General features: G+C 55.4%; 37 protein-coding genes (1 of these 37 only partly in view). 15 read left to right on the top strand and 22 right to left on the bottom strand.

Going from position 1 to position 57,671, the window contains the following annotated elements; all coding sequences use genetic code 11:
• Positions 1 to 88 precede the first annotated feature (88 nt).
• The 4 genes from EDB95_RS25440 to EDB95_RS25425 are packed head-to-tail and all read left to right on the top strand — an operon-like array spanning position 89 to position 5,846.
• A complete protein-coding gene (locus EDB95_RS25440) occupies positions 89 to 997 on the top strand; it encodes a transglutaminase-like domain-containing protein (RefSeq protein WP_133999299.1) in 909 nt (302 codons plus the stop codon).
• A 60-nt stretch (positions 998 to 1,057) separates the two neighbouring features.
• Positions 1,058 to 1,681: a hypothetical protein gene (locus EDB95_RS25435; protein WP_133999297.1), complete on the top strand. Its 624-nt coding sequence runs from the start codon at positions 1,058 to 1,060 to the stop codon at positions 1,679 to 1,681.
• Positions 1,682 to 1,704: 23 nt separating this feature from the next.
• Positions 1,705 to 3,936: a patatin-like phospholipase family protein gene (locus EDB95_RS25430; RefSeq protein ID WP_133999295.1), complete on the top strand. Its 2,232-nt coding sequence runs from the start codon at positions 1,705 to 1,707 to the stop codon at positions 3,934 to 3,936.
• A gap of 56 nt (positions 3,937 to 3,992) precedes the next feature.
• A complete protein-coding gene (locus tag EDB95_RS25425) occupies positions 3,993 to 5,846 on the top strand; it encodes a TlpA family protein disulfide reductase (RefSeq protein ID WP_133999292.1) in 1,854 nt (617 codons plus the stop codon).
• Here EDB95_RS25425 and EDB95_RS25420 read toward each other — a convergent pair.
• The 7 genes from EDB95_RS25420 to hutH all read right to left on the bottom strand — a co-directional run bounded on the left by EDB95_RS25420 (position 5,843) and on the right by hutH (position 14,889).
• On the bottom strand, positions 5,843 to 6,889 hold the full coding sequence (locus EDB95_RS25420; protein WP_133999289.1) for an arginase family protein: 1,047 nt from the start codon (positions 6,887 to 6,889) through the stop codon (positions 5,843 to 5,845). The two genes, EDB95_RS25425 and EDB95_RS25420, sit on opposite strands and share 4 nt — an antisense overlap.
• A 392-nt stretch (positions 6,890 to 7,281) precedes the next feature.
• Entirely contained in the window at positions 7,282 to 7,935 is a 654-nt protein-coding gene (locus tag EDB95_RS25415; protein WP_133999286.1) for a peptidase associated/transthyretin-like domain-containing protein, read from the bottom strand.
• A 5-nt stretch (positions 7,936 to 7,940) separates the two neighbouring features.
• Positions 7,941 to 9,302 (bottom strand): imidazolonepropionase, encoded by a 1,362-nt coding sequence (hutI, locus tag EDB95_RS25410; RefSeq protein WP_133999283.1) that lies wholly within the window; start codon positions 9,300 to 9,302, stop codon positions 7,941 to 7,943.
• 4 nt (positions 9,303 to 9,306) lie between these two features.
• Entirely contained in the window at positions 9,307 to 11,118 is a 1,812-nt protein-coding gene (locus tag EDB95_RS25405) for a chloride channel protein (protein WP_133999280.1), read from the bottom strand.
• Between the two features lie 15 nt (positions 11,119 to 11,133).
• The gene (locus tag EDB95_RS25400) at positions 11,134 to 11,421 is read right to left on the bottom strand and encodes a hypothetical protein (protein ID WP_133999277.1); all 288 of its coding nucleotides are present in this window, start codon (positions 11,419 to 11,421) and stop codon (positions 11,134 to 11,136) included.
• Between the two features lie 88 nt (positions 11,422 to 11,509).
• Positions 11,510 to 13,348, bottom strand: a complete 1,839-nt coding sequence (gene hutU / locus EDB95_RS25395; RefSeq protein WP_133999274.1) for a urocanate hydratase — start codon at positions 13,346 to 13,348, stop codon at positions 11,510 to 11,512.
• Positions 13,345 to 14,889, bottom strand: a complete 1,545-nt coding sequence (hutH, locus tag EDB95_RS25390) for a histidine ammonia-lyase (protein ID WP_133999271.1) — start codon at positions 14,887 to 14,889, stop codon at positions 13,345 to 13,347. The genes hutU and hutH overlap by 4 nt, the downstream gene beginning before the upstream one ends.
• Positions 14,890 to 14,966: 77 nt before the next feature.
• On the opposite strand from hutH, the gene EDB95_RS25385 reads away from it, so the two are divergent.
• Entirely contained in the window at positions 14,967 to 15,860 is an 894-nt protein-coding gene (locus tag EDB95_RS25385; protein ID WP_133999268.1) for a LysR family transcriptional regulator, read from the top strand.
• On the opposite strand, the gene EDB95_RS25380 is transcribed toward EDB95_RS25385, so the two are convergent.
• Both EDB95_RS25380 and EDB95_RS25375 read right to left on the bottom strand, forming a co-directional pair.
• Entirely contained in the window at positions 15,857 to 16,120 is a 264-nt protein-coding gene (locus EDB95_RS25380; protein WP_133999265.1) for a hypothetical protein, read from the bottom strand. The two genes, EDB95_RS25385 and EDB95_RS25380, sit on opposite strands and share 4 nt — an antisense overlap.
• Positions 16,121 to 16,234: 114 nt before the next feature.
• Positions 16,235 to 18,688: an aminotransferase class I/II-fold pyridoxal phosphate-dependent enzyme gene (locus EDB95_RS25375; RefSeq protein ID WP_162852790.1), complete on the bottom strand. Its 2,454-nt coding sequence runs from the start codon at positions 18,686 to 18,688 to the stop codon at positions 16,235 to 16,237.
• 180 nt (positions 18,689 to 18,868) lie between these two features.
• Between EDB95_RS25375 and EDB95_RS25370 the strand changes: the two genes are divergently transcribed.
• A complete protein-coding gene (locus EDB95_RS25370) occupies positions 18,869 to 20,023 on the top strand; it encodes a PAS domain-containing sensor histidine kinase (RefSeq protein WP_162852789.1) in 1,155 nt (384 codons plus the stop codon).
• A 14-nt stretch (positions 20,024 to 20,037) separates the two neighbouring features.
• Positions 20,038 to 20,718: a response regulator gene (locus EDB95_RS25365; protein WP_133999256.1), complete on the top strand. Its 681-nt coding sequence runs from the start codon at positions 20,038 to 20,040 to the stop codon at positions 20,716 to 20,718.
• Between the two features lie 3 nt (positions 20,719 to 20,721).
• Here EDB95_RS25365 and EDB95_RS25360 read toward each other — a convergent pair whose 3' ends face one another.
• Both EDB95_RS25360 and EDB95_RS25355 read right to left on the bottom strand, forming a co-directional pair.
• Complete coding sequence (locus EDB95_RS25360) at positions 20,722 to 22,335, bottom strand: ArnT family glycosyltransferase (RefSeq protein WP_133999253.1); 1,614 nt, start codon at positions 22,333 to 22,335, stop codon at positions 20,722 to 20,724.
• A gap of 110 nt (positions 22,336 to 22,445) precedes the next feature.
• Positions 22,446 to 23,810, bottom strand: a complete 1,365-nt coding sequence (locus EDB95_RS25355; protein WP_133999250.1) for a DUF5723 family protein — start codon at positions 23,808 to 23,810, stop codon at positions 22,446 to 22,448.
• Between the two features lie 133 nt (positions 23,811 to 23,943).
• On the opposite strand from EDB95_RS25355, the gene EDB95_RS25350 reads away from it, so the two are divergent.
• A complete protein-coding gene (locus EDB95_RS25350) occupies positions 23,944 to 24,867 on the top strand; it encodes a beta propeller repeat protein (protein WP_133999246.1) in 924 nt (307 codons plus the stop codon).
• 3 nt (positions 24,868 to 24,870) lie between these two features.
• On the opposite strand, the gene EDB95_RS25345 is transcribed toward EDB95_RS25350, so the two are convergent.
• Both EDB95_RS25345 and EDB95_RS25340 read right to left on the bottom strand, forming a co-directional pair.
• Positions 24,871 to 25,401 (bottom strand): hypothetical protein, encoded by a 531-nt coding sequence (locus EDB95_RS25345; RefSeq protein ID WP_133999243.1) that lies wholly within the window; start codon positions 25,399 to 25,401, stop codon positions 24,871 to 24,873.
• Between the two features lie 119 nt (positions 25,402 to 25,520).
• Complete coding sequence (locus EDB95_RS25340) at positions 25,521 to 27,053, bottom strand: glucuronyl esterase domain-containing protein (RefSeq protein ID WP_211352217.1); 1,533 nt, start codon at positions 27,051 to 27,053, stop codon at positions 25,521 to 25,523.
• Between the two features lie 87 nt (positions 27,054 to 27,140).
• Between EDB95_RS25340 and EDB95_RS25335 the strand changes: the two genes are divergently transcribed.
• From EDB95_RS25335 to EDB95_RS25305, 7 genes are all read left to right on the top strand, one after another.
• Positions 27,141 to 29,051 (top strand): sialate O-acetylesterase, encoded by a 1,911-nt coding sequence (locus tag EDB95_RS25335; protein WP_133999240.1) that lies wholly within the window; start codon positions 27,141 to 27,143, stop codon positions 29,049 to 29,051.
• Between the two features lie 135 nt (positions 29,052 to 29,186).
• Positions 29,187 to 30,578 (top strand): hypothetical protein, encoded by a 1,392-nt coding sequence (locus EDB95_RS25330; protein WP_133999237.1) that lies wholly within the window; start codon positions 29,187 to 29,189, stop codon positions 30,576 to 30,578.
• A 13-nt stretch (positions 30,579 to 30,591) separates the two neighbouring features.
• Positions 30,592 to 34,137 (top strand): RHS repeat domain-containing protein, encoded by a 3,546-nt coding sequence (locus EDB95_RS25325; protein ID WP_133999234.1) that lies wholly within the window; start codon positions 30,592 to 30,594, stop codon positions 34,135 to 34,137.
• On the top strand, positions 34,138 to 35,088 hold the full coding sequence (locus EDB95_RS25320) for a hypothetical protein (protein ID WP_133999231.1): 951 nt from the start codon (positions 34,138 to 34,140) through the stop codon (positions 35,086 to 35,088).
• 8 nt (positions 35,089 to 35,096) lie between these two features.
• The gene (locus tag EDB95_RS25315) at positions 35,097 to 39,734 is read left to right on the top strand and encodes a DUF6443 domain-containing protein (RefSeq protein WP_133999228.1); all 4,638 of its coding nucleotides are present in this window, start codon (positions 35,097 to 35,099) and stop codon (positions 39,732 to 39,734) included.
• 35 nt (positions 39,735 to 39,769) lie between these two features.
• Positions 39,770 to 40,375, top strand: a complete 606-nt coding sequence (locus tag EDB95_RS25310; RefSeq protein WP_133999226.1) for an SMI1/KNR4 family protein — start codon at positions 39,770 to 39,772, stop codon at positions 40,373 to 40,375.
• Between the two features lie 117 nt (positions 40,376 to 40,492).
• On the top strand, positions 40,493 to 40,855 hold the full coding sequence (locus EDB95_RS25305) for a hypothetical protein (protein ID WP_133999223.1): 363 nt from the start codon (positions 40,493 to 40,495) through the stop codon (positions 40,853 to 40,855).
• Between the two features lie 55 nt (positions 40,856 to 40,910).
• Here the strand turns inward: EDB95_RS25305 and EDB95_RS25300 are convergent, their stop codons facing one another.
• From EDB95_RS25300 to EDB95_RS25260, 9 genes are all read right to left on the bottom strand, one after another.
• The gene (locus EDB95_RS25300; RefSeq protein ID WP_133999220.1) at positions 40,911 to 42,770 is read right to left on the bottom strand and encodes a glycoside hydrolase family 35 protein; all 1,860 of its coding nucleotides are present in this window, start codon (positions 42,768 to 42,770) and stop codon (positions 40,911 to 40,913) included.
• A 22-nt stretch (positions 42,771 to 42,792) separates the two neighbouring features.
• Positions 42,793 to 43,770, bottom strand: coding sequence for a glycoside hydrolase family 5 protein (locus EDB95_RS25295; protein WP_133999217.1), 978 nt, complete (start codon positions 43,768 to 43,770; stop codon positions 42,793 to 42,795).
• Positions 43,770 to 45,446, bottom strand: coding sequence for a RagB/SusD family nutrient uptake outer membrane protein (locus EDB95_RS25290; protein ID WP_133999214.1), 1,677 nt, complete (start codon positions 45,444 to 45,446; stop codon positions 43,770 to 43,772). Before EDB95_RS25290 ends, EDB95_RS25295 begins: the two co-directional genes overlap by 1 nt.
• A gap of 18 nt (positions 45,447 to 45,464) precedes the next feature.
• Entirely contained in the window at positions 45,465 to 48,494 is a 3,030-nt protein-coding gene (locus EDB95_RS25285) for a SusC/RagA family TonB-linked outer membrane protein (RefSeq protein WP_246073782.1), read from the bottom strand.
• A 166-nt stretch (positions 48,495 to 48,660) separates the two neighbouring features.
• Positions 48,661 to 52,695, bottom strand: coding sequence for a hybrid sensor histidine kinase/response regulator transcription factor (locus tag EDB95_RS25280; RefSeq protein WP_133999208.1), 4,035 nt, complete (start codon positions 52,693 to 52,695; stop codon positions 48,661 to 48,663).
• A 231-nt stretch (positions 52,696 to 52,926) separates the two neighbouring features.
• Positions 52,927 to 53,778, bottom strand: coding sequence for a DUF4382 domain-containing protein (locus EDB95_RS25275; protein ID WP_133999205.1), 852 nt, complete (start codon positions 53,776 to 53,778; stop codon positions 52,927 to 52,929).
• Positions 53,779 to 54,182: 404 nt separating this feature from the next.
• The gene (locus tag EDB95_RS25270; RefSeq protein ID WP_170209626.1) at positions 54,183 to 56,171 is read right to left on the bottom strand and encodes a protein-disulfide reductase DsbD family protein; all 1,989 of its coding nucleotides are present in this window, start codon (positions 56,169 to 56,171) and stop codon (positions 54,183 to 54,185) included.
• Between the two features lie 6 nt (positions 56,172 to 56,177).
• Complete coding sequence (locus EDB95_RS25265; RefSeq protein WP_133999202.1) at positions 56,178 to 56,630, bottom strand: protein-disulfide reductase DsbD domain-containing protein; 453 nt, start codon at positions 56,628 to 56,630, stop codon at positions 56,178 to 56,180.
• Between the two features lie 20 nt (positions 56,631 to 56,650).
• Positions 56,651 to 57,671, bottom strand: partial view of a PLP-dependent cysteine synthase family protein gene (locus tag EDB95_RS25260; RefSeq protein ID WP_211352215.1) — the 3' portion only. Its footprint extends 29 nt past the window's final position; the window shows 1,021 of its 1,050 coding nt (coding positions 30-1,050); its start codon lies off the right edge, out of view; its stop codon occupies positions 56,651 to 56,653.

The raw sequence follows: 57,671 nt of genomic DNA, 5'->3' as shown, positions 1-57,671 counted from the left end.
TTTTTATCCGTTTTTCTACGTACATTCATTAACGAACAAGTAACCAAGTTAGCCCGGTACCCTATTATCCAATAAACGAAGAACCGTTATGAAAGCGACAAATTCCCTCTACGAAAACACTAAAGTCTTTCTTTCGGAAATATTCGGTTTCCTCGCCCTCCTTCCTTTGGGCCTGTTAATCAATCGGTTTTTACCCAATGTTCAGATCCACCACTTCGTGGTGACCATGATTTTTTCCTTCCTGGTGGCCCTGGTCGTCATCCGGATCATGATCGATCTGTTCCGCCCGTTGGTGATCCCCGCCACCCTTTTACTTTTCTCCGTATTGGTATACAATCAGTTATCTGGGGGCTACACCCTCGTTAACGCGGTCCATGACTATAGCCACTATGTGACAGGCAATTGGAACGCCCGCGACCAAAAAGAAATTTCTTCTTTGAATGTCGTTCCGGACCTCTGGGGTGACAGCCGCACCCAACTGGCCGACACCCTGCGTTCCAGGGCTACCATTACCGATCCCATGGTCCGCAATTTCGCCGTAAAGCATTCGCTGGAAAGCTTTGACAATGCTTTTCCCAAATACCAGATGGTGGCCCGGGAGCTCTCCCTTTTTAAATACATCAACCACAACTTCAAATACGTCCCCGATCCGAAGGACAACGAATACTACGCCACCCCGAAAGAAACCATCCTGAACGGGTTGGGTGGGGACTGCGACGACCACGCCATCCTGATGGGCTCCTGTATGGAAGCCATCGGCGCCCAAGCCCGGCTGGTGGTAATTAAAGGCCACATGTACCCTGAACTGTATGTAGGGAATAAGGCCGACTTCGATACCTTCCAACAAGCCGTGCGGACCCTGTTCGCCGACGAGCACGTGGATCGTATCTTCTACCACGCCCACAACGGGGAATACTGGGTCAACCTGGACTACTCCGCTCCTTATCCCGGTGGTCCTTACCTGAACAACGAAGTTTATTTGGTCGCCAACCTTTAAAGGTTTGTTATAGTCCCGGGGTTTCGTTTAACCTCCGGGCACTTCCGGGGTCTAAGTGTTATGAGAAAGACCTGGATCCTCGCCCTTTTTCTGCTGGCCGCCTGTAGCAACACGCACATCACGTCTTCCTGGAGGAACGACAGGGTGCCCGCCGTGCACTACAGCAAAGTCATGGTACTCGCGATGGTACCCGACAACCAGCGCAATATCCGCCAGGCTATGGAACACAGCATGGTGGAACAGCTCCGCCGCAACGGTTATGAGGCGGTGTCCGCATTTCAGGAATTTGGGCCCAAAGCCTTTGAAGGCATGACCGAACAGGCGTCCGTTGCCAAGGCAAAATCCGACGGCGCGGATGGCCTGCTGACGATTTCCCAGACCGACCATCGCCGGACGCGTCAATACGTCCCGGGCACCATCTATCCCAGTCCCTGGGGCTGGGGTTGGGGCTGGGGCGGCGGCTACTATAGCCCCGGCTATGTGCGCAGCGCCAACTGTTTTGCCTGGGAGACCAATTTCTACGACGTGACCTCCGACAAGGTGTTGTACTCGGTCCAAAGCAATTCATTCGATCCCAGTTCCGCCAATGACCTCGCGGATTCCTATAGTAAGGAAATCGTCAGGGATATGAAGGAAAAAAGAGTGCTGATCAAGCTCTCTAAGAAAGACCTGGCAGACCGCTAGGGATAATCCCTTAATTTCAGGCCATGATGCATTTGCGCCTGGTCGTCCTTTTCCTCTGTTGCGTTTCTTTTTTAGGAGCGGCGGCGCAAACCCGTCCCCCGGTCGGCGTGACCCTTAGCGGGGGCGGCGCCAAAGGGCTGGCGCATATCGGCATCCTCAAGGCCATCGACTCGGCGGGGCTAAAGGTGGACGCCATCACGGGGACGAGCATGGGCAGCATCATCGGCGGGCTCTATGCCGCGGGATATTCCGCGGATACCTTGGAAAAGATCACGCGGGCCATCGACTGGGCCAGCCTGCTCAGCAACCAGACCAACCTGACCAGCCTGAAAATGGAGGAGAAGGACGAGTACGGCAAATACGCCCTGGAGCTCCCCTGGTCAAACCACGGGTTCCGGCTGCCGACGGGTTTGCTGGAGGCGGAGGAACTCTGGTTGAAGTTCAGCGAGCTTTTTTACCCCGTATACCAGACAAAGGACTTTACAAAACTGTCCATCCCCTTCAAATGCATCGCCACCAACATATCGGACGGTTCGATCGTGGTGTTGGACAAGGGCGAGCTGGTCAAAGCCATCCGGTCTAGCATGGCCATTCCCACGGTGTTTACGGCGGTGCGGATCGATTCCGTGATGTTGGTGGACGGCGGCGTGGTCCGGAACTTCCCGGTGCAGGAGGTCAGGGATATGGGGGCAAAAATAGTGATCGGGAGCAGCGTTGCGAATGGACTCCTACCCACCAAAAAGATCAACAACGTTTTACAGGTGTTGCTCCAGATCGCCTTTTTTAAAGAGGCGGAAGACAACAAACACCAGCAGTCGTTAACCGATTTATATATCTATCACCCGATGCTGGGCTACTCGGCCGCGAGCTTTGGACGGGCAAACGAGATCATCCAGCAGGGCGTGGAGAAAGGACGGGAGTACTATCCCGCTATCAAACGCCTGAAAGATTCCCTGGATGCCCTGTACGGACCGGAGCCCGCCCCGCAAAACCGGCTTCCCCTGGTGGATTCGGTCCAGGTATCCGACATCCAGATCCGTGGGCTGGTGAAAACCGACTCCACCTTTTTTGTGGACATGCTCGGATACAAGGGCCCCCGAAAGTATACCGCCCGCCAGGTCACGCTGATGGCCCGGAGGGTATACGGGACGCGGTACTATGGCAAAGTCATGTACTACCTGGAGCCCCGCCCGGACAGCACGGCCCTGCTGGTCTTCGAGGTGTCCGAAAACCCCACGACGGAAGCCAAGGTGGCGCTGAGTTATAATATTTTCTCCGGGGCCAACCTCATCGCCGACCTCACCACGCGCAACTACTTTACAAAGCACAGCCGGAGCCTGGTCACCTTGAGCATCGGGCAGACCTTCCGGATCAAGGGACAACACCTGCAATACTTCGGCACCCACAACCAAACGGCCCTCATCGCCACCTTTGAGGACGAAGCCCCGGAATACAATACCTACACCAATTTCGACCAGGACGGGATCTACCGGAACCTCTATGCAGTGGGCGACCTGCGGATCCAGCGCTCGGTCAACCGCATCGTCGCCCTGGGGCTGGGCACGCGTTTCGAAAATTCGGTCTTCCGGCCCGTGCTGACCTCTCCCCTGGTGCTCAAGGGCGCGGACAATTTCTTTACTTCCTATCCTTATTTCCAGGTCAATACGCTGGACCGCTGGAATTATCCCCGATCGGGCTCGAAGGTCAATGCCGAATATGACCTGACCTACGGGCAATCCCCGGACTTCGAAATCACCGACAACGGCGTCCGCGTCAACACGGACTCTTTGAACAAGAACGCCGCCGACTATACCCGTTTCTTGCTGGACGCTACCCAATACATCAGCCTCCACCGGAAAAGCACCCTTTTCTGGCAAACCCAGACGGCCGTGAATTTCCGCTACCAGGTCAACCGTGTCAACGACTTCATGGTTGGGGGCCTTACGCCTCAATTCCACAACCAGGTTACGTTTGCCGGGTATGATGAAGGCATGGTCTATACGTCTTCGATCAGCAGCCTCCTGTTGGGTTTCCGCTACGAAGCCCTGCCCCAGATATACCTGACGGCCCGGGAAAACGTCGGGGTCTACAATTACCTAAACGTCAAAGACCAGTTGGTCAGTCCCTCCTTCCTGTCCGGGTCTTCCCTGTCTGCCGGTTACGACAGCCCCATCGGGCCGATCGAGTTTAGCCTGATGTATGGGGATCAAAGCAGGAAGGTGCTGGGATACGTTAACCTCGGCATAAATTTTTAAGGGGGCTATGCGCCTTCGTTTGAATTCCCTATATTCATACCTAAAAGTATAGTTATATGCATTTTACCTTGCTGCTGCTCGCGCTTTTGCACGACACCCTTTTGGTCAACCCCGCTACGCCGCAACCCGGAACCCAGGTGACCGTACACTATACCTCGGAGGACAAGGCCCTGGCCAAAAAGCGCGAGCTGGCCGGCGGGCTTTTTTCCTTTAATAAAAAGAACAACATCCAGGCCCAGGACCTGTCATTTCACCGAGATGGGGACGGATGGACTGCCACCGGTAGCGTCCCGGATACGGCCACGGCCATTGTCCTGAGCGTGTTCGACCCCGCCGGAAAGCCCCTCAAGGTGGTCGCTTCCGGGTTGAACGGAGCAGACGGCCAGCCCCTCCGGGACGGCTACAAGGCCCTTGCAGAGGCCTACGGTAACTTCGGTAAGTTCGCCTTTGGGATGACCCCGGACAAGGACCGGGCGGACGGGTTTCAGCAACAGTATTGGGCGTCTCTTACAGAAGCCCCGACGGCATTCTACGATAAGGTGACCTACTACCTGGCGTATAAAAAGGATACCACCAGGGCCTTAAAGGAAATCTCCTCTCTCCCCCTGGATACCAGCGCTACCGAGTCGACCTATACCACCGCGGCCTTTATAGCCGGCCGGCAGCTCAAAGACAAACCGCTGTCCGATATCCTGACCAATCTTTTTCACCAGAAATATCCCTCCGGGGACTGGCTTAAAATGGACTTTTACCGGAAGGAATCGGCCGCTGTTGATGTTGAGGAAAAGAAAAAGATCCTCGACGCCTATAAGAAGGCCTTTCCCAACGAACCGCCGGCACCAGGGGGTGGAATGACCATAGGCCGGGCCATGAATCAAGGCATTATCTATGCCTATGCCGAAAAGGGAGATGTCAACGAGGCCGTCAAGCGCATTCCGCCCGATCTCCGCGGTTCATCCTTGGCGGCGTTGTACAACAACATCGCCTGGTCGGCCGTCGAGAAGGGCCAGTCGCTGGCAGAGGCCACGGCGCTGTCCAAGGCATCCCTGGATACCCTGACCGCCCTGGAGGCAAGCGGGGAAGGGAAACCCGCCTACTACACAAAGACACAATATGTACAGGAACTGAAAAATTCGTACGCCCTGTACGCCGATACTTATGCCTACCTGTTGTATAAGACCGGGGACTATAAAAACGCCTTTTCCTTTGAATCCATCGCCATGAAGATCGCGGATGCAGACAAGAGCATCGTGGGACGCTATTACTTAATGATGGAAAAAGTAGAAAAGCCCTCCAAGGTGATCGCCGGGCTGAGCACCTACATCGCCAAAGGCGACTACGATTCCTCGATGGTGGCAGAGTATAAAAGGCTGTACAACGGCAGCGGCAGCGCCGACGACGCCCTGGCGGCTCTGGAAAGCAAGGCCAAAGCGGCAAAGCAGGCCGAAATGATCAAGACGATCCTGAACGAGCCAGCGGCGCACTTCGTCCTCCGGGACCTGAAGGGGGACAAGGTTTCCCTGGACAGCTATCGCGGAAAGACCGTCGTGCTGGATTTCTGGGCGACCTGGTGCGGGCCTTGCAAGGCTTCTTTCCCGGCCATGCAAAAGCTCGTGGATAAACACAAGGCCGACAACAACGTCGTACTGCTGTTTATCGATACCTGGGAAAACGCCGACGACAAAAACAAAAACGCTTCCGACTTTGCGGCGGCCAATCCCTACACGTTCCACATCCTGATGGACAACGACAACGACGTGGTGGGCAAGTATAAGGTCGAAGGTATCCCGACCAAGTTCGTGATCGACCCGAACGGGAACCTCCGGTTCAAGGCGGTCGGGTTCAACGGGGATACGCAGGCGACTGTGGAGGAAATGGAGAGTATGATACAGTTGGCGACGAAGCCCTAAGCGGGCATGGCTTTCACGAAGTCACTCACCAGGAAGGCGATCAGCTTCCCTATGGTGGGATCGCGCCGCCCGTCTTCCGTCTGTGAAGCGCCTTCCGCGATGTGCAGATAAGCAGGCTGCAATTCCGAAGCCGTCATCCAAAGGTATTGCCGCGCCTGGAGCAGGTTGATGCCGCAAGGCGTCTGGGCACTGGCCAGCACGTTTTCGATCGCATCCAGGTCCAGCTCGATTCCCGTGAGCCCGATCTTAGCAAAGGTCATGGCGGTCTGGACCGCCTGCTCGAAGCTCAGGAGGCCCCGGAGGAAAATATCCTCGTAGGTCGTATACTGGATGCGCGTATTCTGGTAAAGGTCGTCCATCATGGACTGGCTGTTGTAGTTCTCGTGCAACCCGATCACCGCATACCGGTCGAGGAAATCCTCGTTCATCGCATACCGGAATGCATTGCCGCTATGCCGCCCCTCCTCTATCCGGAAATCCGCGTGGGCGTCCAGGTTCAGGACATTGAGGCGGGGACGGTCCATTTTTCCGTTTTGTCTCCACCCCTTCGCCGCTCCCTTGATGATGGGATAAGCATTGTTGTGTCCGCCACCCACGACCAGCGGGATCTTCCCGGCGGCCGTGACGTATTTGATGACCTCTTCCACTTCTTCGTCGACCACCCCGGAAACAGCGTGCCGGTAGGCCTGTAGCCCTTCCTCGCTGTTTTTGGCGTTCATTTCGATCGTCCGGCTGACCTCGCTGAAATCAAACGCGCCCAGGAGCAGGATTTCTTCCCCGCTAAACGTATCGGTGCTTTGGATGTTCAGAAAAGCGTCGATAAAAGCCGGCCAGGCCGTCGACGTCCCCCCCGTTCCCCCGTTGGCCTTTACGCCGATGTCCTCCGGGATCCCCAGCAACACAAACCGGGCAGGGGTTTTAGCCAGGGACTCCTTCCAGTCTGCCCCCGCGGTGCGCAGGCGTTCTCCCAGCTTTGTTTCGTAACGGCGGACCCTCGTCCCCTGCTGGAGATGGGTGGGGTGGTACTGTTGAAAATGGCGCATAGACAAACAATGTACCGGGAAAGGTATACATTTTCCGCCACTCTAGAAGTGATGCGTCACCTGGAGCGTATCCCCGGGGACCGGCGACAGGCTGTCCGTCCCCGCCGGAGTCCGGCGGCCATCCACGAAATAGTTGATCGCATTCCGGCTGTCGGGCAACAACCAGGCCGTTATCGTCGTATCGGCGGGCGGGTCGCCCTTAGCTCCACGCCTTCTTTCTGGAACCCATAGTCAAATGCATAAAACGGGGCTGTGCTGTCGGGTATATAATTTTGCGGAAACCCTTTGGAACCGCCCGAAGCAGGGTAGTAATCCAGCGCAAGGAGATACCCGTGCTAGCGCAATCTTGAGGTAGCGCATGAGGCGTCGTTTACTATAAAAACGCCAAAAACTCAGAACTGATGGGTGAATTGAAGCGTGTTATTAGGCAGGGGTAATAAGGTATCTATCTCCACCGGGGCGAAAAGGGACCCTTTATAATATTCGATATAATTCGGGCTGTTTGGCAAAACCTGGATGGTAAAAGCTGTATCGACAGGCAAGAGATCGGTGAATAAGTAGTCGGATACCCAACCTGCCGTAGATAGCACCCTGACCATCAAGGTGTCACTCCGGCTGTCTGAAATGGCCATGTGGGCTGGTTCTAGCGTCCGTCCTCTAAGCACCACGTCCCGCGGTAATGAATCTTTTGGGAAAAAGTAAGTGGACCCAACCGTATCCGGTATACATGCCCGTGTCAGGAAATTGATGAACGTGGCTGGGTGGTAATAAATCAACGCGAGTTGATAGGCGATGTAGTTCCCTTGTGGATGGTACCCGATCGAAAAATTTCCCTGGGCGTCGGTCCGGGCAGATGCCAGATACCCTGTATCAAAAACGGGCAATATTGAGTTGCTGCTTTGTACGCCGATCAGGTACACCGTAGCCCCTTGTATCGGTTGATGAAGCACTGAATCGTAAACGATTCCGGTAGCCGATACCCCTCCCCCCGGGTTTTTGTGGCAGGACACAAGGCACAACATCAGGATAATTCCGGGCAATCGCATGATACCTAATATAGCAAAAACTCCCCATTCACCATAACTCTATCGATACAGTTCGTACCGAATGCATACGGCAGGTAGGCTAACGAAGGCACCGGCCGCATAAAAAGAAGGTTCGCGCGTTTGCCCTCCGTGATGCTCCCCACCTCCTCCCCCAGCCCCATGGCATACGCCCCGTTGAGCGTGGCGGCGTTGATGGCTTCCTCCGGAAGGAGCCGCATTTGTATGCAAGCCAGGGAGACCACCAGGTTCATGTTCCCGCTCGGACACGAGCCGGGGTTGTAGTCACTCGCCAGGGCCAGCGGCAACCCGGCGTCCACCATCGCCCGGGCGGGCGGATAGCCCATCCTGAGGAAGAAGGCAGCACCGGGCAGCAAGGTCGCGATGGTGTTGCTCCCTTTCAGACAATCGATCTCCTCTTGTCCCATCGTTTCGAGGTGGTCCACCGATAAGGCCTTTAATGCCACGCCCGCCTGAACGCCACCGGAGCGGTGGAGCTGGTTGGCGTGGAGCTTAGCTTTCAGGCCATAGGTTTCTCCGGCTCTCCCGATGCGCTCGGTTTCTTCCTGTGTGAAGAAGCCCTCTTCACAAAAGACATCGATGTAATCGGCCAGGCCTTCGGCGGCTATTTGCGGGAGCATTTTCTCTATGATCAGGTTTATGTAGCCCTCCCGGTCATCTTTGTAGGCGTCCGGTAAGGCATGCGCGCCCAAAAAGGTCGCCCGGACCGGGATCGGTGCGTTTTCTTTTAAGCGCCGGATGACGCGGAGCATCTTGAGTTCTCCCTCTACGCTAAGACCGTAACCGCTTTTGATCTCGATGGCCCCGGTGCCCTGTTGCATGCATTCGTGCAAACGGGCCCAGGCGTTTACATACAACACGTCTTCCGGGGTCTCGTTGAGCAGGCGCGCGGACCTCAGGATGCCGCCGCCCCGGGCGGCGATCTCGGCGTAGGTCAGGCCCCTGATTTTATCGACGAATTCGCCTTCGCGGTAGCCTGCGAATACGAGGTGCGTGTGGGAATCGCACCAGGACGGCAGGACGAGGGCGCCGGAGGCGTCGAGTTGGCGGTAGACGGCGGGGAGGGGGGAGGCGCCTTGCGGCGTCGCGACGAGGCCGCCTTGGGGCCCATGGGGATGGCCCTGGCCGAACGCGGCGATGCGCCCGTCGGTGACGAGCAGCCAGGCGTCGGTCAGCGACGGGAGGTGCGCGAGGGCGGCGCCCGCGAGGGGGCCTGCGGCATGTGCGCCGTGCGCGTGCGGGGCAGCATCCGCGAACGGGCCTGCGGCCGCGTGCCCCGCGGCGGCCCCGTGGCCCCTCGGGCGGGTCCCCACCAGGAGCCCGATGTTGTGGATCAAAGTGGACGTCATAGCGTTAGTCTTCTTCGTAAATATCCTTTTGCTGTGCTACGCGGGAACGGTATTGTTCGAACAAGCGGGATTTGGATACAAAACCTAAGAACCGCCTTTCCTCGTCTACGACGGGCAGATAGGCCGCGCGCGTCTCGTCGAACTGCTGCATCACGTTGGTCATCGGCGTGTCGATGGACAGAACCGCCGGGGCCTGCTTGAGGATGTCCTTCAAAAGGGTCTTGTCGTATGATTCGGGTTGGAAAAGCATGTGCTTGATGTCCCCGAGCTCGACGATCCCTGCCAGCCGGTGGGCCTTGTCTACGACGGCAAATATGTTTTTGTCTTCGCGCTGGATGAGCCGGACGAGGTCGAGGAAGGAGTCGTCGGGGTGAAGGACCGTGTGGTCGCGTTGGGTCAGGGCATCGAGGCTAAGGGAGGAGAGGATGTTGCGCTCGCGGCGGTGGGTAAAGATCTGCCCCGACATCGCAAGCTGTTTGGTCTCCATATAGTAGGGTTCGAAGGTCTTGGCGATAAAGTAGGCGGTGGTACTGACGATCATCAAGGGGATGATGAGGTCGTAGCCGTTGGTGATTTCGGCGATCAGAAAGATCGCGGTGAGCGGGCAGTACATCACACCGGCAAGCACGCCTGCCATGCCAACCAGGGTAAAATTGCCTTCGGGCAGGTGTAGCCAGCCGGTGGCGTTTCCAAGCCTGGAAAAAAAGAAACCCCAGTACGCACCGACAAAAACGGAGGGGGCGAAATTGCCGCCGTTCCCGCCGGCGCCGATCGTAATGGCCGCAGTGATGGGTTTGAGTAAAAGGATACAGCCGGTAAAGATGAGGAGCAACACGTTCTGCTGTACAAAGTGCAACCAGCCGGCGGTAGGGAGGATGTGTTCGGGTGTACCGTCTGCAAGCATTTTCACGCTTTCATATCCTTCTCCGTAGAGGGGGGCGAAAAGCAAAAAAAACATAGCCAGCATCAGACCACCGGTGAGCGCCTTTGCATAGGGGCTTTTTTTCCAATGATGAAAACGACCGTCCACCCCGCGGAACGCTTTTGCGTAATACAGAGACAGGAAACCCGCTCCTACGCCCATGAGGAAGTAAAAGGGAACGTTGTTATAGTTGAAACCTTGCTGGAGGGCGAAGTGGAAAAGCTCGGTTTTGCCAAGGTATACCTTCGAACAAAGCGCCCCCACGACCGCGGCGATGATCAGGGGGACAAAATAGCTGACCATGGTTTCCGCCAGGAGGACCTCAACGGCAAACATGACCCCTGCAATAGGCGCGTCGTAAACGGCGGCGATCCCTGCGGCCGCCCCGCAACCGATCATCAGCGTTCGTTCGGAATAATTCAGCAGACCCAGGCGGCCCATCGTGGAGCCTAAGGAGGAGCCCGTGGCGACGATGGGGGATTCCAGACCGGCCGACCCGCCCGATCCTACCGTAAGGGCACTGGTGATAAAATGGATATAGTTGTTGCGGGATGGAATAAACGCAGACTTGCGCGCGATGGCTTTCAGCACCATGGCAATCCCCTTGTCGATATGTCCCCGGAAAAAGCGCTGGATGATCCAGGTAGTGAGCAGCAGCCCCGCCGCGGGACACAACAGGAACAGGTACTCCTTACCGCTAAAATGCTGCACCAGCTTTTCTACCTGGTGAACGGAGTTTTTGAGGAGGACGGCCATGATACCGGACACCAGGCCGGTCAGGGTTGCGGTGAGAATAATATACTGAACCTTGGTGACCTTTGTACGCAGGAAGTATACCCCATTGTGGTATCCGCGAACGACTTTTTTCTTAATGGTACCGATCCATGGGTGCATGCGCAAAGGTAGGCGCTATTTTTTGAAATATAGTTCCAATAGCATGAAAGCAAAACCTAGGATTATGTATAACCCGATCATCCATTTGCCAGCATCTAAATTGATATTCTTTATTTCAGTGCGTAAGTTCGTTTCCAACCTAAGCAAATTCCCCTTTTGGGCACTTTGATATTCAGGACTAGCATTTTTTATATGCTGCTGTATCAATTCATCAAAAGCTTCTATCAATTCCCGGGCCTTGGCGTCGGACAGGCGCCCATCATTTTTCAAAAGAGTATACAGTTTCAATTGTGGGGCATTCATATTCCTTGGATGATTATTCAAGGCGAATATAAGAAGACGCTGTCAAATCTACCAACAAATAAAGCATTGGGTGCATGGCGGCCGAAAATCAGATTTTAAGTCCAAATTGCTCCGCCCACGCCTCCGCGCGCTCATACCCCGCGTCCGCGTGCCGGAAGATGCCCAGCGCCGGGTCATTGTAGAGGACACGGCGCAGACAGGCGTCGGCCCTGTCGGTGCCGTCGGCAAGGATCACCATACCGGCATGCTGGGAATAGCCCATGCCAACCCCGCCCCCGTGATGAAAGGACACCCAGGTGGCACCCCCGGCGGTGTTGCCCATGAGGTTGAGCAAGGCCCAGTCGCTGACGGCGTCGCTGCCGTCGAGCATGCCCTCGGTCTCCCGGTTGGGGCTGGCGACGGAGCCGCAGTCGAGGTGGTCGCGGCCGATGACGATGGGGGCCTTGACGCGGCCCGTGCGGACGAGGTCGTTGAAGATCAGTCCTGCCTTTTCCCGCTCTCCCATGCCTAACCAGCAAATACGTGCGGGCAGCCCCTGGAAGGCGACTTTTTGCCGGGCTTCGGTCAGCCAGCGGAGGAGGTGGGTATTCTCGGGAAAGGCCTCCATGAGGGCCTTGTCGGTCGTATAGATGTCTTCGGGATCCCCGCTGAGGGCAACCCAGCGGAAGGGGCCCTTGCCTTCGCAGAAAAGGGGGCGGATATAGGCGGGGACAAAACCGGGAAAGTCGAAGGCGTTGTCTACCCCACCCTCGACGGCGTAGGCGCGGATGTTGTTGCCATAGTCGAACACGACGGCGCCGGCTTCCTGCATGGAGAGCATCAGCCGGACGTGCCGGGCCATGGAGGCGATGGATCGCCGCTGGTACTCGGCGGGGTCGGCCTTTCGCAGGGCCAGGGCCTCTTCAAGGCTGATGCCGTGGGGCACGTAGCCGTTGAGGGGGTCGTGAGCGGACGTCTGGTCGGTGAGGACGTCGGGGATGATCCCGTCTTCCCGGAGCCGCGCCAGGACGTCGCCGGCGTCGCCGACGAGCCCGACCGAGAGCGCGGTCCCGGAGGCCTTCGCCTCCAGGACCCACGCCAGGGCCTCGCTATAATTCGTAGTCATGCGATCGATGTAGCGTGTATCCAGCCGCTTTTGGATACGGGTGGGGTCCACGTCGACCCCCAGGAAGGCGGCGCCGGCCATGGTGGCGGCCAGGGGTTGGGCTCCGCCCATGCCCCCGAGCCCCGCGGTGACGACCAGGCGCCCTTTCAGGGTACCGCCGAAGTGACGGCGGCCGCAGGCGGCAAAGGTCTCGTAGGTGCCCTGGAGGATGCCCTGTGTGCCGATATAGATCCAGGAGCCGGCGGTCATTTGGCCGTACATCATCAGGCCCCTGGCCCGGAGGTCGTTGAAGTGCTCCCAGGTGGCCCAGTGGGGCACGAGGTTGCTGTTGGCGATCAGGACCCGGGGCGCCATCGGGTGTGTCCGGACGATGCCGACGGGCTTGCCGCTTTGGACGAGGAGGGAGTGGTCTTCGTCGAGGTGGAGCAGGAGCTCGATGATCTTTTGTAGCGCTTCGGTGTTCCGCGCGGCCTGGCCAATGCCACCGTAGACTACGAGCCCATCGGGGTTTTCGGCGACGCCCGCGTCCAGGTTGTTGAGCAGCATGCGCAAAGGCGCTTCGGTCTGCCAGCTCCGGGCGTGGAGGGTCGTGCCCCGGGGGGCTTCGTAGTGGGGGTGCGCGGCGTAGCGCGCGAGGAAGGCGGCGGTCTCTGATGTACGAGGCGTGGCGGCGGCGCCCGCAGCGACGGCACTGGCGGCGCCCTGCGTGGCGTTAGCGGCGGCTTCGCCGCCGGGGGCTGCAGTCGTAGCGCCCGAGGCGGTTGCGCCGGCGGCGCCCTGTGTGGTGGCGGCTCCGCCGCCGGAAGGGGTCAAGGTGTTCATACAGGCGAGTTGTATATAGAAAATGTCTCTTGAGCGGAAACGGCCTCCGTAAAAGCCTCCACAGGCCGTTGCAGGAAGCGCACCGCTTCCATCATATCGTCGTGCAACACGCGGTCCGCGTCGTTAAACGAAACGACCTCGCGGAAGGCGGAGTGGAGCCGTTCGAGGCGGGGCGAGCTGTGCAACGGGCGCCGGAACTCCAGGGCCTGGGCGGCGCTCATGAGTTCTATGGCGAGGACGCGTTCGACATTGTGGAGGATGCGGTAGCACTTGGTGGCGGCGCCGGCGCCCATGCTGACGTGGTCTTCCTGTCCGTTGGACGAGGTGATGGAGTCAACGGAGGCGGGAGTACACAGCTGTTTGTTTTCGCTGACGATACCGGCGGCGGTGTATTGCGGGATCATAAAACCGGAATGGAGACCGGGGTTTTTGACGAGGAAAAGGGGCAGCCCGCGCTGGCCGCTGAGGAGCTGAAACACGCGGCGTTCGCTGATGCTGGCGAGCTCTGACAGGGCGATCGCGAGGTAGTCGAGGGCGAGGGCGAGGGGCTGGCCGTGAAAATTGCCACCGCTAAGGATGAGGTCTTCGTCAGGGAATATGTTGGGGTTGTCGGTGACGGAATTGATTTCGGTGAGGAAAACACCGAGCACATGGTCGAAAACGCCGGCGGTGGCGCCGTGGACCTGTGGGATACACCGGAAAGAATAGGGATCCTGGACCTGGGCCTTGGACCGGTAGGCGAGCTCACTCCCTGCGAGGTGTTCGCGGAGGGCCTGAGCCGTTGCGATTTGGCCGGAGTGAGGACGGATGGCGTGTATAGCTGGATGCAACGGCTCGGGGCTGCAATCGAAAGCGTCCCATGAGAGGGAGGCGATGAGGTCGGCCCAGCGGAGCAGGTGACGGGCGCGGGTCAGGATGTACATCCCGTAGGCGCTCATAAATTGGGTGCCGTTGATGAGGGCGAGGCCTTCCTTGCTCCGGAGGCGAATAGGACTCCAACCCTTTTCCCGGAGGACATCGGAGGACAACCGGCGCCGGCCGTCTACGAAAACCTCTCCCAGCCCGATGAGGGGCAGGCAAAGGTGGCTCAGGGGGGCCAGGTCGCCGCTGGCGCCAAGCGAGCCCTGGGTATAGACCACGGGGAGGACGTCTTCGTTGTAGAAGTCCAGGAGCCGTTTGACGGTATCGATCTGGACACCGGAGTGGCCGTAGCTGAGGGACTTGATCTTAAAGGCAAGCATGAGCCGGACGATGGGTTCCGGTACGACCTCTCCCATCCCGCAGGCGTGGGACTTTAGGAGGTTATACTGCAGCGCTTCGGTTTGCCCTGGGTCGATGCGGACGTTTTGGAGAAAACCGAAACCGGTGTTGATGCCATAGAACAGCTCCGAACCGGTGAGGCCGTCGAGGTATTCCCGGCAGTGCCGGATCCGTTCGTGGGCGCCGAAGGTGATGGAGATCCGTTGTTGGTAGGCCAGGAGCCAGTCTACCTGGTCGATGCCCAGCCAGCGTTCGTCTAAAGGCAAATAATTATAGCTCATCCTGGAGCAAAGTAAGCGTAAACGAATAATACCGGATTATACTATTTTTGAGGTCTATTGATAACAAAACGGCATTAATGGATATTCGTCAGCTCACGTATTTCCGCACGGTCGCCGAAGAGCTCCACTTCAACCGGGCGGCGCAAAAGCTGTTTATCGCCCAGCCCGCCCTGAGCCGCCAGGTCAAGGCCCTGGAGGAGGAGCTGGGAGTGCGTCTTTTGGAACGGGACCGGCGTAACGTGTCCCTGACGCCCGCGGGGGCGTATTTGCTACAGGCGACCACGCCTCTTTTGTCCCAACTGGCGGACATCGCCCATCGGGTCAAGCTCGTGGCGGACGGGCTGGACGGGGAATTGCGGATCGGGTATACGGGGTCGTGTGTCAACACCGTGCTGCCCCGGGTGTTGCCTGCCTTGAACCGGCAATACCCCAGGATACAAACTTATTTGAATGAAATGACCTCCGCGGCACAGCTGGAGGCCTTGAAAAGCGGAGAACTGGACATCGGTTTTCTGCGCAACCCTCCCCCCTACCCGCTCTGGGACACCCAGCCCGTCTGGAAAGAGCCGTTTTACCTGGTGGTGCCTTTGGCGCACCCCCTGACGGCCCGAAGCTTTAAAAGCCTGCAGCAGGTGGCCAGCGAGCGGTTTATCCTGCCGCCCCGGCACGACGGCGAGCTGTACCACGAACACATCCTGGGGATTTGTACGGAAGCAGGGTTGCACCCCCTGGTGGCTCATGAGTCCACACACGGGCATACGATCGTCAAGCTGGTGGAAAGCGGGTTGGGGATATCCATTTTGCCGGAGACTTTCCGGCGGTTGTATAGGCACACAGTGAAGTTCCTGCCCCTCCGGCATACCCAGCGGCAGGCGGAGTTGACAGCGGTATGGGTGAAAGACAGCCGGAATGCGGCACTGGAGAAATTCGTCGGAATGATAAAGCTTATAAAACGGGAAGGCGGCCGCTAGCCGCCTTCCTCGTTCTTATTTTTTTCATTGGTCATATTATCGTACATACGTAAGATGTCCATAAAATTTACCGGTTCCACTTTTTCAATCTCCTCCTTCATCTGGTTGTATATGACTTCGACGTAGAAATCATATATGGTAAAGATACGGACCTCTGTGCTGCCGAATGAGCGCTCAAACTCCAGTTGCCCAAACTCCTTGAGCAATTCCACCTTTGATTTCAGATTGAATTGACAATATTCTCCTTTGGTTATCTTCATGATGGTTCATGCAATTACCGATAGAGGTCATCCTTTTCATTGTGGTTGGCATATGACGTAGTGTGTTTGAGGTTATAACTGCAACGCGCTCGGTGTTCATCCGGTTTGTATCAACTAAGATTGACGGGAGTAAAGAACGGTATTTTCTTTGAGACTTGCCAAAACTTCCATATTGAAAGTATCCCTGCTGTGTATATAAGCGTAGGCCTGTACCTGTACGGCACCGACTTTCTTTTTCTCCACGGCGGCGGCGAATCCCAAACAAACCTTTGCCTTCCCGAGGTCTTTTGCCCTGAGTACCAATTGATAAAGTGCCTGCCGATAGATCTTGTAGTCTCTGTTGTGGGTATAATCCAAACCGATGACCATGGGCGAGTAGGTATGCTCCCCTTTGTAATTGATCACTATGCAGACCGGTTTGTCGTTTTCCCCGAAACCGGGTTTTAGCGACAAAACCAGTACCTCCCACTTTGGGTTATCGAAGATCCGGGCAAACCATTTTTTGGGCAGATCAAACGTATTCAGTTCCAGGCTGTGGGTTTTTACATTTTGATACAACCCATACCATTCGTCGATCACGTCGTCTCCGGGGTAAGCTGTGACCACGCGCACGTCGTATTTGGCTTCGTGCTTGCGTACGTCCTCCCTGTAGTGCTGCCGGGAACGGGCAGACAAAGACTCATAGTAGCCCTCGCGGCCTTCCCAGCTGAGGTCGGAGACGATGCTGGTTTCCGGCATGGCGATGCGGACAAAACCGTTGTCCACCATCAGCGCATCCAGTTCCGGGTCGATTCCATGGAAATCCCGGACAACCACATTCCCCGACTTGTGCTGTTCTTGTATCGAGTATGCTTTTTCGACAAACATCAGCAAGGCGTCCTTCCACAGGGGCGACGTCTTATCGATGTACAGGTGTTCTCCTTCGGTGAGCAGCGACCCGACGGCCGTGACTTTGGAGGTCAGGTAGTACGGATCTTTTTTGCGCAGCTCTTCCACGTGCCTTGACACGGCCGCAGGCGACAACATATCGTCCTTCCACATCCCCGTTGTCAGGAAGGAGGCCACGACAGGCCGCTCCTCCTGGTCCCGGACCACCACATAGTCAAAAGACCAGTTGTTGGCGGGTTGTTCGTTGTGGGTAAAGGATGCCTCCAGGGTGTGCATGCCTTCCCAGTCGAAGGTACCCCGGTCTTCCATCATGGCGTTCCATTCCGCCCTCGGCACCTCGGCGATTTCCTTATAATGGCTGAGGTTCAGGGACAGGCTTTGCGCCAGGACGGTGTTCACCGAACGGTCGAGTTCGACCTCTTCGGGCATCGGCATTTTGAAGGCCTTGTAGATGTCGGCAAGGGTCATGCCTTCTTCTTTCATGGCTTTGGGCAGTTCCGCCGCCATGGTAGCGATCATGTCCTCGATTTGAGCAAAAGTATGCAGCCGCGTGATGGTGAAGCGGACGCCCGCCTGTTTCATAGGGACGACGGGGAAAACGCCCAGGTTCACATAGAACCCGGCGTCGAGTAACCGGCCTACCATATTGTAGGCCAGCTTCGGAAGGCTCACACCCACGAAGAAGACGGCCCCGATCGGTGTGGACACCGCGGGCAGTTTGTATTTCCTGAGCATGAGGTTGGTAAACCGGATCCTTTCGTGAAGGTCCGCCTGTAAGTCATAGATCTCGGGGGTAAGGTGGATACGGGCCGACGCCAGGGCAGCGCCCAGCGTGGCGGGTTGAAGGGGTCCGGAGGACAACAGGGGCGCCCCGCAGTTCCGCACCTTTTGCATCTGTTCGGCGTCGGGATAGACCATGACTGCGCCCCCGGTGGCAAAGGCCTTTGCCAGCGAGGTCGCCATGATCATTTTCGGGTGCATGGGCCGGTTGTTGAGCACCCACCCGCGACCGTGTTGGCCGTGGACACTCATCCCGTGGGCATCATCCACGTAGGCGTGGAGCTCGGGATACTTGTCCATCAGGGCATAGAGATCGTCCACGGGGCAGTTGTCCCCAAACATGGAATACACCCCGTCTGCCATATACCAGATTTTACGGTGCTTGCTGCGGAGTTCTTTGATCTTGTCCTCCACCTGGTCCATGCGGTTGTGACGCACCAGCTCGGTATACACGCCCCTTGCTTTCAGCGGGGTCACCGCGGACTGGACCGAGTTATGGACCTGGTGATCCAGGATGATGGCGTCTTCGTCCTGGACCAGCACGGGCAGGTTCGACAAGTGCCCCAGGGTCGTCGTGGGCACGATGACGATGGGCTGTCCGAATATTTGCAAAAAGGCTTCTTCGAGGTCCTGATAAAGCTTCAGCGATACATACGCCCTCGACTCGGAAAACTGGGTGCCATAACGGTCTATGGCATCCTTGGCGCTTTGCTTCAGCCGCTCATCAAACTCCAATCCCAAATAACTGCACGATCCGAAATTGACCACCCGCTTACCTCTTAGCTGCAGATAGTTCCCGCTGAAGGAGTGGTCCTCATTGTACAAATGCAGGATGTCCTTCTGAACACCATGCGTGATGATCTGGTCGATGGTCTCGTAGAATGATGCGCTCTTTCCCATAGTCTTGAGGTTTGGTATAGAGCCCAACATATTTCATTATAGGACACCAGACAACGTATAAAATACTGAATTAAAAAATGCACGTTAGTAATTTTTCCTACGTATTTAAACGTAGTAAACCGGCCCATGGAGAATCCGACTCTAAAATTGTTAACTTTAGGACAAATCGGTTGCAGGGAATTGGACAAACGTATCCACAAAATCAACAGGCTACTTACTGACTACTCGCTGGGGAAGTTTGAGCGACGCCTGGACTTATCCGAAAAACTGGATGACATCGATGCCTTCATCACCGGCGTAAACATGCTGGGCGAAGAGCTGAAGGACTCCACTATTCGTAAGAATTACGTTATCAATATTTTGAACTCCGTTTCGGACATCGTCCTGGTGCTCAACCGGGCCGGGAGGATCGAGGAGATCAACAAAACGGCCTGCGAACAGCTGGAGTGTCCCCGGGAGGAGCTCCTGGGCCGGACCCTGGACGAATGGCAGGAGGGCGGACGGGGGTCGCTGTTTTCCTTTATTTTCCACCAACTCAAGGCCGGCAAACCATCGGTTTTCTCGGACAGCGTGTTCATCACGGCGACGGGTAAAAAAATCCCCGTGAATATTTATTCCTCCTACCTGATGGACGATACCCGGAAAAACAGCAGCATTATCGTCACCGCCAAAGACATCACCCTCCAGATACAATCGGAAAACCTCCTGCTCCGCGCCATTATCGATACCCAGGAAAAGGAACGCCAGCGCCTGGCCCAGGACCTGCACGACAGCCTCGGGCAACAGATCTCCGCCATCAAGTTCTATATCAGCGCGGCCGTGGACAACACCGCCGACAGCCGGAACCGGGATATCCTGCTCAAAAGCAATGAGGCCCTGATGAAAGTACAGGCGGAGATGCGCAATATTTGTTTTAACTTAATGCCAAAGACCCTTGAGGAGTTCGGTCTCCTAAAGGCGATCGAGCAATTGTGCAAACAACCAACGTATGCTGGCCGGGTGCGGTTTACGATAGACTGTCCCGAAGACTTCCCCTCCCTTCTCCAGAAAGTGGAGATCGATATTTTCAGGGTGGTCCAGGAGTTTATCACCAACGCCCTCCGGCATGGCAACGCAGACAAGATCTGGATGAAATTCCAGCACAACAAGACCCAGGTCCGGATCGTTCTCAAGGACAATGGCCAGGGGTTCGAGCTTGCCGAGGGCCTGGCGTCCCCGGGACGGGGTTTGTACAACGTTCAATCCAGGATCAAATCCCACGAGGGTGAGGTCCGGATCAAAAGCTCCCCGGGAAGCGGCGCAGAATACCATTTGACACTACCCAATAAACACTAATACCCAAGGCTCCTATGACAGTAACAGCAGATAACGACGTAGCGGTACACCTCATCAACCTCCTGATCGTGGACGATCACCAGATGGTGCGGGATGGAATCAAGGTCATGTTGCAGTCGAAAAAAGACGTGTTCCAGTTCATCATCGACGAGGCCGAGAATGGCGAGGAAGCGGTCAAAAAAGTCATGCGCAAGCCCTATGACGTCATCCTTTTGGACTACCAGATGCCGGACATGAGCGGTGCCCAGACGGCCGAAAACATCCTGAAATACCAGCCCCGGACAAAGATCCTGGCACTTTCCAATTACGACGAGCTCTCCTTCGTGGAACGGATGATCGCCTCCGGCACCCGGGGCTATGTCCTGAAAAATATTGAACCTACACAACTCCTGGCGGCCATCAAGACCATCCTGGAGAACAAGACGTACTACTCCAACGAGGTCTCCAATAAACTCCTGGACGCCGCCGGTAAAAAGGCGGTCGATCAGATCCTCGAAAAACACGGGCTCACCAAACGGGAGCTCGAAGTGTTGCAGATGATTGCCCAGGAAATGACCAACGAAGAAATCGCCGAAAGGCTCTTTGTCGGGAAGCGGACGGTGGATACTCACCGACAGAATCTGCTCAATAAGCTGCATGCGAAGAATACCGTGGGGCTTATAAAAGCCGCCTATAAGCTGGAGCTGGTCAAGTAGCCTTTAGTGCATGCTTCCGCCGTCCCCCAACGGGTTCTGCGGGCCGTTCCCTTGTAATGACGCCGCCGTCGTTTTCCACCGGGCCCGGGCGAGCTTTTCGCGGAAAGCCTCATGGAGCCGCTCCGTGGGGCCCTTAAACAGGATGATCAGCGAGCCGTGCTCCCGGGCCAGCGGGTTGGTGATGCTATCGGTCACCACTGCGCTTTTGAATTCCTTTATAAATTCATGTTGCATCTCCTGTTTGTCATCCGTTACCAACAGGAGGACGTCCGAACTGTCGAAACCCTGTTGCGGCATCCAATACAAAAAGCTGGCGTTGTCGCTATAAGCCATCGGCAGGTGGTATTGCGGGCCGTAGTAGTTCACGGCGCCGCACTCGCCGTAGTTGTCGCAGAAAAGGAAGGTTTTTTTCTTTTCTTCTTTTGTTAGACCATCGTATGCCTTCGCCACTTTTGCCGTCATTTCCTTCCAGGACAGCATGTCCGCAAAATCCTGCGGGAGGGCGTGATCTTTCAGGTCTTCCCAGTGGAGGGCACCGACCTTACGGGCGGTAGCATGGTTTGCGTAATAATTCGCCTGCTCCGCGGGCGGTAGGAAAGGCAGCGAGAGGGTCAAGGCGCGGTAACCGACGAACAGGGTGAAGGCGAGCATTATGGCACCGCGCACCCACCAGATGACGGTACGCTTTCCAAGCCACGCCTCCAGCCGCACGGCCCCAAACGCCATCAGCACGGGATACACCCCTTGCGCATAGTAGTCCTTCCCGTGCGCGATCGCCAGGAGCGCGAGGGTGATTCCAGAGGCCCAGGCGATAAAGCGGTATTGTTTTTTGCGCGCGGTATCCACTAACCCCACCACCCAAACGTAAATACAAGCCAGTTGCAGCAACAGCTGCGCAAAAAGGAACGACCACGGGCTGATGTATTGCAACTGGCCATGGTTGAGCTCCCGCATGTGGAAAACGACGGGGAACCCGCGGGAAGCTTCCCAGAGAAAGTTGGGCAAAAACAAAAGCAGCCCCACTCCTACCGCGAAGTAGAAATGCCGGTTCCCCAGGATTTGCCGGTTCCAGGACAATAGGAGGCCCCCCGCCAGACCCGCCGTATAAAACAGGATGGAGTATTTGCTCAGCATCCCCAGCCCAAAGGCAATCCCCGTCACGTACAATTCCCGGTTCTTGCCCGTTTGGGTATACCGGACAAGCCCGTACACCATGGCCGTCCAGAAAAAGATGTCCAGGAAATTGGGCTGGAAAAGAAAAAACATCCTCAGCCAGGCACCAAAAACAAACGGCGCAAAACCGATCACCAGCGCCACCCATCGCCCGCCCAGGGACAGGATGATCCGTCCGGTGAGCAAATAGGTCAGTGCGCCGAAAAGGGCCGGCCAAAGTTTGATCATCACCATGCTCCCGCCCAGGAAGTTGGTCAGCCAGGCAAAGACCGACAACAGGGGCGGGACTTCCATATACCCCCAAGCCATGTGCCTGGCTTCGGCGAGGTACAGGAATTCGTCCCGGTGGGGTTCCCAGACCGGGTTTTGTATCAGAAACGGCAGGATCAACTTTACAAGGGCCAGGCCATAGAGGAGCAGACGGGTGGTCGAATTGGGTTTCATGGAGGGAAAATAGGAAACCCTCCGGGAATCGGCCCGGAATTTTGACCATCTGCGCCGGAACGGTGACCATTGGGCGCCTGTTGGGCGGCGCCCAATGGGGCCCGCGACGCCTAGTGTCTCAGAAATCCTACATGCACCCCTATAAAAAAGTTCGCATCCTTTGACTGGCCAAAAATCGCCCCCAGGATGCTCCCCGAGCCGAGGAACACGGGCCCCGCCCTCAGCGCCAGCCCTGCGTTCACACCCGAGAGCGTATTGTAGCTGATGGGCACGAAAACGCCGAGATGCCTCATTTCCAGCCGGGGTGTCAGCGTATAGGTGTTGTAGGACGTGGGGTTGTACGCCTTTTGTATCGACGCCACCCTGATCTGGGCCATGACATTGACATACAAAAACGAGATGACGTGATAGTCCAGGTCCAGTTGTACGCGGGTGGGCAGGCTCACACGGTATTTGGCCGTTCCGCTGTCCGTGGGCGTGAAGTACAGGGGATTTTGGGCGAAGTGCTGTTTATAGTTGTCCAGGTTCACCGAATCAAGGTCGCTCAGGTAATACCGCTGATTGGCCCCGATATGCACGTTGTAGACACCAGAGCTCTGCGGCTCCGGCGTGTAGCCGATGCTCCCCAGGTCCAGCAGCGACGCGCCCGCCCGCAGCAGATAGCCGCCCTTTGGGAGCCTGAATTCATACACCAGGCCCAGGTCCGCACCCACGCCCGTCCCATGCGTTTCCGTCAGGTCTTTCCCCTTGACGTGTGAGAAATCGATCCCGGCAAAACCCATCCCGATCTGGCCGGTGGTAGGTGATAAATAGGGTTGCTGCAGGACGTTGTCCTCATTGATCGTTCCACTGAAATTCCTGACCAGCATGTACCCGTTACCGACCCCCATCAGGTAGCGGAGGGTGACACCGGCTTTTAGGAAATTGGGGCCCTTGTGCATTACTTCCCGGGCCACAGACGCGCCAATTTCTTTCCAGGCGTTGACATTGACCGCCATATTGCCCGGCGACTGTATGGTAACAGGCAGGTTTGCGTTTCCGTTTTGGCTGTTGTCCAGGCTATTGGCCAGGGACCGGTCCAGGTCACGCACATTTGCCACCACCCGGGCGCGCGTGGTGAGGGCCACGCTGAATTTGCCGGGCAGCCGGAGCATCACCGAAGGACCCTGGATACACACATTGATCAGGGCGCTGACCGTGCCCGTCCCGCCGCCGAACAACTGGTTCCTCAGGGAATCCCCTTTCAGGGAGCTGCCAAGGGTCCCCAGCTTAAAACTGACCCTGTCACTGGCCACGTCCGGATCCAGGGAAAAAAGACATACATCAAAACGGTAACGGCTATCTGCAATGTTCGCCGGGTTGGAAAAAACACCGGTGACCCCGGTATAATTCCCCGTGCTAAAGCCGGGCAGCGTCTGGGCGCCGGTAAGGAATGGGTACAAGAATCCCATGAAGAGCAGGCATCTTTTCATCATTTTGCGGTTTGGTTACAGATATAGAACAAATTCAGGTATCTTTTTATACCAAAAAGCCGGTATTATGTTTCGGATTTTTCTTGTTTTATGCCTGTCAGGTTTGGTTTTGGTCATACACGCCCAAAATTTGCTCGTGGTTCATGCCCCCACCAGCTTCCGGGGACTATCGGTCCAGGGTAGCGTCATCTGGGTAAGCGGCACCGGTGGCACCGTGGGAAGGTCGACCGACGGTGGAAGCCATTTTTTCTGGACGAGCGTGCCGGGGTTCGCCAAAAAGGATTTCCGCGACATAGAGGCCTTTGACTCCTCGACCGCCGTGATCATGGGCATAGACACCCCCGCCGTGATCCTTCGTACGACCGACGGCGGCGTCCACTGGACGGAGGTCTTCCGGGATGGCACACCGGGGATGTTCCTCGACGCCATGTCTTTTAAAGGAGCGAAGGGCATCGTCGTGGGCGACCCCGTGCACACGTTTACCGGGGACCGATTTTACCTCGCTATGACCATCAACTATGGGAAGACCTGGACCGCCTTTTCCGACGGTATCCGGCCGCCGGCCGATAGTGGCGAGGGGTGTTTTGCTTCCAGCGGCACCAACATACGGCTACTGCTTGAGCCTGGGCTGCCTTATGTGTTTGTCAGCGGGGGGCCTTCCAGCAGGGTTTTTACGAATGTGTACGGCCATAAGCTTCCTCTTATTCAGGGTTTTGTCAGCACAGGCGCTAACAGCATTGCCACTGATGGTGCGCACTGGGTTATTGTGGGCGGGGACTTTGCCCATGATACGGTTACCCGGGGGAATTGCGTGTACTCTGTAGATGGAGGGGCGCACTGGCTGGCGCCCCATACCCCGCCGCATGGGTATCGCAGTTGCGTGGTGCATGTTTCCGGTGACACGTGGTTGTGTTGCGGGACCAGCGGGATCGATGTTTCCAACGATGGGGGGGATCATTGGAAGCTGGTGAGCCGGGAGAACTTTCATGTGGCCGCTGTGGCGGGGCGGACGGTGTATCTCGCGGGGGCGAGGGGGCGCGTGTCGAAGCTGGATCTGTGAGTTTTATTTGATTTTCCACCAATCCTTTGGAAGGTCCAGGACCTCTTTGCTATTCCCCGCGATCGCCTCATTGAAAAATGACACCAGGGACGAATCCTCAGGAATGTCCTCTCCGACTTTGTAAACAGTTTTATATTCGTCAAAGTATGCTCCCTTAATACGAGCTATTGATGCGGGTATAATGCCTTCTTGTTTTTCATCATACCACTCCGGCTTATCTATTGAACATATTCTTTGCGAGCTGCTATCAATAATGAAAATACCCGCGGAGCTGTATAAGTAGTCTCTTTTAAATGTAGTATCCCGAATCAGTAATTTATTCCTGGTATTAAAAACGTATAGATAACCCCTGATTCCATCCCCTAAATCCTCTGAAGTAGTGACAAAAATGAGATTGTTAAAAGTAATGCTCTTGTGTTTTTTTATGGACTTTCCGGTTAATTCATAGATTCCATTGTATAAATTGGTTGAATCTATATGCGCATCCTTCGGGATAGGGATGGCAACATCGGGATTAGACGTTGTTTTATGCATGCAGGACGACAAGCAAAATATAATCAAGCATCTATTGAAAATTCTTCGGTTCATATCCCAGGTGCCCATTGGCCTTTGTCATCCAAATATGGTATTAAATCTCCATCCTGGTAGAAAAATTAGCGCCGCCCCATTTGCGCATCCGCCCACTTCAAAAACCACTTCATATTCGCCTGATCCTGGTGCCCCTGGTCGTGCTGCCGCCAGGCGAGATGACCGTCCAGCAGGGGCGTGTTGACGGGGGGCATCTTTACCGTTTTATAATCGTCGCCTACACCCAAGTCTTTTACCCCCAGCAACCGGAAAACGGGACCGGCGGCCACGGCCGCCATATAACTCCCTTGCTGATCAAGCCATCGGGCGTCGCCTTTATCAGGCCACCCATAGCTGACAAACACCAGCCGGGGCGCGCAGAGCGCGATCAGCTCGTGGGCGTCTACCGGCAGGTCGCAGGCGGTTTTGCGGCCGAAGGTGGCGTCGGAGGCGCCGTACTTCATAAAGTTGCCGGCCATCCAGTAGTACTCGCCCCCGGTCAGGCTTTCCACGGCTTCGCCAAAATTCCGGCGGTGGAGTTTGGCGCCGCCTTCTCCGGAGGAACCAATCAACCCGAGGGCAAACCTTTGCTCGAAGGCGAGTGTAACCAGGGCTGCTTTGCCGTACCGGGACACCCCTTCTATACCGACATGTTTGGTGTCCACGCCAGGTTCATTTGCTTCGAGGTAATCGAGACAGCGGGCGGCGCCCCAGGCCCAGGCGCGCAGGGCGCCCCAGTCGTCGGGTTTGCGGGGCTGGCCTTTGTTGACAAGACCGATGATGCCGCGCGTCAGTCCGGCGCCGTTATCGGCTTGTATGCTGGCGGGGTTGATCATGGCGTATCCCCAGCCGTCGGCGATGAGCTGGTCGGTGGAGGGGGGATCGTTGTTTACGCCGGGGACACCGGGTTGGTCTACGGGACCGGGTGTCGCCGGTGGACGCGCATTGAACAGCGGCGACAACGGGAAAAGCGAGTACGCGGGATGCTCGTCAAAGACCTTTTGCAACGCCGGATCCTGCTGGACGAGCAGCTTTTTCATCACGGTGTTCAACTCGTCGAGCTGAGCCGGATTCGGCTGACTGGGCGCCGGAGGACGGCTGGGGCCAAACATCATCAACAGGGGCACCGGGCCGTGTGCGTTTGCCGGCAACACGACGGTCATTTCGATGTCGACATTGATCAGGGGATAGGCGCTGTTATCGACATGACCAATGAGCTGTTTGGCGATCACCGGTGTAAAACCGATGAATTCGCGGTCGGTCCATTTGGTTTCCCAGGTCACATGGGGTATATTTTGGGGCAGCCTTCCGTATACCTCGCGCTCCATGTCTTCCAGGATTTCGGGCCGGCGCAGTTTCCACCACGCATCGGGGGTGGTAACCGGTGTACCGTTTTTGAGGCGGAGCGCATCGGGCAGGTCGGGACAGGGGTTGGCCAGGGCCTCGTCGTAGTTGGCGTGGTTGGGATCACGCTCGTTCCCGCTGGGGCCCGGGCGAAGCGTTTTGATGCCCAACTGGTCCATCATGTTCTGGTGGTCCTGTTCGGCGGTGAAGGTGACGGGAGGCGCGGCGGTGTCCCGGGGATTCAAAGCAAGGGCAAGAAGGACAATGAGAAGCATGCGCAATCGTTTTAAGGGTAAATATAAAATGTAACCGATTACAAAAAATAAGTAATTTTCCCAAGAAAAATAAAAGATTCATCCTTAATGAAACCGATTGTAGTTGCCCTGCTCGCCATCCTTTTTTTTAACCCGGTTACCGCCCAGGTGACGCTCCCGCAATTGATCTCCGACCACATGGTCCTTCAAAGGGACGTCCCCCTTACCCTTTGGGGCTGGTCCGCCCCCACGGACAAGGTGATCGTAAAGATCGCCGGCCATACGTATAAAGCTACCCACTCAGGCAATTCCTGGCAAGTCCGTTTGCCGTCGATGAAGGCCGGCGGCCCCTATACATTGGAGATCGCCGGCCAGGTCGTCCGCGACGTCCTGGTGGGCGACGTCTGGTTTTGCTCCGGTCAGTCAAACATGGTCCTGCCGATGGAACGGGTCAAGGAAAAATACCCTGACGAAGTAGCTAACGCCGACTACCCGGAGATCCGGAATTTTTTCGTCCCTACCGCGGCTGACGTCCATGGTCCGGCCAGGGACTTGCCGGCCGCTCATTGGGTAAAAGGCGATACCGCTGGGGTGCTGGGCTTTGGCGCGGCGACCTGGTTTTTTGCCCGGCAATTGTATCAGAAATACCACGTGCCGATCGGCATCATCAATTCGAGTGTCGGGGGGACGCCGATCGAGGCGTGGATCAGCGAACAGGGTTACAAGGATATGCCGGCTTATGCGGAAAGAATTGCGCGGGCGAAAAACGCCGTAGTGGTCGCTCCCGGGCCGGGCACGCGTAGGATCCTTCGCGAACCCGACCAAGGGCTCTCCGGACCCGTCAAATGGTTCGATACCTCGTTTACACCCGAAGGTTGGCATCCCTTCTGGATGCCGGGTTATTGGGCCGACCAGGGTGTAAAAGGGCTCAACGGTGTGGTGTGGTTTCGTAAGGAAATAGACGTGCCGGAGTCGATGGCCGGCAAGCCCGCCAAACTGTTTGTAGGGCGCATTGTCGACGCGGATGAGACTTATGTGAACGGCGTGAAGGTGGGGAACATCACCTATCAATACCCGCCGCGGCGCTACAACATCCCTGCAGGGCTACTCAAAAGCGGCAAAAACCTGATCGTCGTGCGCATTACGAATACGTCGGGCAAAGGCGGCTTTGTACCCGACAAGCGCTACGAGCTGACGGACGGCACGACGCATATCGACATCCGTGGCGACTGGACGTACAAGGTTGGACAGGTGTTCCCGCCACGTGTTTCCGGCGGCGGTTTTGCGCTTCCTTCCGCTCAAAATGAACCCACGGGTCTCTACAACACAATGGTCGCGCCCGCGGTGCAGTATGCCATCAAGGGCTTTGTCTGGTACCAGGGCGAAGCCAACACCTTTGAACCGGTGGAATACAAGAAGCTGCTCCCGGCTTTGATTGCTGATTGGAGGGAAAAATGGCAATTGAGTACCCTACCCTTTTTGTACGTACAGTTGCCCAATTTCCTGGAAGTCCAATACTGGCCCTCGGAAAGCCAGTGGGCAGAACTACGGGAGGCCGAACTGGACGCCCTCTCCGTGCCCAACACTGCCATGGCGGTGACGATCGACGCCGGGGAGTGGAACGACATCCATCCCCTGGATAAAAAGGACGTGGGGGACCGGTTGGCGCTGGCGGCGGAGCACCTTGCTTATGGGGAAAAAGATCTCGTTTATTCGGGACCGATTTATCAATCGGCGGTCGTGCAGACGGACAGCATTGTATTGAGCTTTACGAATACCGGCAGTGGTCTTATGGCCAAGGGCGGGGGCGACTTGCAACAGTTCGCCATCGCCGGGGCGGATAAGAAGTTTATTTGGGCGGATGCGCGGATATTGGGCGACAAGGTAGTCGTCTCCAGCCCGGACATCCCCCACCCTGTTTACGTACGCTATGCGTGGGCAAATAACCCCGAAGGCGCCAACTTATATAATAAGGAAGGACTGCCGGCTTCACCTTTCAGGACGGACGAAGGGCTCTAGTTTATGCAACGTTTTCAAAATATTCGCATTAGCTATACATAATTTTAAACCATAAAATTAATTTTGACCACTATAGGAATCCACCTACATTAGGGGCGCAGACGAATTCTTGCCACTGCCACCAAAACCTTGTTAATGCGCCTCTGGTTGTTGCTATTCTCCTTGCTTTCCACCATCCATTCCTGGGGTTTGGGGGATACGACTATTCAACAGTTACCCGCCCATTACGCGGACAGGGTCCAGGCAAAAGCGGCCTCCATCGACGCCTCCCTCAACAAAAAGACGGCTCAATACATCGCCAAGCTCAACAAGATTGAAACGCGGATCCTGGCTAAGCTACAGAAGCTGAATCCAGCCAAGGCGGCGACTTTGTCACCTTCGCCGTATGACAAATGGCTCGGCAACACCGGCGCGCCTACGAATTATGTGCCAGGGCTGGATACCATGAGAACCTCGCTGGCCTTCCTCCAACAGGGTTCGTCTTCTCTTTCAGGCGCCAGTACCCAGGTCAACCAGCTTCAGGGTAACCTCAACCAGGCCGGGTTGATCGATCAATACATCCAGCAGCGGCGGCAGGAGCTTGCGGGGCTTCTCAGTCAGTATTCCAACCTCCCGCCCGGAGTCACTAACGAGTTTAACGAATACAAGGAGACCGCATACTACTACCGGGCACAGCTCCAAGCTTATAAGGATATGCTCAACGATCCTTCGAAGCTGGAGGCGACGGCTTTGACGGTATTGAACAAGGTCCCTGCCTTTCAACAGTTCATGAGCCGGAACTCAATCCTGGCCAGCCTTTTTGCGGCGCCTCCCGGGGGTATGGGGGCTGGGGCCCTGCCCGTCAATTTAGGTAACCTCCAGACACGGTCCCAGGTACAGCAGGCGATCCAGCAACAGCTGGCGCCGGGCGGGCCAAATGCCCAGCAGGCGTTGCAGCAGCAGATGCAGGCGGCCCAGGGGCAGTTGCAGAGCCTGCAGCAACAGGCAACTCGTTATGCTTCTTCGGGGTCCTCCAGCGACATGGACCTGCCGCCGGGGTTCCAGCCCAACACCCAGAAGACAAAGACGTTCCTGCAGCGGCTGGAATATGGGGCGAACGTACAGTTTGCCCGGGCGGCGTATGACTTTCCGGCGACGGCGAACCTTGGGTTGACACTGGGGTATAAGATTAATGACAAAAGCACCGTCGGCGTGGGGCTGGCCTATACGGCCGGCATGGGGACGGGGTGGAACCATATCCAGTTTTCGAACCAGGCGCTGGGGCTCAGGTCGTACATTGACTGGAAGATCAAGAAGACCTACTATGTGATTGGGGGGTATGAGGAGAATTATATGACGGCGTTTTCGGGGATTGCGGATTTGCGGGACCGGAGTGCCTGGCAGCCGAGTGCGTTGATGGGGGTGGAGAAAAAGTATAAGATTTCTTCAAAGGTGCAGGGGAATATACAGTTGTTGTATGATGTGCTGTATGCGGAGGAGGTGCCCAGGGGGCAGGCGATTAAGATTCGCGTAGGATATAATTTTTAATTGATTTTTATTCATGAAAAAAGGTATTCTCTTTCTTGGGCTTTCGTTGTTTCTTCATGAACATGCATTGATCGCCCAGCAGCTTCTTAATTTCAATAATTTTGCAACAGTCACGGAGGTTCTGCCACCCTCGCCCAGCGCGGGTTCCCTTGGCAAGTACGGAGGCACAAATGTGAATTTATCCTCCGGAAGCCTGAAGTTGGAGATTCCGATCTATCAATATTCCTCCACCAATATCAACATTCCTATTTCGCTTTCGTATAACAGTTCCAGCATTAGGGTGGACGAAATGGCCCCCGTGGCGGGGATGGGTTGGGCATTGAATGCGGGCGGCGCAATCACGAGAACGGTGTATGGAATGGCGGACGAGCTTGTTCCCCGTATGTCTCCACCGGATAGTTTTCCCCAGCCCACCACCAACCTGGTGACTTTTTTGGATGACATCACACCCAACAATTTTACCAGGTCACTTTTTGATGGCCAGCCGGACCTTTTCTCCTTTAACTTCAATGGATATTCCGGTCGATTTGTATTGGATAGCAGTCTGGCACACCCAATTTTATTAACTTATTCCGGGTTAAAGATCGAGAGCCATTTGAGCACCAACATGCCCTCGGACTGGTACTTCCGAATCACTACGCCAGACGGTGTACAGTATTGCTTTGGAGGCGATAGCAGCGTTGAACGATCCTATTCGGTGACCATGGGCACTGGAGTCGGACGTCAATTTGACTATGATGCGCCCAATGCGTTTTATCTGTCGGAAATCATACATCCGAATCGTGATACCGTTTGGCTATCCTATAATCGTGGAGGTTATAGCTATGTTGCTTCCAGCAGCGAGGTGATGCTCATAAAAGATGCCAGACAAGTTCCTAATCCTTGTCAATACTATCAGGTTACCCAGCCACAGCCGAATCCGAACCCCAAAACAACAAACAAAATTTATCTCCAGACCTCCCTTCTCTCCCAAATAACTTCCAGTAGCGGCGCCAAGGTGACCTTAAAATATACCGGTCGTTTGGATGGGGCCGATTCACTTTTGTCCGGGGTATCCATCTTTCAGCCTGGTCAGTCTACACCCTTTAAAAAGTTTGCGTTTTCCTACCAATATGGAAAAGCTCCCCTATACTTTAATACCTATACAGATAGTAACAACGTTTACAGGCCTTTCCTGACCAGCGTTGTCGAAAGCTCACCGGATAGTAGCCTTACCAAGGCCTACAACCTGAAATATAACAACATAAACGGGCTACCACCCAGGCTATCCTATGCACAAGACCAATATGGATATTTTAACGGGAAGTCCAATACGACGCTGATACCCACACCGCAAGACCTTTATTGGCAGCAGGTTTTACCAGGAGCAACCGCCAACCGGAATGTGGATAGCAATTATTGTTTCATGGGCCTGCTCACCAATATCATTTATCCAACGGGGGGACAGGACAGCATCGTCTATGAGCCTAATTATATTTATGGCCCCGTGACGATCAATCCTCCCGATACCACCATTAACCTCAATGCATCCAGTACCACAAGATACCAAGGCCCGGTGGTTACCGACACGATTACCGTGCAATTCACTCAACAGGTTCTTTTAAATGAGTCTTGCACTTATAGCGGGGATCCTTCTACTGTCGATTCATTACACGATAAGGGCTATGCTGAATTTCAGGATCTGACCATGACCGGCGATGCTTACGCATTTAGTATTACGATGCCGACAGGAGGATCAGCCAGCCAGGTGGTTTGGTTGTATCCTGGTAGAACTTATGTAATGACGATTCAATCCTCGGGTATATCGATGTCCGCCAACTTCAACTGGGAATATATGCCCGGGACCGCTCAAACCGTCAATGAGAATCAGGTTGCCGGGGGGAACCGAGTCAAAAGAATCATATCCAACGGACTGATAGGTAATACAAATATCAAACGATACTATTATGGCCGGCTTAGTACATTAAGCCAGTCTTCAGGGGTCGCGATGGTGACACCACAGTTTAACTGGGTTCAAAAAATGATGGTTCCTTGTAATTCTGGCACCTCCTTAAATAATAATGGAAATGAAGGGAAATCTACAGTTGAATGCGACTACTCCGAATACGATTTCTTGACAATGTATTCCAATACACAGGATAATCTATTCCTATTTAGTGGGTCTCCTATTACTTATGGGGCGGTTACGGAGAGTTTTGGTGAGAATTTTGACAATGGCGGCATAGAACACGACTTTACAACGGTTCCAGATGCAGCGGGCGCCAATTTCCTGGGCAACCCCATTCCCAGCGCGCCCTTAACAAGTAACAGCTGGCAGAATGGACAAGAGTATCACCAATACGTATTCAAATCATTGGCAGACGGGGGGACACAACCTATCAAAGAGATTTTTACTGACTATCACGACGATGCCAGAGAAGACAGTGCCGTTCAATCCTATCTGGTTAATATCGAGTTTCAACACCCATGTGTTACAATCCCTCCTGATGCCAATGAAATGGCGCCTTATGACCTGGTCATGTACAGCTACCTTAGGAAGTGGATTTATGTAGATACAGTACGTACCCTGACCTATAGCGCAAATGGACTTTCCTACCTGGCAGATACTGTGGTCACAACTTATGGCAATCCGGCCCATGCCCTTCCGACCCAGATTACGTCATCGGAAAGCAGTAGCACACCAAAGTTGATCAACTATTCGTATCCATACGACCTTACATTGACAGGCACTCCCGAAACGGCGCGTCAGGCACTGATTTCAAATTACATTATTTCCCCGGTTTTGCAACAAGTGGAAACACGAGGGGGAGACACGATGGAAGTGGGCAGAACAGATTACGCTGTTTTCCCCAATAACCTGGTATTGCCTCAAATACAAAACCTGAGGATCATGAACAACGCTCTGGAACCGAGAATACAGGTCTACAGCTACAATAATTCCGGCAAAGTGCTTGAACAATCCAAGGCGAGTGATGCCCATGAAAGCTACCTGTGGGACTACATGTCCATGTACCCCATTGCAAAGGTGTCCAACGGTAAGCAGACCGATATTGCCTATACCTCCTTTGAAGCGGATGGAAGCGGCAATTGGACGATACCCGACACCACCAGGATTCGCCTCGCTGCCATGACAGGCAATATTTCATATCGCCTGACGGGATCCAATGCTATCTCCAAATCTTCATTGACCAGCAGCACCACCTACATCGTTGGATATTGGCAGGACAGCAGCACAAACACCGTCACTGTAAACGGAGCATCTGCGACGCCCAAAATAACTATTGGTGGCTGGACCTACTATGAAGCCACGGTTACAGGGACAACGACAGTGACAGTCGGTGGGACCGGCCTTATCGATGAGCTAAAGCTCTATCCCAAGGGCTCCCTGATGGCAACCTATACCTATGCACCCCTGATCGGTTTGACCAGTCAATGTGATCCGTCCGGCAAGATCACCTATTACACTTACGATGGTCTTGGGCGATTGAAGTTGATCAAGGACCAGTATGGAAATATTGTCAAACGTTACGACTATCAATATCAAACCACCAATCAATAAATGATGAAACAAGTCTTTTTATTGGCTTGCCTGCTCCTTGTCCATCAATTTCTTTTTGCACAATGGTCAACGAATGGCAATAATATTTACAACAGTAATACCGGTCTTGTAGGAATTGGTACCAATAGCCCTAGCCGCCAATTGACGGTCACGTCTGGAACGGGGATTGGTCCTTTGCTCGTTCAAGGACCGGCGGGCTATTTGTTAATAGACAACCAAGGTACCGGGTCATCTTATTACCAGGCCAACACGCTCCATCAGTTTCAGGGCGCATCAAATAACCCAATCATGACATTACTTTCCAATGGCAACGTTGGTATAGGTAACGTTTTACCTGGGTATCCACTGGACGTAAACGGGTCTGTAGCCGCCGGAGGTGCAAATGTCAGCTCAAACACGACAAAATTTTATATAAGGAATGGTTCCGGCAAGACATGGGCCTTTAGTGCTGGAGAGAACAGTGTAAATGAGACCAATTTTGGGCTCTATGACTGGTCGGACAATCAGACAACTCCTTACCTGACGGTCACCAGTCAAGGGAACGTGCTTATTGGAAAGTCATCCCAGGTCAATTCATCCTATATACTGGATGTGGCCGGGACGATAAGGGCGAATCAGGTGGCTGTAAATACAACCGGAGCTGACTTTGTGTTTGACACATCCTACGTTTTACCTTCACTGTCAACAGTCCGGGATTATGTCAGTCAAAACCACCATCTTCCAGGTATTCCTTCCGCCAAGGCAATGCAAACGGAGGGTATCAAGCTAGGCGAAAGCCAGACACAGTTATTGCAAAAGGTAGAAGAGCTAACACTGTATGCCATCGAGGCGGATAAACGTGTATCAAAAGATGAGGAATTGATCGGTCAACAGCAGGCCCTTCTTCTGGCACTTCAGGCGCAGCTCAAGGCACAACAAGCGGAAATAGACCGATTGAAAGCCAAACCTTAACTCATTTTATGCGAACGTCCCCTTTCTTAATACTTGCATTGCTGCCCGGTCTAGCCCTTGCGCAAAGCCGGCCGCAGAGCATTTACCCCGGCACACTGACTCAGGTTCCTGCCCCCACGGTTGGCCTATATACAGGTCCCAGTTATGCGGGGGACACCCTGGTCAACTATGTAAGGACATGGGAAGCCCAACAGCCCTATACAACAGAGGTCTCCCTGCTGGCGGTGACCGCTACTTCCGGGGTTCATCGTACAACTCAGTACGTGGATGGCTTGGGTCGCCCTATCGAGACAGTGTCCTGGCAAATGTCTTCGACCGGTAACGATCTGGTGGCACCGCAGGTATACGATGCCTTCGGTCGCGAGCAATACAAGTTTCTGCCTTACGAAGCGGCGACAAATAATGGGACGTTCAAGACGGCGCCTTTTAGCGATCAGAATAGCTTTTATACCAATACCTACCCCACGGAGGTACCAGGTTTTAAGGGGGAGCAGGTCTTTTATGGGCAAACTCAATTTGAGGTCTCGCCTCTCGACCGGCCATTGATGGTATCGGCTCCGGGGAACAGCTGGACGGGGAGTAATGTAGGGGTTAGCACAGTCTATACTGTGAATGATACCACCGATAAAGTACCTCTTTGGACGATCGGCTTTGCGACAGCTGCAGATGGGAACAATATTCCAGCTACATCGGCGAACTATGCCCCCGGGACGCTGTACAAGACGGTGACGACAGATGAACGGGGGAGCCAGATGATAGAGTATAAGGACCTGGATGGACAAGTGGTAGAGAAAAAGGCTCAAGTGGCGGATGTGCTCAATGTCTCGGATCCTTATACAGGTTGGCTGGTGACAATGTATGTGTATGACCACCTGAACCAGCTCAGGGTGGTGATTCCTCCCAAAGCGGTAGACCAGGCCAAGGCCAGCAGTTGGAGTCTGACGCTGACCATGTTGGACGGGCTTTGTTTCCGCTATGAATACGACTATCGCAAGCGGATGTTGGGGAAGAAAGTTCCCGGCGCAGCTTGGGCATGGATGGTGTATGACAAACGTGATCAGTTGGTGTTCAGCCAGGATGGGAACGAAGCGGCCAAAGGGGAGTGGATGACGACGCTATACGACGCTTTGAACCGGCCGATCATGACGGGGATGACGAGCTACAGCGGAAGCCAGTCTCAGCTTCAGCACTACGTGGACAGTGTGACAGTAAATCCTGTGAGTAGCACCCGGACGGACAGTATTAAGGGAGTATCTGGCGTGGTTCCCAACCTGACGGTGAGCACAAGACAGGTGGGGGATACCGCCTATCATGCGTCGGGAACCATTCTTTTTACATCTGGGTTCCTCTCCGAAAATGGGGCAAGCTTTTTGGCAAGTATCACAGCCGGCAACTCTTCAACCATTACCGACACGACGACGGTTACGGGGAACCCCATCCCATCGGGGTCTACTTTTATCCCGCTGACGCAGCACTTTTATGATGATTATACCTGGGGCACGGCTAAGGCCTATAGTACGGGGCATAACAACCAACTTGACTATGGGAGCAACGCCTATGCCGACGCCGTGCCGTCGGGCAAGAGCCTGCTGACCCGGGGACTGCCTACGGGAACCCGCGTCCGGGTGTTGGAGGACTCTGCTAATCTAACCCTGGGCGGCTGGCTGGAGACGGCATCGTTTTATGATGACAAAGGCCGCGTGATCCAGACACAGAGCGATAACTACAAGGGAGGAGGGGATACCCTGACCAGCAGGTATGACTTTGCGGGCAAGGTCGTCTCCAGCTACCTGGCTCACGGCAACCCTCAGGCATCTGCCTGGATGCGAGTCAAGACCAATATGAACTATGACGGTACCGGTCGCCTGACGAATGTTGTCAAAACGGTCAACGATAATCCGCTCTTTACCCGGACGATTGCCCAATATACCTATACCCGCCTCGGCCAGATCAAGACCAAGTTGATCGGTCAGAGAGGAAGCGCCCCTTTGGAGACCCAGGCATATGACTATAACATCCGAGGCTGGCTAAAGGGGATCAACCGCCCCTACGCCAACGGCACCGGTACTGCCTGGTGGGGTATGGACCTCTCTTACGACTGGGGGTACGACTCCACAGCTCTGAACGGAAACATCTCCGGTATCCGCTGGCGGAGCCAAGGCAACGGAGAGCAGCGGTCTTATGGCTATGCCTATGACCGGGCCAATCGGCTCCTGTATGCCGACTTTAACCAGCTCTTTGGCTCTACCTGGGGTAAGAGTGACCCCAACAACAGCAACGCCAGCCTGAAGATCGATTTTTCTAGCTGGCTGGGGGACGGAAGGAGCTACGGGACAGCTTATGACGACAATGGGAACATCCTGGGGATGCACCAGCAGGGTCTGACAGTCAATACTAGCCAGTTGATCGACAACCTGACGTACGACTATGGATCAACCAACCCCGCCAATCAGTTACAAGGGGTGACAGACTCGGTCACTGCTAACGATCACCTGGGCGACTTCTATGACGGTCACCCCGGAACAGGAGACTATGGTTATGATGCCAATGGCAACCTATGGGAAGACCTGAACAAGGGAATCAACTGGATCACCAACGACCATTTGAACCTACCCTACCAGGTGGCGGTAAACCCGTCAACAGGGTCAAAGGGTACGATCACCTACATCTATGATGCCCTGGGCACCAAGCTGGAAAAAAGGGGCCACGAACTACCGGACTCTGCCGACGGCCAGCAGGACAAGTACACCAATACGGACTATATAGGAGGCCTAGTGTATGAGAACAATATCCTCCAATTCATTGACCATGAAGAGGGAAGGATCCGGACATTTGCAAACGCCTGCGGGCAAGTGCGGCTGGACACCCTGGAATACGACTATTTCCTGAAGGACCACCTGGGGGATACCCGGATGGTACTAACGGATGAGTTCAGAAGGGACGCCTACCCGATGGCAACGATGGAGCCGGGGGACTCGGCGGTTGAAAACCTATTCTACGCCAATTTGGACGTCACGCGGACAGCGATCAGCGGGATCAGCAGTTACCCGACGGACAACACGACGAACCCGAACGCCTTTGTAGCGGCAGTGGGCGGTAATAACAGTTCAGTCAAGATCGGTCCGAGCATAACGCTGAGGGTAATGTCCCAGGACACGATCACGATGCGGGTGAGCAGTTGGTATAACCAGGGGGGCAATAGTCCGAGCTACCTGCCGCTACCGGTGGGGAACCTGGTATCGGCCTTATCGACCAGCCTGGCGAGCGCGGCCCAGGCGGCAGAGGGAGCGATCGTGCTACCGACGACAACGCTTCTGCAACCGGATGCAACCAACTTTATTGGTAGTCAGCCGGTGACGACACCTACGGCGCCGAAGGCCTACCTGAACTGGATCTTTTTTGACGACCAGTTCCGGTTTGTGTCGCAGGGGAGTGGCAGCCAGCAGGTAACGGCCAACAGTGGGTCGGTGAACCAGATGACCCCGGGGTCGGTGACGGTGCCGAAGAGCGGATATGTGTATATTTATGTAAGCAATGCCGACTCGTTGACGACAGTGTATTTTGACAATTTGCAGGTGACGCAGAGTCATGGGCCGTTGACGGAGGAGGAGCATTATTATCCATTTGGACTGACAATGAGTGGGATCAGTTCCCAGGCGCTGTCCTTCGGAAAGTATAACAAATATAGGTATAACGGTAAGGAGCAGCAAAACAAGGAGCTTGCGGATGGATCAGGTCTGGAAAGTTATGATTATGGCGCAAGATTCTTTGACAATCAAGTAGGTAGATGGAACACCCAAGATCCTCATTCTTCTTCGTATGACTTATTTAGCCCATATTCCTATGGCCTAGATAATCCTATCAAAATGATTGACCCCAATGGGGCGGATACCTACCTTAGTGGGGAAGCAGCTCAGGATTTCTATCGAAACTTAACATTGGCGGGGTCTCTTGGTCAAAAGATAGACGGGAACTTTTCAGATGCATTGGCACAAGGTGAAAAGGAGAAGTATGGTGGAGAGAGCGACAACAATTTCACTATAAAAGGTGCGTACCCGGTTTTTCAAAGTATCACACCCTCTATTTTTGGCCACGTAAATTATGCAATAAATGGTCTAGGATACTCTAATGTATTGACAAGAGGGTTTTCCAGTAATACTGAACGTCAAAGGCGATTAGCTCTTAGGGAATGGGACGGTTATAAAAGGCCGTCAGGTTATAGTGTTGATGAATACCCATTCGCCGGATCTTACGAGGGAGGATTAGGAGACGCGGATCCGAGACTGCCCTCAACGGCACTAGTACCAGTAGATGAACAAAATATACAAAGAGAGCAACTGCGAGGCCTGTTTAGCTTAATGAATGCTGGCGAACGATTCATTGTTTACTTAATACCAGAGAAACAATATAATGCACCGTTTGCAAATCCTTATTGGATACTCGATCCCGATGGAAAATGGAGAAGTATGGGAAAAGTAATTCAAAGGCCTGTCTCAGTTTCAGGGGGTTGGGATAGATCTATACAATTGGGCCAATTAGGTCAGCTAGGCATGAGGTTAAATATCAATCCAGAAGAACTAGAAAACCTGGGAGAAGTTTGGTCTGAACTTTCAGAAGGTATCCAGGGTCTGCTGGAAGCATTTTAAAATCTTTTGCGTAGATAAATTTATTAATTCAGTTTATGAGTAATATATCAAGGTTTCTTGACGAGCTTTTGCAACAACTTATAAAATCAGGCTCCCCGCTTGCCAATGAGCTGCAGGCTGGCATTGATAAAAGCGCTATCGAAACGGAAGTTTCCAAATTTGAAATAGCCCTTCCTGAGGAAGTATATGATCTGTATTCTTGGAGAAATGGGTTAAACTCCGATTATTTAGAAAGTAATAAACTTGGCGCATTGGAGTTGTTTCGTCTAGCCGTTTTCCCACCATTTGAAGTTGCCATGGAAGACTATGAGCAATACAGTCAAAAAAATGTTTATTGGGAAAAGGAAATGTTCCCATTATTCGGCAGCGGAGGAGGTGACTACTATTTGATAAATTGTGGACAAAATTCTGAGGAAAAGGGGATGATCTTTTACTATTCTCCCTCGAACTATGAATTTGATGGCTCGATTTCAATATTTGACTCGCTTGAAACGTTAATTCAAAGCGTGACTGTGTGTTATGAGGAGAGGGCCTATTGGTTTGGATCGGATCGATACCTAGAAATAGATTACACGATTGAAGCCGAAATTTGTCAGGCTAGAAACCCTTTATCTGCATACTGGCGCCTAGATAAAAGTTAGATGATCAAGAGAAATTATATGAATTCGAGTGGGCAAATTGTGAATCCCGGGGCAGGAAGAACACTTTAAAACTCCGCATTTGCGGGGCACTTACCTTTATAGCCCCAAAGTCATAGTATGACAAACATAGTAATTGATCATTTGAAAATAATAAAGGGAGAGCAATTGAGTAGCGTCATCTTCATGCAAGACTATCTTCAATTGGATTTTGATGGCAATCTTATTTCCTGTTATAAATGGCCAAAAGTTACTCTAAATAGAGTGGGGCACTCTTTTGGAGATCTTGAATACAGGAATGCAATTTGCGACTTGATCTCTTTAGAGGTTATCGATGTTATATCTACATCCGTAGAAGTATTAATTGAATTTAAAAGGGGAACAATATCATTTTTGATGGAAGGGTGCGATGAGGTTATTTATTTTACAGACAGCAATAAGGAGTGGTCGTACTATCCATTTCAAAAAAAAGAGGGTGAATAAGAATAATTATGGACCTCGTCCAATTCGGGATACACACATAAGTCGGAACTGTCATTTACTGCAACACATCCAATATTGGGTGATCAATTCCCTGCAGGGAATCCTGATCCGTTTTCAGCAATTCAAGCACGACCACCTCGTTTTTCCCTTTCCTAAGCCACTCGACGGGGACATATAGTGTCTGCTGTGGCCCCACCCGCCAGTGCCGGCCAAGGTTGTGCCCGTTGACCCACACCACTCCCTTACCCCAGCGGCTCATATCGAGGTAGGTGTCACCAAGGGTCTCCAGAATAAAGGTTCCGTGGCGAAGTACCGGAGCGCCCCCAGGTGCCGTAAAAGAGGCAGCAGCCTCGGGTGTCCCCAACGCGGCGGCTGCGTGTGAGGCGGCCAAAGACGTGGGCGCAGCGACTAAAGGCGCAGTGGAGAACGGCAGCCTATACATACTCCAGTTCCGAAGCACATGCTCCCCCCATGTCACCTGTCCGGTGATCCCCTTGTTGTTCCGAAGCAAATAAGGCCCAAAATTGACCCGCCCCAGGTTCTCCACCAGGATGTCGATCTGAGCATTCCCGTTCAAAGAAACTGGAATGCTATCCTGCTTCAACCGCCGGTCAAGCACCCCCACACGAGAACCATTGACAAACACCAGCGCAAAGTCGCTCAACCCATGCACCGTCAGTAGCGCAGTCCCGTTTCCCTTCAAAGAAGTTCGGTAAAGGACATACCCATACGCCTGGTGCAACTCCTCAAACGTAAGCGGCCGATCCGAAACCACCGGCCGCGGAAGCCCATCAAAGACCGAGGCGGAATGGTCAAAGGCAATCGAAGGAACATTGATCGCAGGCCGCGCAGCAGGGACTGAAGGCAAGGCATACGGCACATGCGCCTGTATCACCTTCCGGAAAGCCCAATATTTAGCCGTCGGATTCCCCGCCTCGTCGAGGGGCGCATCATAGTCATAACTGCTGGTCTGCGGCTGGAACCAGGACGAATCATAGTTGTTGGCCCCGTTCATAAACCCGCGGGTAGTCCCCCCATGGAACATGTACATATTGATCGAAATACCGGCCGACAGAAGGGTATCGAGCTGCCCGGTGTACTGAGCAAAAGGGACGGTATGGTGTACCTCCCCCCACCAGTCAAACCAGGCGGGGTACCATTCGGCGACATAGTAAGGGCCTTTGCCGCCGTGGTATTTATTTACCGTGGATTTTACGACCGAAGGCTCCACCGTCCCGTTGACAGCAGGCAACAACCCGGTCAAGTGTCCATGAGGCACGTCTTTAGGGGGATCGCAGGTATAAAGAAGCCCGTCAAACCCGGCCTGAACGAACAGCCGCCGGTTAAGAGCAAGGTAGGCGCTATCCGCCCCATACGACCCATACTCGTTCTCGATCTGCACCATCAGGATATTCCCCCCGTGGTTCACCAGCAGGGGCGACAGTTGCTTGCCGACGGCAGTAATATACGCCTTATAGGCGTTCAGGTAGGCGGTGTCGGTCGAACGAACGACGAGCCCTTTGATATTTTGCAACCAGTAGGGGTAGCCGCCATATTCCCACTCGGCGCAGACGTAGGGACTGGGCCGGAGGATAACCCAAAGCCCTTCTTCCTGCGCCGTGCGGACAAAGGCCGCGATGTCGTTGTTGCCGGTGAAGTCGAAACGGCCTTTTTCGGGTTCGTTGAGGTTCCAGAAAACGTAGGTTCCGATGGTGTTCAGGCCCATCGCTTTGGCCATACGCATCCGCTGGCGCCAGGCCTCCCGGGGTACGCGGGCGTAGTGCATTTCGCCCGAAATCATCTGGAAGGGTCGCCCGTCGAGTAAGAAGGTTGAATCCCCTAAGGTAAAAGTGTGTTGCCCATAACCATCCTTTGACAAAAGCCCGAGGAGCAACAAGGCCCAAAAAAATCTCATGTATCGCTTATTTTCAAATTAATCAGAGTCCCCAGCCATATTGCACCTTGGTGAGGCCGCTGGCATTGTTGACGGTCATGGCGGACCCGTTGAGGGTGAACAGGCTGAAACTATCGCCGGTACGCAAACCCGGCCAGTAGACGCTGCCGATCGACCGCAACTTGAGTTCGTTCGTGAGCCCCTGAAGATAGGCGACGCTTACGTCGGGGGGCGTCGCCGCGAGGTAGTTCTCGCCGGTGGTCATGGGTATCCCGAATTCTGTGAGCACCGTACGGCTGGGGTAGGCCACGGAAAGGATGGCTTGTTCCCAGTCACTGACGGTCTTATAATTGCTGTTAAACCAGGTGTAGGAATGGTAGGATAACATACAACTGTCGAACCGGCTGTCGGCGCCTATGTCGTTGACGTCCGTGGCATACCCGGCGCCGTCGAGGAAAACACGGCCCCGGGGTACGGAAGGATAGTTGCTGAGCCATTGGACGTATAAAGACTCCAGGTCTGACACGCTATACCCGAAGGGCTCGTTGAAGACCTCGAAATAGACATTGGCGTTGGTCCCGTATTGGGTCGTTAGCGCCTGCCACATGCTCCAGAACTGGGTAAGGTTGTCGACCAGCCCGTCTTTGGCGCTGGTGCCTTCCCAATAGCCGAGGATCACGCGGAACCCGCGGGCCACGGCCTCGTCGATGGCGCCCTTGTAGGCATTCCACCAGGGACCGGCAACCGTGTACGGATTGACGGGGAGACGGACGGTATTGGCGCCGGCCTGCTGAAAGGCGGAGAGGATGACGCCTGCCTTTGCCCGGACGGTATCATAGCTGTCGGATGTGAGGAGCCCGCTGGGTACGACGACGGTATCGGAATAGTTGTCGTGGATGTCGGCCCAGTTGACGCCTTTGAAGTCAGCGGTAGTTGCCGGCGTGCCGCCGGTGGAGCCTTTTGCACTTTTCGTGCAAGCGGCACCCACCAGCAGAGCCAGACAAAGAAAGGTCCTTTTCATTAGTATCCTGTGTTCTGTTGCAATTGATTATTGGAAGCCAGAATTTCGGTCCTGGGGATCGGCAACCAGTAGTCCTTGGGCAGGAACAACCGGCCGGAGAGGGCCACCTGGCGGGTATAGGTATACCCACCGGCGCCGTTGGACGCGACGTTTATACCCCAGGCAGGCACGTTTTCGGTGCTGTCGGCAATCTTCCAGCGACGTACGTCGTAGAACCGGTGTTCTTCGAAGGCGAGTTCCACCTGGCGTTCGTTCCACACGGCCGTCCGCATTTCGGACTGGGTCAGACCGGCGGGGAGGTTGGGCATGCCGGCGCGGGTGCGGATCTGGTTGATCGCGCTATAGACGGTGGCATCGGGACCGGAGGCTTCGTTTTGTGCCTCGGCATAGTCGAGCAGGATCTCGGCGTAGCGGATGTAGATCCATGGTTGGATACCGGCCACGTTCCAGGGGTTGTTGATCGGGTTGTTGTCGTCCATGAATTTTCGCAGATAGTACCCCGTCTTGGTGGTGTTCCAGTTGGAGGGACCGTCCTTGCTGTCCAGGCCGCCGGGCGTATAGCATTGGACCTGGCGGCCGCGATAGGTGGAACCGTTATACAGGACCGTCGCATAGAAGCGGGGGTCGCGGTTGACGTAAGGGTTTGTGGAATCATACCCGGAGGTGGGGTCGCTGATGGTTTTCCCGTTGCTCATCTGGTAGGAGTCGACGAAGTTCTGGAGCGGGGTGTTCCCGGCCCATCCGCCGTAGCCGTTGGGACCGTTGGCGATCTCCAGACAAACGTGGCGGGCGCCGATGGTATACAACCGCTCGAAAATGATCTCGTTGCTGTTGGCGGACGAATTCAGGAACAGGTTGCCATAGATGGGTTCCAGGGAATATTTGCCCAGGTTGATGACGGCCTGCGCGGCAGCAGCGGCGTCCGCCCAGGTACCGGCGTTGTACAGCGGGCTGGCGGCATAAAGCAGCAACCGTGCTTTGAGCGCCATGGCCGCGCCTTTGGTCGCCCGGCCGAGGAGCCAGCTGGTGCCGTCATTGGCGGCGGGGAGGTATTGGGTGGCCGAGTCCAGTTCGGAGACGGCATAGTCGATACAATCCTTGATGGACGAACGCACATACAGCGAAGGATCCTGTAAGTTGGAGTCGAGGTCGATCACCCGGTTCCCCATCAGCACCACGCCGCCGTAGTTGCGGATCAGGTCTTGGTAGCGGAAGGCGCGCTGGAAGTGCAATTCGCCCAGGAGTTCCTGTTTGTGCCCTGCGCTCATCTGCACCTGCCCGATGTTGTTGATGGCAAAATTGATCTCGCGGATGCTGCGGTAGCTGCGTGCCCATATAGTGCTCGCGATACCGAGGTTTTCGGGGGCAAGCTGCCCACGGACGATCAGCCAGCTGTTGTCGTCGTTGTTATAGATGGATTCATCCGTGACGGAGCTCCACATGGAGTACTCGAAGCCGCGTCCGAAACCGGGGGGCGTCCCCTCCCCTTCCTTGTTCTGCAGTGTCGCCCCGATATAGCGGTTGATCACGTAGTCTTCGAAAAGGGTGGAATCTCCCAGGACCGCGGTATTGGATATCACGGACGTGGTTTGTATATCGAGAAAATTCTTTTTACAGGAGGTCGCCCCGAAAACACTGGCCATTAGGGCGGGTATTACAAAATATCTGGTTTTCATCTTGTCCTTTTTTGTTGTTTAGAAACTCACGTTCAGACCGCCGTTGATGATCTTTTGCTGGGGGTAGAACTGGCCGGAGCCGCTTGTCCCTTCCGGATCGTAGTCTTTCACCTTGGTGATGGTAAACAGGTTGAACGCGCTGACGTAGAACCGGAGCGCAGTCACCTTGATCTTGGTCAGGGTCTTGCTGTTCACGGTGTAACCGAGCTGGATGTTCTTCATCCGGAGGAAGGCCGAGTTGTTTAGCCAGAAGGTATTGTTGTACAAACCGCCGTTGATGCTGGAAGAGGCGCGGTCGTCGACGCGGGGATAGGTCCCGTTGGGGTTGTTGGGGCTCCAGCGGTTGTCTGCCCAGCTGCTGTAGAAGTTCCCTACCGTGCCGGATTCGGGCAACACATAAGTGCTGACGTCGGCCTGGCCTGCAAATACCATCGATAGATCCCAGTTCTTGTACCCGCCGTTGAGGACGAAGCCATAGGTGATCAGGGGGATGTCGCCGTATTTGGAACGAACCTGGTCGTCGGCGGTGATCTGGCCGTCGCCGTTGTAGTCTTTGTAGATGAGGTCGCCCAATTGGTTACCGGTGAGGTGCGGATACTTGGCAAGGTCGGCGGCGCTGCGGAAGATGCCGGTGGCCTGGTACAACAGGTAAGTGCCCAGGGGATGACCGGTCTGTGCCTGGTACGGCAGCGTACCGGCGGCTTCGCCGATGTAGATCACCTTGCTTTTGGCATAAGTAAAGTTGCCGGAGATGCCATAGCTGAAGTCCCCGCTATGGTTGGTATACCCCAGCGTGGCTTCTACCCCGTTGTTGTTGATCTTGCCGATGTTTTCCGAAGGCGTCAGCGTGGACCCGCTATAGGGGTTGACGATCCCGGTCACCGCGGCGATGGCCGCGCTCGGCGCCATCAGGATGTCGCTGCGTTTCTGCTGGAAGTAGATGAATTCGAGGGTGAAGTGGTGCAGGAAAGCGGCATTCAGACCGATGTCGGTCTTCTTGGCGCGTTCCCAGGTGATGTCGGGGTTTGCCAGCTTCGTGAGGTCGATACCCGGGTGGATGCTGCCGCCGATGACGTATTGGTTGTTAAAACCGTAGTTGTCGAAGTACTGGAACAAACCGACGTTGTCGTTCCCGAGTTCACCGTAGGAGGCGCGGAATTTCAGGTCGTCGAACACCGGTACGTTGAACCATTTCTCCTTGGAAATGCGCCAGCCCGCGGAAACAGCCGGGAACAAGCCGTATTGTTTGCCGGCGGGGAAGGTCGATGAGCCGTCGACGCGGCCCTGGACTTCGAGGAGGTATTTTTCCTTATAGTTATAGTCGAGACGGCCGATGTAGCTGCGGCGTGTAAAGTTGTAGCTGCTGCCGCCGTTGGTGGCGTCGGTCGCCGCGGAACCGCCCTGGGACAATTCCGGGGTCAGGTCCGTGGGGAAGTCGAGCCGGTTGGCGTCAAACACGTCGTAGTGGTTGGTGCTTTGTTCGTAAGCGACGAAGGCGTCCACGTGGTGATCCCCGAACTGACGGGTATAGTTCAGTTTGAGGTTCGACGTGAGCAGGCTGGTGTTCTGCTGGCTTTCGTACAGCGTGGCCAGGTTGTTGGAACCGCCCACGATCGTGGCGTCATAGACCTTATTCGTCGAATCGTAGGTCCAGAGATTGTACGGTTTGGCAAAGGACTTGTCAAAGCTAAACGACTCGTCGACGGCAAAGAAACCGTCTACCGACAGGCCGCGGACGCCCGGTATGCTGTAAGAACCTTTGAGGATGCCATTGAATACGTATGTGGGGTTGACGTTTGTACCGCCAATGGAAGTGACTTCCGCGATCGGGTTGTCGTTCTCGATCCCCGTGGTCAGAAGGCCGTTGGGATACTGGGCCAGCACGGTCGGGTAGGCACGATAGATGGCGCGGAAAATGTCGGACGCCCCTACCTGGGGATATTGCCGGCTTTCTTCACGGCCGGATAGGTACAGGCCAAACTTCAAGCGCGGGGTGACGGTGGCGTCGATGTTGCTTCGGAAGTTGTATTGATTGTATTTGGTCGCACCGTTCCGGTACAACGCGTCCTGGGTCGTCAAACCGGCGGACAGGAAGTATTTGATGTTTTCGGTCCCCCCGCTGAGCGACAGGTTCTGCTGTGTCTGGGGTACGGACTTGCGCAGGGTGAGCGCGCGCCAGTCGGTATTGGGATAATAGATCGGATCGGAACCGTCCCGGAATTTCTGGATCTGTGCAGCCGTATAAAATTGGTTCAGACCGCCGGCGGGATTGTCGTAGTACTCGATCTCGTTCATCAGCGTGGCGTACATGGGGGCGTCCGCCATCTTTGGTAACCGGGTCGCGGAAGCAACACCCACGTTCAGGTTGTAGTTGATCTGGGGTTTGCCCATTTTACCACGCTTCGTGGTGATGAGGATAACGCCGTTGGCCGCCCGGCTTCCGTAAACGGCCGCCGAAGCGTCCTTCAGGATGGAGAAGCTTTCGATGTCGTGAGGGTCGAGGCGCTCCAGACCGCCGATCTGGCCGGGAACCCCGTCCACGACGATCAGCACGCTGTTGTCCCCGGTGGTCGCCAGACCCCGGATCAGGATACCGGAGCCGTCATACCCCGGTTCGCCGGAGGTATTGTTGGCGATCAGACCGGAAAAACGGCCGGCCAATGAGTTGGACAGGTTGGGTTGAGGGCTTTTGACCACTTCCGAGCCTTGTACGCTGGAAATCGAGCCGGTCAGGGTCGCCTTTTTCTGCGTACCGTAACCGACAACGACCACATCGCCCAGGCTTTTTTCCGTGGCTTCAAGCTCTACGGACAGGGTCGTTCTCCCCCGGACCGGAAATTCAGCCGGCGCATAGTTGATAGCGGTGATGATCAGCGCGCCATCGGAGGGGACTTTCAGATGAAAGGCCCCGGTGGCGTCGGCGGTGGTGCCGTTCGAAGTACCCTTTACGGTGATGGTGGCACCCGGTACAGGGCTGCCGCCGGAGGTAACCCTTCCTTTTACGGTGATCAGGTTGTCCTGCGCCCAGGTCAGGGCCGGCAGAAACAAGACAATAAAAAATAGGGGAAATAGATGCCGCGGAGGACGCAGCCAAGCAATTCTACTTTTCATAAAAGCAAGCCAGTTTTAAATGAAGTTTGATTGGACGGATGCAAAATACAGCCCCGCAAAGGGCGCTTAGGGGGGACAAATTGGAAAAATATGGGGGGTAAAATTACAAATCACCCCCCTGTTGGGTGGGTATAACCGTCAGGTCCCGGTTGAAAAGGGGGCGGTACTTCTTTATATATTCGGAGGGGGTCATCCCAAAAGTCTTGACAAATTGCTCTCTAAAGTACCGGACATCCCCCATGCCGACCTGGAAGGCCGCCTGGTTGATGTTCATATCCTCCCGGAGCATGAGCACCGCGGACCGGCGCAACCGGATCTGGCGGATAAACGCAACCGCCGACTGACCCGAAATGGATTTGATCTTATGGTAGAGCGCCCGGTGACTCATCCCCATCGCCTTGGAGAACTTTTTGATATTAAAATCGTCATTATCAATGTTTTCCTCCACTACGTGGATACACTTGGCGAGGAAATTCTTGTATTCAGAGGGGACCTTGACCGTGGATTCCCTCAGGGTGATGCTGTCGAAAAAGTATTTCTGGAGAATGTTGCGGTTTTTCAGGACGGAATCGACCTTGACCTGGAGCAGGTGGGCGTCGAAGGGTTTGGTGATATAGTCGTCCGCCCCGCCCTGCAATCCCCGGAGCTTTGTTTCGTCGCTGCTGGCGGCCGTCAGAAGGATGACGGGGATATGGCCGAGGGTTTCCGACGACTTGATCTGTGCGCACAACATGATCCCGTCCATTTCCCCCATCTGGACGTCGCTTAAGATGAGGTCCGGGAACTGGTCCTCCGCCACCTGCAACCCCTCCTCCCCGCTTTTGGCCTTCAGGACCACGTATTGGGTGTCGAAAAGGCGTCCAAGGTAGTCCAGGATCTCGGGGTTGTCATCGATCAGCAGGATCGAGCGACGTTCGCTCACGAGTTCGCCGGGCTGACTGCCTTCGCCGGGGGTCACCGTCGTCCTGATCACGGGTTCCATTTCCACCTCCGCGGCAAGTTCTTCCAGCAGGAGGTGTTCCGCGGGCGCTGCGTCGTCAGACGTTGCCGTGCCCTCCGGCAGCACGATGGTAAACGTCGTGCCCGTGCCGGGCGTACTTTCGAAGTCGACGCTCCCCTTGTGCGCCTCCACGAAATGCCTGACCAGGAAAAGCCCGATCCCAAAACCGGAGGAACGATGGGTATCCCCCTGGCGGAACCGGTCGAATATAAGGGCCTTTTCGCTTTCCTCAATCCCACAACCCGTATCCGACACACTGATCCGGACCCCCTTGCCGGTCTGCTCCAGCGTGAAGAAGATCATCCCGCCTTCCGGTGTGAACTTAAAGGCATTGGACAACAAGTTGAAAAGGGAGATTTCGATCTTCTCATAGTCCCCCTGGATCTCGACCCTGCCCGGGGGTGTCTTCAATTGATAGTCGATCCGCCTGGTCTTGGCCTGCTGGAGAAAAAGGGCGTGGACTTCCCGGCAAATCGCGGTCATATCGATCCGGGTGATGTGTAGGACATCCATGCGGCTGTCTGCTTTTCGGAAAAGCAGCAACTGATCCACCAGGCTAAGCAACCGCCGGGCGTTCCGGTAAGCCGTCGTGAGCCCGCTGGATTCCGCGGAGGGATTGTTCTCCCGGATCCATTGTTTCAGCGGATTGATGATCAGGGTCAGGGGCGTCCTGAACTCGTGGGCGATGTGGGTGAAATAGGAAAACTTGCGCTCGGCGACTTCCTTGTCCTTCTCATTTTCCAGGTGCGCCAACCGGACCTCGTATTTGAGACGCTCCTTGTTCCGCGCGTAGTCGAGGTATATAAATATAGCGGAACAAATCGCCACCACATACAAGACATACGCCCACCACGTCCGGTACCAGGGTGGCAGCACCGTGATGTGCAACAAGGACATGGGCGGGCCCCACTCCCCGGCGGTATTGGTATTCTTGATCGTCAGCACATAGCTACCCTCCGGGAGGCGGGTATACGTGGCCGTACGCTGGTCACCCGCACTCAGCCATTCTTTGTCCCAGCCTTCGAGCTTGTAGCTGTAGCTGATTTTGCCCGGGGACGTATAGTCCAGTGCCGCGTAGTCGACCGAAAGGGTGTTTTCCTCGTAAGGCACGGTGATTTCCCGGATGGCCCCGGCATCCGCCCTGGTGATCCAGCGCACGTGCGCGGACACGGGTTCGTTGTTTACGCGGATCCCCGTCACCAGCAAGGGCGCCGTTTCCACATCGGTGTGTACACTGTCGGGGAAAAAAATATTAAACCCGCGGATGCCTCCAAATAAAAATTCCCCGGAGCGCAATGTACCCCAGGCCTTATAGGAGAACTGGTTGCTTTGCAAACCGTCGGTCTGCGTAAAGTTCCGGACGGTCCGCCGTTTTGTATCAAACCGGATGAGCCCGTTGAAGGTACTCAGCCAAAGGTCTCCCTTTTTATCCTCCAGCATCTGGAGGATGGCGTTACTCGCCAACCCGTCCGCGTCCGTATACCGGGTAAACTTTTCCTTGTCCCGGTCAAACAGCAAAAGTCCGCCGCCGTCCGTACCCACCCAGAAATTGCCCCAGGCATCTTCCAGGATACAACGAACCGGGTAACCCGTCTGGTAAAACACGTGTTTCCTGGTGGTACGGTCGATCTTGACAAGGGAGGTATAGGTGCCGCCCCAAAAATTGCCCCGTTGGTCCTCGGCGAGACATTGGAGGTTGCTCAGCCCCGCCGGGTCGATGGGGTCGAACCGGTCTCTCGCTTCGTCGTACAGATACAAGGTGCCGTTGTTGCTGGTGCTGACCCAAAGCCGGTGGGCCTTGTCCTCATAGACGATCCACACATTGTTCTCCTCGGATTTGGTCAGGGGGTTGTAACAGGTATAGCGAGTAAAAGTCTCGTTTGCGGGGTTGTACCGGCTGAGTCCCCCCAGCCAGGTCCCAACCCACGTATGTTGCCGGCTGTCCAGGAGGATGGAGGTAACGAAATTGCTTCCAATCGCGCCTTTTCCGCCGGCGGTAAACATTTCCGTCGCATTCGTTTTCCTGTTCCATTTTCGCAACCCCGCCCCGTCGGTGCCCACCCAGATATTTCCATCCGTCGCTTCGGCAAACGAAAAGATAAAGTTGTTGATCTGCCCGAAGGAATTATTGGTAGGAAAAGTATGTGTTTCGAATGGATTCCCCGAGGGGTCGATGATGTTCACCCCCCCGCGCAGCGTCCCGATCCATTTCCGGTCATCCTTGTCCTCGTAGATGGCATACACCGCATTGCTGCTCAAACCCTGCCGGCGGTCGCGAAACACCAGCGGCTGCGCTTTTAGGTCTCCCGGGTGTATCAAAAGGATGCCGCTGCCGTCACAGGCAATCCAAAGCACGCCCTGCCGGTCCGTGTACAAATTGACCACCTTACTGATCGTAGGAAGATAGTTCCCGGAAATGCTGCCGCCTCTTGTGTCGTACTTATACAAACCGCTGTCTGTACCCAGCCAGACGCTCCCTGTCCGGTCGGTCGTGATGCTGTTGGCTTTTGGAATGGACGTGGAGACCACCTGGAGCCGCCGGTTTTCAAAACGATAAAGGCCCACGCCCTGGACAAAGACCCAATGCTGACGGTGCAGGGTATCCGCAGCCACCGCCGTCACCTGGTACCCCTGCTCTCCCGGGAACGGTATGCGCACCCCCAGGTCACCCGGTGCGTCAAACTCAAACAACCCCAGGTGTTCCGTCCCCACCAATACATGGTGCTGCCCAATCGATTTGATCGAAAGAATATTGTCGGTCAGCGGCTGGTACGCCCCCTCCTGCTCGACCCGCGGCGTCGTAAAGGTTTCGGTGACCGGGTTGAAGATGCTCAACCCCCTGCGCCCGCCCACCCACAAACGGCTGTCCGGCGCCCCCTCGATCCGGTTAACGTTGTTATCCATCAGGGAACTGCTGTCCCCTATCCTGTTTCTGAATACTTTAAATTTATAGCCGTCATACCGGTTCAGCCCGTCGTAGGTCCCAAACCACATCAATCCCCGGTTGTCCTGGTAAATCTGGGTCACCGCATTATTCGACAACCCGCTTTCAATACCCAGATAGCGGACGGAGCCCTGGGCGTACCCCACGGCAGCGCCCAGGCAAAGCAAGCAAGTCAAGAGCCATTTACTGTTCATACGACAATTATCCCATCTGGCGTAAAGATAATGTTTCGCCAACGATTTCGGGGCGCGCCGCTACCGCGGGGGGTTGCAAGGGGGGCGCGCCCCCCTTGCCGCAACGCACAAGATATTTTTTTGCGCCAGCCGAAATTCTCCCACTTCGGCTGGCGCAAAAAAATAGCCGCCCCTTACAAGAAGGGGCGGCGGCATTTTACCTACAGGGTACCAAATAGGGTATTGACTAACTCAGTGCAGGTATACTGTACCCAGGTTCACTGTCTTACCTGGATCTATAGTTACATTGCTGATAGTGGTGTCTTTGTATCCGTTGGCCGTCGCATAGAAGTTCACGTCAACGGTGCTCGTTTTGATACCGCGGATTTCCCAGCGGCCATTCCATTCCGGCAGGGCGATCAGGGTGTCGGTCCCGGAAACCACACTCACAAAGGGATCGGCGGCGCCAGGCAGTACCGCGCCTTCAACCGCGCCGCTGTTGGCTTTGGTAAAGAGACGGATGACAGGGCGCAGGGCAAAGTGCTGATGAGCCACCTCGATGATCGAGTGTGCGGCGTCGAAGTCAACCCACAGACCGAGGGTATTTTCGTCCAGTTGCTGGCAGTCGTCCACGTCGATGGTAAAGGTGTTCCCCCAGAACAGGTCGAGTTTAAACAGGACGCTGTCCGCCATGACGCTGTTGTCGGTACCCAGCTTGAACCGGATTTTGAGGATCTTCCCTTTGGGGATGTTGGTAGCGGAGAACAGTGTATCGATCCCGTTTTTAAAGTTCAGGATGTTATACACACCCGGCGTGATATTTAAAGAGTCCCAGTGGAAGCAGGCAGTATCGTCGTTATCCCTGTTGCCCCAAACACCGGAGTTCACACAGGAATCCGCTTCTACCTCTACTGCGATGGATTCGATGTCGATGTTCACTTGCTGGAAGTTCACAGGGCCATCGGTCAGGTACATGTTAAACTTTTGCTGGTTCGCAGGAACCGAACTTCCCGCGGACGACGAGCTTTTTTGGCAAGCGGAGAATACGACGATGGCTCCTCCGACGCAAAGCGCTGCCAATGAAAACCACTTCATGCTTTTCATACACAATGATGTTTTTGTTTGGAATTAAATAGCAGTGAGCAAAGTGCAGGTCTCTATGGAAACAAAAAAAGGTTTAAGTACAACCGTTGGTTACGCGGGATTAAAGAGAAGTGCCCCTGGGTGGAGTTAAGACTATGCAATAACTACAAAGTTTAACAGAGCATTTCCTTTTTCCGCCAAAGTTTTAACATAAACTATGCCAAGACTTTCCAGGTGATGAAAAAATAACGGGGAGTGGGGCGTAAAAAACCAAACTTTTGGGGAATACCACACTGGTCGCGCGGCGGGCGCGAAGGCGCGGCGCGGGTCACGTGGCGACCGCGAAGACGCGTCTCCCGCGCGGGCAAAAAAAAGGCAACCCATAAAGATGGATCGCCGATATAGACATGAGAATGAGAACGGTGTTATTGGGGGCGGTAGACCGCGAGCCCGCTGTCCAGGTACCCCAGGTACGCGCGGGGATCGAAGTTGGCGCCTTGCGGAGCCACCAGGGGCTCCTCTGTGGCGGGGTCCAGCAAAACGTAGTAGGGCTGGGAATTGGCCCCGAACTTCGACGTCTGCAGAAAGCTCCATTTATTGCCCAGGGTCCGGAGTACCCGTCCGTCCGGGGTGTTTTCCGTTGTGTCGAGGTCCGTTTTGTCGTCCACGTATAACTGTAGTACAACGAAGCTGGTATTGATCCGCTGCGCAACTGTAGCATCTGTCCACACATTGGCCTCCATTTTCCTGCAATTCACGCAGGCGTGGCCTGTGAAATCGATTAACATGGGCTTGTGGGCCGCCCGCGCGGCGGCCAGGGCCTCGGCATAGTCGAAGTAGGGGTCGAAGCCGTGGGGGCGGTCAAAGAGGGAGGCGTATTTGTGCGGGGCGGCGGCGCCGCCGCTTGCGGCAGCACCCGATGTGACGCCGTTTGCGCCCGCGGCGCCATACACGGCCGCGCCCGGCAGCCCCGCCGACAGCGCGGACAGGTCAAAATCCTGCGTCGCCATGGGCGGCAAAAGCGCACTGATCGACTTCAGGGGAGCGCCCCAAAGCCCCGGTATCATATACATGGTAAATGCCAGGATGACGATGGACAGGAACAACCGGGGCACAGACAAAGCGGCCGGCGCGTCGTCATGGCCAAGCCTTATTTTTCCTAGTATATAAAAACCCATCAGCGCAAAAATCACGATCCAAAGCACCAGGAAAACCTCCCGGTCAAACCAGCGCCAATGATAGGCCAGGTCGACGTTGCTCAGGAACTTCAGCGAAAGCGCCAGCTCCAGGAAGCCCAGGACCACCTTGACGCTGTTGAGCCAACCACCCGACCGTGGCAACCGTGCGAGCCAGGTGGGAAAGAGCGCAAACAACGTGAACGGCAGCGCCAGCGCCAGCGAAAAACCCAACATGCCTACGGCGGGACCAAGAAGCGCCCCCGTGGTCGCTGTCTGCACGAGCAATGTCCCGATGATCGGCCCGGTACAGCTAAAGGACACCAGCGCCAGCGTCCCGGCCATAAAAAAGATGCCGGCCATACCCCCGCGGCCTGCGCCCGCATCCATTTTGTTGACCCAGGAAGAAGGAAGCGTGATCTCAAAGCCGCCCAGAAAAGAAGCGGCAAATGCGACAAGCAGCAGGAAAAAGAAAAAGTTGAATAGCCCGTTTGTGGACAGGTTGTTGAGGGCGTCGGCTCCAAAAATTGCGGTCACCGCCAACCCCAGCGCCACATAGATACCAACGATGCTTAAACCATAGACCGCGGCCCGGCGTACACCCTTACCCTTGCTCGCGCCCTTTGTAAAAAAGCTCACCGTGAGCGGCAGCATCGGGAAGATGCACGGCATAAAAAAAGCGGCCACACCCCCGGCCATACCCTCTACAAACACTGTCCAGCGGGAGGCCAGAGGCGGGGCCGCTTTCGCGGGGGCCGCTTTCGCGGGGGCCGCAAGGGCGGCTTTCGCGGAGGCGCCGCGCGCCGCGGCGGTGGCGCTCGCCTGTGTGGGGCCGCCCGGCGCAGACGTTGCGGCGCCTGTCGCAGTGGGGCCACCCGGCGCAGACGTTGCGGCGCCTGTCGCAGTGGGGCCACCCGGCGCAGACGTTGCGGCGCCTGTCGCAGTGGGGCCGCCCGGCGCAGACGTTGCGGCGCCTGTCGCAGTGACGCCGCGCGCCGCGGTCGCCGCCCCGGCCTGGCTGAGGGCCGCGGGCGACGCCGCTTGGGCCGCGGACGGTGTTGCCGCCGGGGCGACGGTCGCGACCCCTGTGGGGCGCGCCGCCGCTTTGGCGGCCGCTTTCGCGGCTGCGCCAGGCGCGGGCGCGGGCGCATTCATCGGTGTAAAATCCACGCCCGACGTATCCTGGGCGCGCAGGGCACTCGTCGCTGCGAGCAGCAGCACTAACCAGAACCACTTCATTGACAATTATTTTACGGGAACGTTGAATTGGATGTCTTCGGGCGGCAGGCACTGGTTGTCGTTGCACGTCATGTATTCGAGGGTGCCGCTCACGGTGGTGGCGCCGGTCTTGAGCTTTACTTTCTGCGAGAAGATGACGGCGTGTTCGAAAAAGCCGATCTCCATGTTGAACGCCTTTTCCATGCGGACGACGGGTTTGGGCTCAGCGGTGGGGCCGTCGAGGGTGAAGTCCTTGGAGGGCGTAAAGGTGAATGAGGTCTTGACGGGGCCGCCGTCTTTGATGTGCTGGGAATATACGTGCCAGCCCTGGTCGATGGTGGCTTTGAAGAAAACGATGGCCTCGGTGGCGCTGACTTTTTTGGCGCCGTAGCTCCAGGTGACGGGCTTTAGGATCTGGGCGCCGGCCTTCGAGGCGACTAAGCATAAGCCCAGAAAGGCGAGTAGTCCTATTTTGCTCATAGTTGATATGGTTAACGAGTTTACAGTCCCCCAAAAACGGGTTCTTTCAGCCGGGGAATGGGCCGGTACCCGACAAAATCGGTATCGGTGGACAGGTACCCCGGTTGCACGGGCTCCTCGCGGACGAGGTCCGTGCTGAGGTATTTTTTATTGCTGTCGGCCAGCAGGGTCACGACGGTCGCATCCTTGCCCAGCCGCAGGGCGAGCTGGATGGCCCCGATGACGTTGGCGCCGGAGGAAATGCCCACGGCGAGGCCCAGTTGCCGGGAGAGCTTTTGGGCCATGAGAATGGCGTCGCCGTCGTGTACCTGCACGACGGTGTCGAGTTCGTCGAGACGGACGATCGGGGGGATGAATTCGTCGGATATACCTTGTATGCGGTGGCTCCCTACTTTATGCCCGACCGATAGTGTGGGGGACTCGGCGGGTTCGAGGGGATGGATCCGTACGAGGGGATTCATCCGTTTCAGGAAGGCGCCTACCCCCATCACGGTCCCTCCGGTGCCTACACCGGCGACAAAGGCGTCCGGGAACATGTCCATTGCTTCCAGTTGTTCCCATATCTCGACGCCGGTCGTGTGTTCGTGGGCTTCGGCATTCCCCTCGTTGGCGAATTGGCGGGGCAGGAAGACACGGCCTTTTTCGGCGAGGCGTTCGCTGAGCTCGATGCTGCCCTTGAAGCCGCCTTCTTCCTTGCTGATCAGGATGACCTCTGCGCCCAGGCTCCGGATGATGTCCACGCGTTCCCGGGACAGCCAGTTGGGCATGATGATCGTGACGGGGTGGCCGAGCGCCTTTCCGATCGCCGCGAAAGCAATTCCGGTATTACCGCTGGTGGCTTCGATGATGGTGTCCCCCGGTTGTATCCGGCCCTCCCGGTACGCTTTGTACAGGATGTAGAGGGCCATCCGGTCTTTGACGCTCCCGGTCAGGTTGTAGTGTTCACACTTGACATAAATCCTCCCGGCCTGCCCCTTGTACAGGTAGTCCAGCTCCAGCATCGGCGTGTTGCCGACCAGGTGCCACAGGGGGCGGAAGGTT

This window comes from Dinghuibacter silviterrae (assembly GCF_004366355.1).
GTDB lineage: Bacteria > Bacteroidota > Bacteroidia > Chitinophagales > Chitinophagaceae > Dinghuibacter > Dinghuibacter silviterrae.
Note: the sequence above shows the minus strand (reverse complement) of the source record. Positions and strands in the feature narration are given on the sequence as shown.

Bases quoted from the DNA above. Each gene is read 5' to 3' on its own strand.
- EDB95_RS25440 (WP_133999299.1), top strand. From the start codon at position 89: ATGAAAGCGACAAATTCCCTCTACGAAAACACTAAAGTCTTTCTTTCG.
- EDB95_RS25435 (WP_133999297.1), top strand. From the start codon at position 1,058: ATGAGAAAGACCTGGATCCTCGCCCTTTTTCTGCTGGCCGCCTGTAGC.
- EDB95_RS25430 (WP_133999295.1), top strand. From the start codon at position 1,705: ATGATGCATTTGCGCCTGGTCGTCCTTTTCCTCTGTTGCGTTTCTTTT.
- EDB95_RS25425 (WP_133999292.1), top strand. From the start codon at position 3,993: ATGCATTTTACCTTGCTGCTGCTCGCGCTTTTGCACGACACCCTTTTG.
- EDB95_RS25420 (WP_133999289.1), bottom strand. From the start codon at position 6,889: ATGCGCCATTTTCAACAGTACCACCCCACCCATCTCCAGCAGGGGACG.
- EDB95_RS25415 (WP_133999286.1), bottom strand. From the start codon at position 7,935: ATGCGATTGCCCGGAATTATCCTGATGTTGTGCCTTGTGTCCTGCCAC.
- hutI (WP_133999283.1), bottom strand. From the start codon at position 9,302: ATGACGTCCACTTTGATCCACAACATCGGGCTCCTGGTGGGGACCCGC.
- EDB95_RS25405 (WP_133999280.1), bottom strand. From the start codon at position 11,118: ATGCACCCATGGATCGGTACCATTAAGAAAAAAGTCGTTCGCGGATAC.
- EDB95_RS25400 (WP_133999277.1), bottom strand. From the start codon at position 11,421: ATGAATGCCCCACAATTGAAACTGTATACTCTTTTGAAAAATGATGGG.
- hutU (WP_133999274.1), bottom strand. From the start codon at position 13,348: ATGAACACCTTGACCCCTTCCGGCGGCGGAGCCGCCACCACACAGGGC.
- hutH (WP_133999271.1), bottom strand. From the start codon at position 14,889: ATGAGCTATAATTATTTGCCTTTAGACGAACGCTGGCTGGGCATCGAC.
- EDB95_RS25385 (WP_133999268.1), top strand. From the start codon at position 14,967: ATGGATATTCGTCAGCTCACGTATTTCCGCACGGTCGCCGAAGAGCTC.
- EDB95_RS25380 (WP_133999265.1), bottom strand. From the start codon at position 16,120: ATGAAGATAACCAAAGGAGAATATTGTCAATTCAATCTGAAATCAAAG.
- EDB95_RS25375 (WP_162852790.1), bottom strand. From the start codon at position 18,688: ATGGGAAAGAGCGCATCATTCTACGAGACCATCGACCAGATCATCACG.
- EDB95_RS25365 (WP_133999256.1), top strand. From the start codon at position 20,038: ATGACAGTAACAGCAGATAACGACGTAGCGGTACACCTCATCAACCTC.
- EDB95_RS25360 (WP_133999253.1), bottom strand. From the start codon at position 22,335: ATGAAACCCAATTCGACCACCCGTCTGCTCCTCTATGGCCTGGCCCTT.
- EDB95_RS25355 (WP_133999250.1), bottom strand. From the start codon at position 23,810: ATGATGAAAAGATGCCTGCTCTTCATGGGATTCTTGTACCCATTCCTT.
- EDB95_RS25345 (WP_133999243.1), bottom strand. From the start codon at position 25,401: ATGCATAAAACAACGTCTAATCCCGATGTTGCCATCCCTATCCCGAAG.
- EDB95_RS25340 (WP_211352217.1), bottom strand. From the start codon at position 27,053: ATGCTTCTCATTGTCCTTCTTGCCCTTGCTTTGAATCCCCGGGACACC.
- EDB95_RS25335 (WP_133999240.1), top strand. From the start codon at position 27,141: ATGAAACCGATTGTAGTTGCCCTGCTCGCCATCCTTTTTTTTAACCCG.
- EDB95_RS25330 (WP_133999237.1), top strand. From the start codon at position 29,187: ATGCGCCTCTGGTTGTTGCTATTCTCCTTGCTTTCCACCATCCATTCC.
- EDB95_RS25325 (WP_133999234.1), top strand. From the start codon at position 30,592: ATGAAAAAAGGTATTCTCTTTCTTGGGCTTTCGTTGTTTCTTCATGAA.
- EDB95_RS25320 (WP_133999231.1), top strand. From the start codon at position 34,138: ATGATGAAACAAGTCTTTTTATTGGCTTGCCTGCTCCTTGTCCATCAA.
- EDB95_RS25315 (WP_133999228.1), top strand. From the start codon at position 35,097: ATGCGAACGTCCCCTTTCTTAATACTTGCATTGCTGCCCGGTCTAGCC.
- EDB95_RS25310 (WP_133999226.1), top strand. From the start codon at position 39,770: ATGAGTAATATATCAAGGTTTCTTGACGAGCTTTTGCAACAACTTATA.
- EDB95_RS25305 (WP_133999223.1), top strand. From the start codon at position 40,493: ATGACAAACATAGTAATTGATCATTTGAAAATAATAAAGGGAGAGCAA.
- EDB95_RS25300 (WP_133999220.1), bottom strand. From the start codon at position 42,770: ATGAGATTTTTTTGGGCCTTGTTGCTCCTCGGGCTTTTGTCAAAGGAT.
- EDB95_RS25295 (WP_133999217.1), bottom strand. From the start codon at position 43,770: ATGAAAAGGACCTTTCTTTGTCTGGCTCTGCTGGTGGGTGCCGCTTGC.
- EDB95_RS25290 (WP_133999214.1), bottom strand. From the start codon at position 45,446: ATGAAAACCAGATATTTTGTAATACCCGCCCTAATGGCCAGTGTTTTC.
- EDB95_RS25280 (WP_133999208.1), bottom strand. From the start codon at position 52,695: ATGAACAGTAAATGGCTCTTGACTTGCTTGCTTTGCCTGGGCGCTGCC.
- EDB95_RS25275 (WP_133999205.1), bottom strand. From the start codon at position 53,778: ATGAAAAGCATGAAGTGGTTTTCATTGGCAGCGCTTTGCGTCGGAGGA.
- EDB95_RS25270 (WP_170209626.1), bottom strand. From the start codon at position 56,171: ATGAAGTGGTTCTGGTTAGTGCTGCTGCTCGCAGCGACGAGTGCCCTG.
- EDB95_RS25265 (WP_133999202.1), bottom strand. From the start codon at position 56,630: ATGAGCAAAATAGGACTACTCGCCTTTCTGGGCTTATGCTTAGTCGCC.